The 41932-nt window shown below is 61.6% G+C and carries 38 protein-coding genes and 2 pseudogenes (1 of these 40 running past the window's edge); 21 read left to right on the forward strand and 19 right to left on the reverse strand.

Translation table 11 applies throughout. The annotated features are described in order from the left end of the window. A protein-coding gene (locus tag HJB84_RS10390; RefSeq protein WP_207581299.1) for an ABC transporter ATP-binding protein crosses the window boundary here: on the reverse strand, nucleotides 1-40 show its 5' end (the start). It extends 1874 nt beyond the left edge of the window; the window shows 40 of its 1914 coding nt (coding positions 1-40); the start codon lies at nucleotides 38-40; its stop codon lies beyond the left edge, outside the window. A 160-nt stretch (nucleotides 41-200) separates the two neighbouring features. Here HJB84_RS10390 and HJB84_RS10395 point away from each other — a divergent pair, with 160 nt between their 5' ends. Then, nucleotides 201-431, forward strand: coding sequence for a ribbon-helix-helix protein, CopG family (locus tag HJB84_RS10395; RefSeq protein ID WP_207581300.1), 231 nt, complete (start codon nucleotides 201-203; stop codon nucleotides 429-431). 105 nt (nucleotides 432-536) lie between these two features. Here the strand turns inward: HJB84_RS10395 and HJB84_RS10400 are convergent, their stop codons facing one another. Continuing rightward, entirely contained in the window at nucleotides 537-2393 is a 1857-nt protein-coding gene (locus HJB84_RS10400; protein ID WP_207581301.1) for an ABC transporter ATP-binding protein, read from the reverse strand. A 388-nt stretch (nucleotides 2394-2781) separates the two neighbouring features. Here HJB84_RS10400 and HJB84_RS10405 point away from each other — a divergent pair, with 388 nt between their 5' ends. Beyond that, nucleotides 2782-3243, forward strand: a complete 462-nt coding sequence (locus HJB84_RS10405) for a tRNA (cytidine(34)-2'-O)-methyltransferase (protein ID WP_207584349.1) — start codon at nucleotides 2782-2784, stop codon at nucleotides 3241-3243. Between the two features lie 212 nt (nucleotides 3244-3455). Beyond that, nucleotides 3456-5102: a Na/Pi cotransporter family protein gene (locus tag HJB84_RS10410; protein WP_207581302.1), complete on the forward strand. Its 1647-nt coding sequence runs from the start codon at nucleotides 3456-3458 to the stop codon at nucleotides 5100-5102. A 3-nt stretch (nucleotides 5103-5105) separates the two neighbouring features. Here the strand turns inward: HJB84_RS10410 and HJB84_RS10415 are convergent, their stop codons facing one another. Continuing rightward, nucleotides 5106-5366 (reverse strand): hypothetical protein, encoded by a 261-nt coding sequence (locus tag HJB84_RS10415; RefSeq protein WP_207581303.1) that lies wholly within the window; start codon nucleotides 5364-5366, stop codon nucleotides 5106-5108. Between the two features lie 177 nt (nucleotides 5367-5543). Between HJB84_RS10415 and hemF the strand changes: the two genes are divergently transcribed. From hemF to HJB84_RS10430, 3 genes are all read left to right on the forward strand, one after another. Next, on the forward strand, nucleotides 5544-6449 hold the full coding sequence (hemF, locus tag HJB84_RS10420; protein WP_207581304.1) for an oxygen-dependent coproporphyrinogen oxidase: 906 nt from the start codon (nucleotides 5544-5546) through the stop codon (nucleotides 6447-6449). Nucleotides 6450-6551: 102 nt separating this feature from the next. After that, on the forward strand, nucleotides 6552-6821 hold the full coding sequence (locus HJB84_RS10425) for a hypothetical protein (protein WP_207581305.1): 270 nt from the start codon (nucleotides 6552-6554) through the stop codon (nucleotides 6819-6821). Nucleotides 6822-6935: 114 nt separating this feature from the next. Next, on the forward strand, nucleotides 6936-7121 hold the full coding sequence (locus HJB84_RS10430) for a DUF1059 domain-containing protein (protein ID WP_207581306.1): 186 nt from the start codon (nucleotides 6936-6938) through the stop codon (nucleotides 7119-7121). Here HJB84_RS10430 and HJB84_RS10435 read toward each other — a convergent pair whose 3' ends face one another. Genes HJB84_RS10435 through HJB84_RS10445 form a run of 3 tightly spaced genes read right to left on the reverse strand, consistent with a single transcriptional unit; the run spans nucleotide 7122 to nucleotide 9666 of the window. Continuing rightward, a complete protein-coding gene (locus HJB84_RS10435; RefSeq protein ID WP_221115859.1) occupies nucleotides 7122-8399 on the reverse strand; it encodes a CCA tRNA nucleotidyltransferase in 1278 nt (425 codons plus the stop codon). Then, entirely contained in the window at nucleotides 8396-9046 is a 651-nt protein-coding gene (locus tag HJB84_RS10440) for a CoA pyrophosphatase (RefSeq protein ID WP_221115860.1), read from the reverse strand. Before HJB84_RS10440 ends, HJB84_RS10435 begins: the two co-directional genes overlap by 4 nt. Beyond that, on the reverse strand, nucleotides 9043-9666 hold the full coding sequence (locus HJB84_RS10445; RefSeq protein WP_207581309.1) for a DUF1285 domain-containing protein: 624 nt from the start codon (nucleotides 9664-9666) through the stop codon (nucleotides 9043-9045). Before HJB84_RS10445 ends, HJB84_RS10440 begins: the two co-directional genes overlap by 4 nt. A gap of 158 nt (nucleotides 9667-9824) precedes the next feature. Here HJB84_RS10445 and HJB84_RS10450 point away from each other — a divergent pair, with 158 nt between their 5' ends. Genes HJB84_RS10450 through HJB84_RS10470 form a run of 5 tightly spaced genes read left to right on the forward strand, consistent with a single transcriptional unit; the run spans nucleotide 9825 to nucleotide 17071 of the window. Continuing rightward, nucleotides 9825-10835: a MoxR family ATPase gene (locus tag HJB84_RS10450; protein ID WP_207581310.1), complete on the forward strand. Its 1011-nt coding sequence runs from the start codon at nucleotides 9825-9827 to the stop codon at nucleotides 10833-10835. A 13-nt stretch (nucleotides 10836-10848) separates the two neighbouring features. After that, nucleotides 10849-11769, forward strand: a complete 921-nt coding sequence (locus tag HJB84_RS10455; RefSeq protein WP_221115861.1) for a DUF58 domain-containing protein — start codon at nucleotides 10849-10851, stop codon at nucleotides 11767-11769. Next, nucleotides 11766-14579, forward strand: coding sequence for a DUF4159 domain-containing protein (locus tag HJB84_RS10460; protein ID WP_221115862.1), 2814 nt, complete (start codon nucleotides 11766-11768; stop codon nucleotides 14577-14579). The genes HJB84_RS10455 and HJB84_RS10460 overlap by 4 nt, the downstream gene beginning before the upstream one ends. A gap of 1 nt (nucleotide 14580) precedes the next feature. Next, nucleotides 14581-16650, forward strand: coding sequence for a hypothetical protein (locus HJB84_RS10465; RefSeq protein ID WP_221115863.1), 2070 nt, complete (start codon nucleotides 14581-14583; stop codon nucleotides 16648-16650). Between the two features lie 4 nt (nucleotides 16651-16654). Continuing rightward, complete coding sequence (locus HJB84_RS10470; protein WP_221115864.1) at nucleotides 16655-17071, forward strand: GNAT family N-acetyltransferase; 417 nt, start codon at nucleotides 16655-16657, stop codon at nucleotides 17069-17071. On the opposite strand, the gene HJB84_RS10475 is transcribed toward HJB84_RS10470, so the two are convergent. Then, complete coding sequence (locus HJB84_RS10475; RefSeq protein ID WP_207581315.1) at nucleotides 17072-17635, reverse strand: GNAT family N-acetyltransferase; 564 nt, start codon at nucleotides 17633-17635, stop codon at nucleotides 17072-17074. Nucleotides 17636-17863: 228 nt separating this feature from the next. Between HJB84_RS10475 and HJB84_RS10480 the strand changes: the two genes are divergently transcribed. Continuing rightward, the gene (locus tag HJB84_RS10480) at nucleotides 17864-18874 is read left to right on the forward strand and encodes a glutathione S-transferase family protein (RefSeq protein ID WP_221115865.1); all 1011 of its coding nucleotides are present in this window, start codon (nucleotides 17864-17866) and stop codon (nucleotides 18872-18874) included. Between the two features lie 37 nt (nucleotides 18875-18911). On the opposite strand, the gene HJB84_RS10485 is transcribed toward HJB84_RS10480, so the two are convergent. Then, entirely contained in the window at nucleotides 18912-19391 is a 480-nt protein-coding gene (locus tag HJB84_RS10485) for an NUDIX domain-containing protein (protein WP_207581317.1), read from the reverse strand. A gap of 70 nt (nucleotides 19392-19461) precedes the next feature. Between HJB84_RS10485 and HJB84_RS10490 the strand changes: the two genes are divergently transcribed. The 4 genes from HJB84_RS10490 to HJB84_RS10505 all read left to right on the forward strand — a co-directional run bounded on the left by HJB84_RS10490 (nucleotide 19462) and on the right by HJB84_RS10505 (nucleotide 22632). Then, the gene (locus HJB84_RS10490) at nucleotides 19462-20370 is read left to right on the forward strand and encodes a metallophosphoesterase (RefSeq protein ID WP_221115866.1); all 909 of its coding nucleotides are present in this window, start codon (nucleotides 19462-19464) and stop codon (nucleotides 20368-20370) included. A 159-nt stretch (nucleotides 20371-20529) separates the two neighbouring features. After that, nucleotides 20530-21090 carry a M48 family metallopeptidase gene (locus HJB84_RS10495; RefSeq protein WP_207581319.1) on the forward strand — a complete coding sequence of 187 codons (561 nt, stop codon included), beginning with the start codon at nucleotides 20530-20532 and terminating at the stop codon, nucleotides 21088-21090. 187 nt (nucleotides 21091-21277) lie between these two features. Beyond that, nucleotides 21278-21787, forward strand: coding sequence for an RNA polymerase sigma factor (locus HJB84_RS10500; RefSeq protein WP_207581320.1), 510 nt, complete (start codon nucleotides 21278-21280; stop codon nucleotides 21785-21787). 2 nt (nucleotides 21788-21789) lie between these two features. Continuing rightward, the gene (locus HJB84_RS10505; protein WP_207581321.1) at nucleotides 21790-22632 is read left to right on the forward strand and encodes an anti-sigma factor; all 843 of its coding nucleotides are present in this window, start codon (nucleotides 21790-21792) and stop codon (nucleotides 22630-22632) included. A gap of 154 nt (nucleotides 22633-22786) precedes the next feature. On the opposite strand, the gene leuA is transcribed toward HJB84_RS10505, so the two are convergent. From leuA to HJB84_RS10520, 3 genes are all read right to left on the reverse strand, one after another. Then, nucleotides 22787-24538: a 2-isopropylmalate synthase gene (leuA, locus tag HJB84_RS10510; protein ID WP_221115867.1), complete on the reverse strand. Its 1752-nt coding sequence runs from the start codon at nucleotides 24536-24538 to the stop codon at nucleotides 22787-22789. 361 nt (nucleotides 24539-24899) lie between these two features. Next, nucleotides 24900-26099 (reverse strand): benzoate/H(+) symporter BenE family transporter, encoded by a 1200-nt coding sequence (locus HJB84_RS10515; RefSeq protein WP_405049239.1) that lies wholly within the window; start codon nucleotides 26097-26099, stop codon nucleotides 24900-24902. Between the two features lie 194 nt (nucleotides 26100-26293). Further along, the gene (locus HJB84_RS10520; RefSeq protein ID WP_207581324.1) at nucleotides 26294-26878 is read right to left on the reverse strand and encodes an ATP-dependent Clp protease proteolytic subunit; all 585 of its coding nucleotides are present in this window, start codon (nucleotides 26876-26878) and stop codon (nucleotides 26294-26296) included. Nucleotides 26879-27160: 282 nt separating this feature from the next. Between HJB84_RS10520 and HJB84_RS10525 the strand changes: the two genes are divergently transcribed. Then, nucleotides 27161-27970, forward strand: a complete 810-nt coding sequence (locus HJB84_RS10525) for a DUF2076 domain-containing protein (protein ID WP_221115869.1) — start codon at nucleotides 27161-27163, stop codon at nucleotides 27968-27970. A gap of 136 nt (nucleotides 27971-28106) precedes the next feature. On the opposite strand, the gene queF is transcribed toward HJB84_RS10525, so the two are convergent. From queF to HJB84_RS10555, 6 genes are all read right to left on the reverse strand, one after another. Further along, nucleotides 28107-28571 (reverse strand): preQ(1) synthase, encoded by a 465-nt coding sequence (gene queF / locus HJB84_RS10530; protein ID WP_207581326.1) that lies wholly within the window; start codon nucleotides 28569-28571, stop codon nucleotides 28107-28109. Next, nucleotides 28571-29485, reverse strand: a complete 915-nt coding sequence (gene emfA / locus HJB84_RS10535; RefSeq protein ID WP_221115870.1) for a cation diffusion facilitator family transporter — start codon at nucleotides 29483-29485, stop codon at nucleotides 28571-28573. Before emfA ends, queF begins: the two co-directional genes overlap by 1 nt. 204 nt (nucleotides 29486-29689) lie before the next feature. Continuing rightward, on the reverse strand, nucleotides 29690-30361 hold the full coding sequence (locus HJB84_RS10540; protein ID WP_221115871.1) for a DUF2161 domain-containing phosphodiesterase: 672 nt from the start codon (nucleotides 30359-30361) through the stop codon (nucleotides 29690-29692). A gap of 14 nt (nucleotides 30362-30375) precedes the next feature. Then, a complete protein-coding gene (locus tag HJB84_RS10545; protein WP_037078786.1) occupies nucleotides 30376-30612 on the reverse strand; it encodes a hypothetical protein in 237 nt (78 codons plus the stop codon). Nucleotides 30613-30729: 117 nt separating this feature from the next. Beyond that, nucleotides 30730-32919 (reverse strand): anthranilate synthase, encoded by a 2190-nt coding sequence (locus tag HJB84_RS10550; RefSeq protein WP_221115872.1) that lies wholly within the window; start codon nucleotides 32917-32919, stop codon nucleotides 30730-30732. Nucleotides 32920-33181: 262 nt separating this feature from the next. Beyond that, the gene (locus HJB84_RS10555) at nucleotides 33182-35422 is read right to left on the reverse strand and encodes a TonB-dependent hemoglobin/transferrin/lactoferrin family receptor (RefSeq protein ID WP_207581330.1); all 2241 of its coding nucleotides are present in this window, start codon (nucleotides 35420-35422) and stop codon (nucleotides 33182-33184) included. A 253-nt stretch (nucleotides 35423-35675) separates the two neighbouring features. Here HJB84_RS10555 and HJB84_RS10560 point away from each other — a divergent pair, with 253 nt between their 5' ends. Continuing rightward, nucleotides 35676-36659 (forward strand): extensin family protein, encoded by a 984-nt coding sequence (locus HJB84_RS10560; protein WP_221115873.1) that lies wholly within the window; start codon nucleotides 35676-35678, stop codon nucleotides 36657-36659. Between the two features lie 86 nt (nucleotides 36660-36745). After that, nucleotides 36746-36966, forward strand: a pseudogene (locus tag HJB84_RS10565) (hypothetical protein). On the opposite strand, the gene HJB84_RS10570 reads toward HJB84_RS10565, so the two are convergent. Then, a complete protein-coding gene (locus HJB84_RS10570) occupies nucleotides 36945-38624 on the reverse strand; it encodes a formate--tetrahydrofolate ligase (RefSeq protein WP_221115874.1) in 1680 nt (559 codons plus the stop codon). The pseudogene HJB84_RS10565 and the gene HJB84_RS10570 overlap by 22 nt on opposite strands. A gap of 258 nt (nucleotides 38625-38882) precedes the next feature. Beyond that, nucleotides 38883-40514: a hypothetical protein gene (locus HJB84_RS10575; RefSeq protein ID WP_259671062.1), complete on the reverse strand. Its 1632-nt coding sequence runs from the start codon at nucleotides 40512-40514 to the stop codon at nucleotides 38883-38885. A 357-nt stretch (nucleotides 40515-40871) separates the two neighbouring features. Between HJB84_RS10575 and HJB84_RS10580 the strand changes: the two genes are divergently transcribed. Then, nucleotides 40872-41597, forward strand: coding sequence for a LuxR family transcriptional regulator (locus tag HJB84_RS10580; protein ID WP_207581334.1), 726 nt, complete (start codon nucleotides 40872-40874; stop codon nucleotides 41595-41597). Between the two features lie 46 nt (nucleotides 41598-41643). Beyond that, a pseudogene (locus HJB84_RS10585) lies at nucleotides 41644-41805 on the forward strand (diguanylate cyclase); the annotation flags it as partial. Between the last annotated feature and the right edge of the window lie 127 nt (nucleotides 41806-41932).

Here is a 41932-nt window from a genome sequence, read left to right on the forward strand (position 1 = left end):
TCCAGGTTTCGAACAGGCGAAGGATGGGGCGCAGGAACATGGAAGCGATATAGGCGGATTGAGCCGAGCGGCAAAGGGAATGAAAAGCGGACGCAACCTTATATTTTGGTAATGAACGATAACATCGGCGGCATCGCCATTGATTACCCCCGAACCCGTCACAATCTGACGATACGATCGCACTTCACCGGAGAGTATCCATGGAAACGAAAATGCTCGATGTGCATATTCCGCTTCCGCTCGCGGAAAGGCTCGATGCCCTGGCTCTCGACCTGGCATTGCCGCGCGACGAAATCGTCACCGAGGCCGTTACCGCCTGGCTCGACCAGGAGGAGCGCCGCCGCATCGTCGCGCTGCGCACCCTCGCCGCCGCCAACACCATCATCCTCGTCGAACATGACCGCGTCATCGACTGGGCCGACAGCCTGTGAATGGACGGGGCGGCCGTCGGCAGTCCCCAATACCGTTGGCAACCACAAAGTAGCCAGGATAGGAATTCAAAAGGCCTTACCCGCTTCCGCCGGGAGGGCCCTTTATCATTCCGCCGCCTCTTCCGCCTCTTCGGCGTGATCGGAGAGGAACCCGCCGGACTGGCGGTTCCAGAGGTCGGCATAGATGCCGCGTCCTTCGACGAGTTCGGCATGCGAACCGGCCTCGACGATTCGGCCCTTGTCGAGCACGATCAGCCGGTCCATCTCCGTCAACGTCGACAGCCGGTGAGCGATCGCGATTACCGTCTTGCCCTCCATCAGGGCAAACAGGTTTTCCTGGATCGCCGCCTCGACTTCGGAATCGAGCGCCGAGGTCGCCTCGTCGAGCACCAGGATCGGCGCGTCCTTAAGGAAAACGCGGGCGATCGCGACGCGCTGCCGCTGGCCGCCGGAGAGCTTGACGCCGCGTTCGCCGACCTGAGCGTCAAGCCCCTCGCGGCCTTGCATGTCGACGAGCCCTTCGATGAACTCCCAGGCATTGGCGCGCTTGGCGGCCTCGATGATCTCGACGTCCGAGGCATCGGGACGGCCGTAGGCGATGTTGTCGCGGATCGAGCGATGCAGCAGCGAGGTATCCTGCGTCACCACGCCGATCAGCGAGCGCAGGCTTTCTTGCGAGACGCCGGCGATGTCCTGCCCGTCGATAGTGATGCGCCCACTCTCCAGGTCGTAGAAGCGCAGCAACAGGTTCATCAGCGTCGTCTTGCCGGCGCCGGAGCGGCCGACGAGACCGACCTTCTCGCCCGCCTTGATGTCGAGTGACAGGTTGTCGATGACACCCTTGCTCTTGCCGTAGTGGAAGCGGATGCGGTCGTAGTGGATCGCGCCCTTCTTCGCCGTCAAACTGGGAGCGCCCGGCTTGTCGACGATGTCGTGCTGTTTGCTCATCATCTCCATGCCGTCATAGACCGTGCCGATATTCTCGAACAGCGCCGAGACTTCCCACATGATCCATTGCGACATACCGTTGACGCGCATCGCAAGTCCGATGGCGATGGCGATGGCTCCGACCGAGATCGCGCCGTTCAGCCAGAACCAGATCGACAGACCGGAGATGACGAAGAGCGCGACACAGTTGTTCAGATAGACGCTGATGTGGAAGAGTGTCACCTTGCGCATCTGCTTGTGCACGGTCTGCAGGAACTCGTCCATGCCCTCCTTGGCATAGACCTCCTCGCGGCCGGCATGCGAAAACAGCTTGACGGTGGCGATATTCGTATAGCTGTCGACCACGCGCCCCGTCATCATCGAGCGCGCATCCGCCTGCGTCGCAGCGATCTTGCGAAGCCGCGGCACGAAATAGGCGACGATGCCGATGTAGACGGCGAGCCAGACGAGGATCGGGATCATCAGCCGCCAGTCTGCCGCCGCAATGACGATGATCATCGTCAGGAAGTAGGTCACAACGTAGACGAAGACGTCGAGGATCTTCATCACCGTTTCGCGCACGGCAAGCGAGGTCTGCATGACCTTGGTCGCCACGCGCCCGGCAAACTCATTGGCGAAGAACGTCATGCTGTGGCGCAGCAGGAAGCGGTGCATCTGCCAGCGTGCAATCATCGGATAGTTACCGAGCATCATCTGATGCATGATCAGAGAATCGAGCCCCGCCGTCAGCGGCAGACCGATCAGCACCAGCGCCGCCATCCAGAAAAGCTTGTGGCCCTCCCTGTCCAGGAAGTTGGCGCGATCGGCATTGGTCAGCCAGTCGACGATGTCGCCGAGGAACTGGAAGAGCGCCACTTCGCCGACGGCGATCAGCGCGGTCAACAGGGCCATCAGTCCGAGCCATGGCGCCGCCGGTTTGCTGTAGTGCCAGCAAAAGGCAAAGAGACCCTTCGGCGGAGCAACGGGCTCCTCGCTTGGAAAGGGATTGAGTCGCTGTTCGAACCAGCCAAACATGAAATTGCTCCGAAACGTCAGCGTTCCGGCTCCCGGCTTCGCGCCATCCCAGCGCATGCAAGCACATATGGGAACCGAACGTTCAAGGGGCGAGGCTGAAACAGCCGCACAATGGATCAAAAAGAGGGATTCAAGAAGAAATGCGCCCTAGCGGCGCCGCGTCGCCTTGGACGGCATCACGGCGGGAAAGCGCATATCGAGCAAAATATTCATGACGGCCCTCCCTGCTGGCGACTGAAGACATGCATGGATAACGCGAAAATCGCGAAATTTCCAGCCCAATAATGGCGCAAATTGAACGTTTCCGGGCCAAACTGCGCCCTGTTGCGCCGAAAGCAAGGTTGCATTAGGCCTCTCGCGTGGAAACGGAAACCAAAAAGCGGGCATGATGACGGACCTGAGACTGGCACTCTATCAGCCGGATATTCCCGGCAATACCGGCACGATCCTGCGCCTTGCAGCCTGCCTGGGCTTCGCGGTCGATCTGATCGAGCCCGCCGGCTTCGACGTCTCCGACCGCAACCTGAAACGATCAGGCATGGATTACATCGCCACAGCTAGCCTCACCCGACATATCAGCTGGGACCGCTTCGAGGCGTGGCGTCTGACCACCGGCCGCCGCCTAATCCTTGCCTCGACCAAGGCTGCGGACCGCTACACCGATCTTGCCTTTTGCCCCGACGATATCCTGCTTTTCGGCCGCGAAAGCGCCGGCGTGCCGGATCAGGTCCATGAGAGGGCCGATGCCCGCATCCTGATCCCGATGGTCGAAGGCCAGCGCTCGATCAACGTCGCCGTCTCGGCTGCAATGATCGTCGGCGAAGCGATGCGCCAGACGGTCTGGGCCTGACCGCTGCTGGCGCGCGCAGAGCAAAGGCCCGCAGAATTGCGGATCCGCTGATGAATATGTCGCAAAATAGCGTTGTCTATCCGTCAAACCGGCGTATATTTATTAGCCGAGCAATCAAAAATACTGCGTAGCCTCCATGATTCCAATGGGTTGGACGCCATATGAGGAAAGCACCACTTCACCAGGCTGTGAAAGAAGAATAAAAACAAGAAATGGATTCCACAATCATCATGATCAACCTGTTCGGTGCCGTGGCCTTGCTGCTGTTCGGCCTCGCGCAGGTGAAGGACGGCGTGTCCAGGGCCTTCGGCGCACGACTGAGAACAGGGCTGGCGAGCGGCACGCGCGGTGGCTTCCGCTCCTTCCTGTCGGGGCTGGTAGCGACCATCGCGCTGCAGAGTTCGACGGCAACGGCGCTGATGACCGCATCCTTCGTCGAACGTGACCTGATCAAGCCGCGCATGGCGCAGATCGTCCTGCTCGGCGCCAATGTCGGCACCGCGATCACCGCCTGGATCGTCGCAACCGGCATCGAATGGCTCTCTCCGCTGCTGATCCTGACCGGCATCGTGCTTTACCGTGGCCGCTCCAGCGCCCGCCAGGGCGGTGGCGCGGCGCTGATCGGCATCGGTCTGATGCTGCTGTCGCTGCATTTGCTCGGCCTCGCCACGGAGCCGATGCGCGCCTCTCCGGCTCTCGCCGCCTTCATCGGCCTGCTGGACGGCGCTCTGCCCGTGGCGCTGCTCTTTTCAGCAGGCCTTGCCTTCCTCTCCTCGTCGAGCCTGGCTGTGGTGGTGCTTATCCTGTCGCTCGCCTCGGCGGGCCTGGTCTCGGCTGAACTCGTCATCGTGCTCGTGCTCGGCGCCAATCTCGGCGGCGCGATCCCACCTGTCATCGCGACGTTGTCCGGCCCGGTGTCGGCGCGGCGCGTCACTCTCGGCAATCTCGCGGTGCGCGCGCTTGGCTGCTTCATCGCCCTGCCGCTGGCGGGCTATGGCGCCGAACTCATCCAGATGCTGCCCTTCGGTCCGGCCAAGCTGCCGGTCGACGCGCATCTCGCCTTCAACCTTCTGCTCGCAGCACTCGCCTGGCCGTTCTCCCGGCCGCTCGCCACCCTGATGGCCCGGCTGGTGCCGGATCAGCCGGAGCCTGACAACGCACCGAAATATCTCGATGCGCAGGAGCTTTCGACACCCGTCATTGCCCTTGCGAGCGCCACCCGCGAAGTGCTCGGCGTCGGCGACATCATCGAGCGCATGCTGGTTAGGGTCTCCGAAGCCTTCGAGCAGAATGATGCCAGCAAACTTGCCGAAATCCCGGCTCTCGAAGAGCGCGTCGACCGGCTGCAGCAGGAAGTGAAGATCTATCTCTCGAAGCTCGGCCGCGACGGACTCACCGACGAGAACGCCCGCCGTTCGATCGTCGTCATCGATTATGCGATCAATCTCGAACATATGGGCGACATCATCGAGAAGGGCTTGCGGGAGCAGGTGGCGAAGAAGATCTCGCTTGGCCTGAAATTCTCCGATGACGGTCATCAGGAACTGCGCAAGCTGTTCGACCTGACGATCGACAATCTGCGGGTCGCCCAGACGATCTTCGTCACCCGCGATTTCAATCTCGCGCGGCAGATGATGGAGATAAAGGTTGAGGTGCGCCGGATGGAGAAGCAGTCGGCCGAGCGCCATCTCGAACGCCTGCGCGACGGCCGCGCCGACAGCCTGCAGACCAGCTCGCTGCATCTCGACATGCTGCGCGACCTGAAGCGGGTCAACGCCCACATTGTCTCTGTGGCGCATCCGATCATGGACGAGAGTGGCCTGCTGATTGAAAGCCGTGTGCGGCCCGCCGCGGAGTGAGGATCAGTCTGCCGAAGGCAGGCGGCGCATGGTGAATTCGATCTGGTCGCCGTCGAGCTGGCGCCAGCTCTCCACCTCTGTCCAGTAGGCGGCTTTCGGATATTCGTCGAACCATTCCCGCGCCTTGGCGCGTGCGTCGATCAGGGCGAGGCAATATGTCTCACGCACGAAGTGGTCTTTCCTGCGGGAAGAAGTTTCCGCCCGATGTCTCGCTATCCTGCGCTTCAGGCCGTCGAAGGACGGAGGTCCTGGAACTTTTTTCATCAAACCTACCTCTTCAGAAAAGGTAGTATCGAAATTCGGGATTTGCGAGTCGAATCTTGGAAGCGCTTGGCGGTCCTTGCTTGGCTTGGCGAGATGCGGCGCCACCTGCTAAACGGGGCGGGTAATCGAGAATAAGCGAGTCGCTTCCTATGGAGATGCCGACCGCCGGAGGCGCGAATGGAAAGACCGGAACTGCCGATCGGCTTGCCTGAAGATATCGAAGAGAAGAAGGCGGCCGCCCGCAACTGGTTCGAAGGACTGCGCGATACGATCTGCGCCTCCTTCGAAACCCTTGAAGACGAGTTGGAAGGTCCGCTCTCCGATCAGGAGCCCGGCCGCTTCGTCGCCAAGGATTGGTGGCGCGAAAACGGCGGCGGCGGCCGCATGTCGATGATGGAGGGCCGTGTCTTCGAGAAGGTCGGCGTTCACACCTCCACCGTCCACGGCGAGTTCTCTCCGGACTTCCGGGCGCAGATACCTGGCGCCAAGGACGATCCGCGTTTCTGGGCCTCGGGCATTTCGCTGATTGCCCATCCCGTCAATCCCAACGTCCCGGCCGTGCATATGAACACCCGCATGGTGGTCACCACCAGCCGCTGGTTCGGCGGTGGCGCCGATCTGACGCCGGTGCTGTCGCGCCGCCGCACCCAGGAGGACGAGGATAGCCAGCTCTTCCACAAGGCCATGGAGATCGCCTGCCGCAATCATGCCGTCGCCGATTACGATGCCTATAAGGCCTGGTGCGACGAATATTTCTTCCTGAAACACCGCAGCGAGGCCCGCGGCATTGGCGGCATCTTCTACGACTGGCTGCATTCGAGCGAGGACGCTGGCGGCTGGGACGCCGATTTCGCCTTCACGCGCGATATCGGCCGGGCCTTCGCCATGGTCTATCCGAAGATCGTCCGCACCAACTTCAATAAATTGTGGACGGAGGCTGACCGCGACGAACAATTGATCCGCCGAGGCCGCTACGTCGAATTCAATCTGCTGTATGATCGCGGCACGATCTTCGGCCTGAAGACCGGCGGCAACGTTGAATCCATTCTCTCATCGTTGCCCCCCGTCGTCCGTTGGCCATGACACTGTGATACTCATCGATAAATTCGAGGTGATGGGCCTTCACGAAAATTAAGCGTGTCCTAACTTTATATGTATGTGCGTAACAATCGGAGGAGGATTGTCATGACGATACAAAGTGGCTCGCCTGCGTCCACGGATGTCCAGGAAACATCCCGCACGATCGACACGTCCGAGTTTCTGACGCGCATCGCCGAGAAATTGCGGACCAAGAGCGGCTCAGATCTGCCGCTGTCCTGCTTCATCGAGCAGGTCAAGCTGCAATTGGCTGGCGGGAAGTCGCCGGAACAGCTGCAGAACGAAGCAGCCGCCGCCAACAGCAACCTGCCCGGCCAGCTTTCGGATACCTACAAAGCCTGGGCGATGCCCGACTGACATTGCCTTTACCGGCCGGCATATCTATGCCGGCCGGAACCTTCCCTCCCCCCGCACATTCATAAATCGCGTGAGATCGCGATCGTCTTTGTGTTTTGAACAGAGGAGAAGACCATGCGACTTTTCGAATGCGGCACTCTCGTCCCGGGCTGCGCCTGGCATACACGGGCAGACAGCGACGCCGAGGTGGTCCGCCGCGCCGTCGAGCACCTGAAAAACGCTCACGGCGAAACCACGATCCGCGAGAACATGGTGGACAATATCAAGGTTCGCATTCGTGATGAGGTGAATGCAGCCTGATTATTGCACCTGTTCCAGTAGCCGGGCGAGCAGCGCCGCCCGGTCGGAAACGAAGTTTTCCTCCACCCACTGGTTTTCCAGGCCGGCAAGCAACTCGCCGACGCGCGGGCCGGACGCGATGCCGACCGACATCACGTCGCCGCCGTTCAGCGGAAATTGCGGCTTCTTCCAGTTCGCGGCCTGATCCAAGAGCTTGATGAGCCGCGCCGACCGCGCCATTTCATCGAAATCCCCTTCAGCCTTGCCGCGCGCAACGCCGAGCGCCAGCTTGAGCCGCGTCATGATGCCGTCGGCTCCGTTGCGGTAAAGCAGCCGTTCGAAGGCGGCCGACGACATGCCGTCATTGGCGGGCGCGGCCATTGCCCAGGCCTTGAGGGTAGCAGCTTCCGCATTCGAGAGCTTAAGCCGGACTGCCAGCGCCTCGAGCCGCGCCGCATCGGGCGGCACGATCGCCGCAAGCCGTAGCAGCGGATCGGGCGTCCAGCCGAGCGCGTTTTCGGTGGCGACCAGCGATGGGATGGCATCGATCCCCCATAGTTCCGATTCCGGCAGGATTTCCGTCAGCACTGCCACCTGCCGCATCCAGAGCAGCGCTCTGCCTGGATCGGCAGCACCGAGCAGCTTCCGCAGTTCCGACCAGACGCGTTCTGCCGAAAGCGTCTTCAGTTTCGACCGCGCCGCCGCACACGCCTTCAGCCCCTCGGCATCCGGCCGTCCGGAGCCGTAATAGGCAAAGAAGCGGAAGAACCGCAGGATGCGCAGATGATCCTCGGCAATACGCTTTGCCGCATCGCCGATGAAGCGGATGTTGCGCCTCTCGATATCGGCAAGCCCGCCGACCAGATCCACCACCTCGCCCCTAGCATCGGCATAAAGCGCGTTGATCGTCAGATCCCGCCGTTCGGCATCTGCCTTCCAGTCGGTGCTGAAGGCAACCTTGGCATGGCGCCCGTCGGTCTCGACGTCGGTGCGAAGCGTCGTCACCTCGAAGGGCTTGCCGTCGATGACGAGCGTCACCGTTCCGTGCTGCAGGCCCGTCGGCACCGCCTTGATGCCGGCCTCGGCCGCCCGCTCCATCACCGCCTCCGGCCTGAGTGTCGTGGCGATGTCGATATCGCTGACCGGCAGATCCATCAGGCTGTTGCGCACGGCGCCGCCGACGATCCGCGCTTCGCCGTCGTCGGCCCCACCGTCGGCCCCACCGTCGCCGTTGAGAAGTGCCAGGATCCGGCCGAGAGCCGGGTCGCGGAACCATGCTTGGTCGGCAAGACCGGTCATGCATAAAGCCTTTCGTAAAGCGTGCGGACGATGCCGGCTGTGATGCCCCAGATCATTCTGGTTTCATAGGGCACGCGGTAGAAATGCCGGTCGATGCCGTCGATGACATGCCGGTCGCGGGTATGATTGGCGGGGTCCATCAGGAAGGAAAGCGGCACCTCGAACACGTCGTCCACCTCGGTTGGGTTCAACGTCAGCGCGAAGCCAGGCATGACGACGCCGAGCACCGGCGTGATGCGGAAGCCTGTCGAGGCAAGATAATTCGGCAGCCGCCCGACGGTCTCGACGAAGGAGCCGGGGAGACCGATCTCCTCCTCCGTCTCGCGGATCGCCGCCATTTCCGGTGAGATATCGGCAGGATCGATCGAGCCGCCGGGAAAGGCGATCTGCCCGGAATGCTTGCGCAGCGTCGCCGTGCGCTTGGTGAAGATCACCTGCGCCTCCTCACCGTCGTCGACGACGGGCACGAGCACGGCGGCGTCGCGCAGCTTGAAGGTCTCGACCTCGGCCACGATATCGGGATTGAGGATGTGGTCCCCGTGATCACGCCAGGCATGATCGACCGGCCCGCCATTCTGGTTGAGCGCGCGGCGGCGGAATTCGGCCGCTGAGAACAGCGGATAACGGTGGGTGATCGCATCATTCATCGGCAAAGAGCATCCAGTTCGTCGGCCGGCATGACCGGGAAGACCTCGCCGCCGGAGCGGATCGCAAACATCGCCCGCCCCTCCGCGTCGAAAATCTCGCCCAGCGCGACCAGTTCATACATCACCGCACGCGACACCAGCGCCTCCAGCCGCCCGCGCACATGCAGATAGGGTTTTAGTTCGGCATTCTCGCCCGCAATGGCAAAGCGCAGCCGATGCTCTCCTCCCGCCTCCACGACATCGCCGACATTGGTGCGGAAGGTCAGCACCTGTCGGCCTTGCTCCTCCGTCACGCTCATCTCAACGGCGATGAACGGAGCATCGACGACCCTTATCCCGACCTTTTCCACAGGAGTTACGAGATAGGTCTTCTGGTCGTCATCCTTCCTCAAAACCGTCGAAAACAGCCGCACCAGCGCTGGCCGGCCGATCGGCGTGCCCATGTAGAACCAGGTGCCATCGGCCCTGATCTCCATATCGATGTCACCGCAGAAAGGCGGATTCCACCGCTCGACTGGCGGTAACCCACGTTTTTTTCCGCCGCTTTCATCAGACGCGCGCGAAATTAGCGCAGCAAGTCCCGCCGCATCCGCCTGTCCGCTGATTTCCTCGGCTGCCATTCTTCCGTCCCGGTTTGTCCTTAACGAAGTGATGTCACGAGATAGTCATTCGCAACGAACTTGTCAGCCCGTCACATCTCCATAACTCTATCGGGTATGAGGCACATGTATAAGTCCGCCGATTCGCTGCCGAATGATTTCAGCCGTTGGAGATGCCCATGAGTATGATGAAGACCGAAGCCAGCCTCGATGAAAAGGCGATCGTCGCCGCTGCCGAAAAGGCGCTCTCCGATATCGCCGCCATCCGCGGAGAAGTCTCGAAGGTGATCTTCGGTCAAGAAAGCGTCGTCGAGAACACCATTCTCGCCGTGCTGTCCGGCGGTCATGCTCTGCTCGTCGGCGTTCCCGGCCTTGCCAAGACCAGACTGGTAACGACGCTCGGCGAAGTGCTCGGCCTCGCCGCCAATCGCATTCAGTTCACCCCGGACCTGATGCCCTCGGATATTCTCGGATCCGAGGTGATGGACCAGGACGACAGTGGACGCCGCTCTTTCCGCTTCGTCAAGGGCCCTGTTTTCGCTCAGCTGCTGATGGCCGACGAGATCAACCGCGCCTCGCCGCGGACCCAGTCGGCCCTTCTGCAATCGATGCAGGAATATCACATCACCATCGCCGGCCAGCGATATGACCTGCCGGCCCCCTTCCATGTGCTCGCCACCCAGAACCCGCTCGAGCAGGAAGGCACCTATCCCCTGCCCGAAGCCCAGCTCGACCGCTTCCTGCTGCAGGTCGACGTCAACTATCCCGAACTCGCCGCCGAGCGCCAGATCCTGCTCGAGACGACGGGCTTAGGAGAAACCCGGCCGGAAGCCGTCATTAACGCGCAGCGGCTGATCGAAATTCAGGCCCTGGTGCGTCAGATGCCGGTAAGCGACACGGTCGTCGATGCCATCCTGGCGCTGGTGCGTTCTGCCCGTCCCGGACAGGGCAATGCCTCGACCGACAAGAACGTCGCCTGGGGTCCGGGCCCTCGCGCCGGCCAGGCGATGATGCTCTGCGCCCGCGCCCGGGCGCTCTACGAAGGTCGTCTCGCGCCCTCGCTCGACGATATCTTTGCGCTCGCCGAACCAATTCTCCAGCACCGCATGGCGTTGACTTTCGCTGCCCGCGCCGAAGGCATGTCGGTGCGCGACGTCATCGCCGGACTGGTCAAGCAGGCAAAGGGATAAGGAAGCCGGACGCGTGGCATCTATCGGACAGATCGTCAACCCGACACCCGGCAGCGATGCCCTTTCCCGCGCCAGGCAGCGGGCCGCCCTGGTGCCGGACTGCCTGGTGGAAGCCAAGCGCATCGCCAACACGGTGATCGCCGGCTGGCATGGCCGTCGCAAACGCGGCATCGGCGAGAATTTCTGGCAGTTCCGTCCCTATGCCGAGGGCGAAAGCCTGTCGCGCATCGATTGGCGCCGCTCCGCCCGCGACGACCATACCTATGTGCGCGAGCGCGAATGGGAGGCGGCCCACACCATCTGGCTCTGGTGCGACATGTCGCCCTCGATGATGTACAAGTCGAGCTATGGCAGCGTCTCCAAGGAAAGCCGCGCGCTGGTCGTCATGCTGGCGCTGGCTGAAATCCTTGCCCGCTCCGGCGAGCGCATCGGCTGCCCCGGCATCATGGAACCCGCCTCCGCCCGCAACGCCGCCGAGCGCCTTGCGGCTGCGCTCATGCATACGCCGCTGACCGGCGGCCTGCCGGAAACGGCGATGATCCGCGGCTGGAGTGACCTCGTCCTCATCGGCGATTTCCTCGATGATGCGCCGGCGATCATGGAACGCCTCGGCCCACTTGCCCGCCGCGGCCTGCGCGGCCACGTGGTCGAGATAGCAGATCCCGCCGAGGAGATATTCCCTTATAGCGGCCGCACCGAATTCACCGACCCGGAGAGCGGCGCCAAGCTTATCTCCGGCCGCGCCGAACACATCCGCGATGCCTATCGCAACGCCTACCTCGCCCGCAGGGACAGCCTCGGCCAGTCGCTGCGCCATCTCGGATGGACTTTTGCGACCCACCGCACCGATCATCTGGCGTCGGAGGCGCTGGTTGCGGTGCACATGTATCTGTCCGGCATGCCGGCCAAGGCAACGCATGGAGGGCAGCTATGACCGCCCTTCCCTTCGCTTTCGCCTTTCCCGCCATTCTCGGCGCACTCGTCGCCCTGCCCGTCATCTGGTGGCTGCTGCGGTTGACGCCCCCACGTCCGAAGACCGAGGTCTTCCCGCCGCTGAAGATCCTCGCCTCCGTGTTGAAGCGCGAGGAGACTCCGGCGCAGAGCCCGTGGTGGCTGACGCTGCTGCGCATGCTGCTCGCCGCCACCATCATCCTTGCGATCGCCGATCCGGTTTTCAATCCGCGCACCAGTTCGCTCGCATCCGGTGGCCCGCTCGTCCTCTTCGTCGACAACAGCTGGGCGGCGGCGCCCGACTGGGAGCGCCGCATCCAGACGGCTGACGCGCTGATAGACGACGCCGAATCCGCCGGCACACCCGTATCGATCGCCTTCACCGCCGATCCGACCAACGACGCCGTACCAGGTAGCGCCGCTGCCGCCCGCGACAAGCTGGGCGCTGCCGAGCCGCGACCGCTCGTGCCGGACCGCGAGCGCGCCTTCCAGGCGTTGCGCGCAGCGCTGAACGGCATCAAGCCCGGCACCCTCGCCTTCCTGGCCGACGGCGCCGCCGCCAGGGCCGACGACGCGACGGTGCGCAGGCTCGCCGAACTCCAGCCCGCCGATCTCCGCCTGATCGAAGGCGATGCTGCACGAACGGTCGCGATTACCGCGGCAAACAATGCGGCTGATGCCATGACCGTCAAGGTCACACGGCTCAACAGCTCGCATGCCGCATCCGTGGCGCTGAACGCCGTCGATACCCAGGGCCGCTCGATCGCCAACGGCAGGGTGGATTTCGCCCCAGGCCAGAGTGTCGCGACGAGTTCGATCACTGCACCCTTCGAGATGCGCAACGATTTCGCCCGCGTCAGCGTCGATAACGCCGCGACAGCAGGCGCCGTCCACCTTCTCGACGACGCATTCAGGCGCCGCCGCGTCGTTTTGCTGTCCGGTGGAGGTGGGGATGAATTTCAACCGCTGCTCTCGCCGCTCTATTATATCCAGCGGGCGCTGCAGCCTTACGCGGATCTGATCCAACCGGCCGATTCCGATCTTTCGATCGCCATTCCGAAACTTCTCGCCAGCAACCCCTCCATCATCATCATGGCCGATATCGGCCGGCTGCCCGAGGACACCTACGAACCTCTGACGCGTTGGATTTCGAATGGCGGTATGCTCCTGCGTTTCGCTGGCCCGCGCATGGCCGCAGCCCCTGCGGACGATCCGCTGATCCCCGTCATCCTGCGCCAGGGAGAACGGGCGCTGGGCGGCACATTGTCCTGGAGCGAGCCGCAGTCACTTGCCGAATTTCCGAATTTCGGGCCTTTCGCAGGCATCGCGCGTCCCGCCGATGTCGTCGTTAAGCGGCAGGTCCTTGCCGAACCGACGCCCGATCTTGCCGAACGCACCTGGGCGAGCCTGGCTGACGGCACGCCCCTCGTCACGATGAAGCAGCTCGCCTCCGGACAGATCGTTCTGTTTCACGTCACTGCGGAAGCGACTTGGTCCGATCTGCCGATCTCGGGCACTTTCGTCGACATGCTGCGCCACCTCCTGCAGATATCGCGCTCGGGCGGCGTGACGTCGGAGGCGCGCGGCAATGCGCGTGTCGCTGAAACCCTGGCGCCATTCCGTATGCTGACGGCCAAGGGCACGCTCGTCTCCGAGACGGGTTCGGCGCGGCCGCTCATTCCACAGGCCGGAGCCGAATCGACGGCGAATTTCGACAATCCGCCCGGGCTCTATGGTTCGGAAGATGGTTTCACCTCGCTGAACGTCCTGCCCGAGAACACCGAACTGACGCCACTCGACACAACGGGAACCAGTGCCGTGCGCGAAGGCCTGATCGGCGGCGAAAGCTGGTCGGCAAAGCCCGCGTTTTTTCTCGCAGCCTTTCTGCTGCTGCTGGCCGATAGCCTGGTCGTCCTGTTCATGAATGGCGCCTTCTCGCGACTACGCCCGGCTACCCGCACAGCGGCGATGATCGCCATTGCGCTCAGTGCCGTCTTTCTCATCCAGCCCGGCACGCTTCATGCCAACGACTCCCAGCCCGGCGACGACCTCATCCTGCAAAGGCTCGACAACACGCACCTCGCCTATGTCGTCACCGGTGAACAGGACGTGGACGATATATCCGAGCGCGGTCTCGAGGGCCTCACCCAGTTCCTGACTTTCCGCACGACGCTGGAGCCGGCGCCGCCCGTGGGCATCGACCTCACCAAAGACGAGCTCGCCTTCTATCCGATCATCTACTGGCCGGTTTCGGCAACGGCGCCGATGCCGTCGACGGCGGCGATCAGCCGTATCGATGCCTATATGCGCAACGGCGGCACCGTGCTTTTCGATACCCGCGATCAGATCAGCGCATTGGACAATGGCGGCAATGTCAGCGCCAACGGCCAGAGGCTGCAGGCAATCCTCGCCAATCTCGACATTCCGCCGCTGGAACCGGTGCCCTCCGATCACGTGCTGACGAAGTCCTTCTATCTTTTGTCGAGCTTTCCCGGTCGTTACGCCGGCAGCCCGCTTTGGATCGAGGCTCGGCAGGGCGGCCGCGAAGCGACCGAAAAATCTGCTGCGACGGCCGACGGCGTTTCGCCGATCCTGATCACCGGCAATGATTTCGCCGGCGCCTGGGCAATCGACGACAGCGGCGTGCCGATGCTGCCGACCGTGCCGTCCGATGAAGCGCAGCGCGAATATGCCTACCGTGCCGGCGTCAACATCATGATGTACATGCTGACCGGCAACTACAAGACCGACCAGGTCCATGTTCCCGACCTTCTCGAACGGTTAGGACAATGAGATGACCTTCGACTTTTCGCCCTTCCTGCCTTGGCCGATTCTAGCCGCACTGGCCGCCGTCAGCGCCATCATCGCTGCCTTCGCGATCTGGCGCGGCATTCGCGGCGCCTGGATCAGAACACTGGCAGCTCTCGCCATGCTGGCCGCCCTTGCCAATCCTGTGCTGCTGCAGGAGGATAGGGATCAACTGTCGACGATCGTCCCGGTTCTCGTTGATCGAAGCCAGAGCCAGCAGACACCCGATCGCGTCAAGATGACCGACGATGCGCTTGCGGCCTTGAAGGGACAGCTCGCCCGCTTCCCCCAGATAGAGCCCCGCTTCGTCGACGTCGAAGGCGACGTCAATTCCGACGTACCGTCGACGCGCCTGTTCGACGCGCTGTCGGCAAACATCGCCGATGTTCCGCCTGCCCGCATTGGCGGCGCTATCATGCTGACCGACGGTGAAGTCCATGATGTTCCGGCCGCCAATCAGGCGCTCGGTTTCGATGCGCCTATCCATGGCCTCGTGACCGGCAAGGCCAACGAATTCGATCGCCGCATCGAAGTCATCAAGGGGCCGCGCTTCGGCATCGTCAACGAGGAGCAGCAGGTCGTTCTGCGCGTCTTCGACGACGGCCCAAGCCCCGGTGGCACGGCCAATGTCACGGTGAAGCTGAATGGTGACGAGATCGCCACCCTGCAGGCGACGCCCGGCCAGGATACGCCCTTTTCCTTCAAGGTGCCCGCCGGCGGCAGCAACGTGCTTGAATTCGCCGTTGCAGCGCTCCCCGGCGAGGTCACCACCGCCAACAACCGCGCCGTTCACGTCATCGACGGCATCCGCCAGAATCTTCGCGTCCTTCTCGTTTCCGGCGAGCCGCATGCCGGCGAGCGCGCCTGGCGTAACCTGCTGAAATCCGATGCCTCCGTCGACCTCGTCCACTTCACCATTCTGCGCCCGCCGGAAAAGCAGGACGGCACGCCGATCAACGAGCTATCGCTGATCGCCTTTCCGACGCGCGAACTCTTCGTCGACAAGATCAAGGATTTCGACCTGATCATCTTCGATCGCTACCAGCACCGCGGCGTGCTGCCGCTGCTCTATTACGATTACATCGCGCAATATGTCGAAAACGGCGGCGCGCTGCTGATCGCAGCCGGTCCCGAGCATGCCGGCCCGGATTCCATTGCACTGACGCCCCTTTCCTCGGTCCTGCCCGCGACGCCCACCGGAGAGATGATCGAGAAGGCCTTCTATCCCCGCCTCTCCGAGGAAGGCCGCAAGCATCCCGTCACCCGCGGCCTGGACGGCTCGGGCGAGGATCCGCCGCATTGGGGTCGCTGGTTCCGTAGCGTCGATGTCGACCGGCCGCAGGGGGAGACGATCATGCTGGGTGCCGACAACCACCCGCTGCTGGTGCTGAACCGCGCCGGACAGGGTCGCGTCGCCATGCTGCTTTCCGATCAGGGCTGGCTTTGGGCACGCGGCTTCGAAGGCGGCGGGCCGAACGTTTCGCTCTATCGCCGTATCGCCCATTGGCTGATGAAGGAGCCGGCGCTCGAGGAAGAAGCGCTGACGGCGCGCGCCTCCGGCCGGACACTTGAAGTCACCCGCCAGACGATCGGCGACAATCCGGGCAACGCCACCGTGCGTTATCCCTCAGGCAAGACTGAAACCCTGCCGCTCACCCAATCCGAACCGGGGCTCTACAAGGCCGAGAAGAGGATGGACGAAATCGGCCTCTTCGAAATCCGCAACGGCAGGCTGTCGACGCTCGTTCATATCGGCGCCGTCGACGCACCTGAATTCAAGGCGATGATCTCGACGACCGATGTGCTGAAGCCGGCCGCCGACAGAAGCAAGGGTCTCGTCACCCGCGTCGCTAACGAAAATGGCAGGATCACCGTCCCGCCGATCCTGCCGGTGCGCGGCCAAGTCCGCCTCGCCGACAACGATCGCATGATGATCCGCATGACCAGCGAAACGGTTTTGAAGGGCATCAACACGCTGCCGCTCTTTGCCGGTTTCGCCGGCGTCGGCATCCTGCTGCTAGCCTTCGGAACCATGTGGTGGCGCGAAGGGCGATAATCGCATGCCGGAATTCGAGCTGACCGCTTCACCCTCGCCGGAGGAACTGGCTGCGATCACCGATGCGCTCTCGGCCTTCAACACCAGCGATGTCGGCCCCTCCGATCGCCGGCCGCTCACCGTTCTCATCCGTGATAGCGACGGCAAGGTGACCGGCGGCCTGTCGGGCTTCACCGCCTGGGGCTGGCTCTTCACCCAGATGCTCTATATTCCCGACACGCTGCGCGGCACCGGTCTCGCCGGCAAGATCCTTGCAAAGGCGGAAGAAGAGGCCAAGGCGCGCGGCTGCCGCGGCGCCTGGATCGACACCTTCAGCCCGCTGGCTCTCAGTGCCTATTTGCGTCAGGGTTATGAAGTCTTCGGCGAGCTCGAGAATTTCCCGGAAGGTCGTAACCGCAGCTTCCTCCGGAAAACCCTCTGATCATCCATGCCAGGCAATTGCGCCCTTCAGCCGTTCGTGTACGCCCTCAGCCATCGGAACGACGAGCACACGGCCGGGATCGACGGGTCCTGGAAAGGAAAGTGCATTATATGTGACCTTCTCGAAGCCGAGCGGGCCGTAATAGGGCGGATCGCCGACGAGGATCACGGCTTCCGAGCCCTTGCGTCTTGCCGCCTCCACCGCGATCCGCACCAGTTCGCGACCGATGCCCTGGTTCTTATGGGAGGGACGGACGGCAAGCGGGCCGAGAAGGTGACCCTTCACCGTGCCGGCCAGCACCGGCGTCATGCGCACCGAGGCGATCGTCTCGCCATTGTCGGTGCAGATGAAGGAGAGCGACAGATCATGCGGCCCCTGCTCACGGATGCGCGCGGCAGCGCGCGTGAAGCGGCCCGGACCGAAAGCTTCCTCATTGATGTGTTCGATGGCGGCGTCATGGGACGCGTCTTCGGTGAGGTAGACGAGATCGTGCTGGTACATGATGACAGAAACCGGATGGACAGATTGATGGGTCTCGAACACGCCTTGGGCGTTCGGGAGCATCAGCGTCGTCGCGGGTTTCTGGAAATGAACATCAGGCAAAGATCCTAAAATCGTGAAGTGGCCGATAGCAGGAAAAATTTCCGCCGTCCAACGCAAAATGCACGCTTCTGCGCTCGGAACTATGCAGTGCCCAAACCGCGTGACACACTGTTCAACCTTTACCGCCTGCAAAGCCCCGCTATCTCAGCTAACTTCGGCCCCGACACGCAACCAAAGGAAATGAAGATCATGGGAATGCTGGTGGACGGCGTCTGGCATGACATCTGGTACGACACGAAGGAAAGCAAGGGCCAATTCAAGCGGCAGCCCTCGCAGTTCCGCAACTGGGTGACATCGGACGGTGAGGCCGGCCCTTCCGGCAGCGGCGGCTTCAAGGCCGAAGCCGGGCGTTACCATCTCTATGTCTCGCTTGCCTGTCCCTGGGCGCACCGCACGCTGATCTTCCGCAAGCTAAAGAAGCTGGAGGAGCTGATTTCAGTCTCCGTCGTCGATCCGCTGATGCTCGAGAACGGCTGGGAATTCAAGATCGGCGACGGCGCCACCGGCGACCAGCTCTTCGGCGCCGACACCCTCTGGCAGATCTACCTCAAGGCCGATCCCCACTATTCCGGCCGCGTCACCGTTCCCGTGCTTTGGGACAAGACGACCGCCACGATCGTCAACAACGAATCGGCCGAGATCATCCGCATGTTCAACAGCGCCTTCGACGGACTGACAGGCTCGAAGGCCGATTTTTATCCGGACGACCTCCGCGCCGAAATCGATGCGCTGAACGCCACTGTCTACGACACCGTCAACAATGGCGTCTACAAGGCGGGCTTTGCCACCACTCAGGAAGCCTATGAGGAAAACGTCGGCAAGCTGTTCGAAACCCTCGACATGCTCGACGACCGCCTTGGCAACAGCCGCTACCTGTTCGGCAACAGGCAGACCGAGGCCGACTGGCGCCTGTTTACGACCCTGGTGCGCTTCGACCCCGTTTATGTCGGCCATTTCAAATGCAACATCCGCCGGATCGCCGATTACCGCAATCTGTCGGGCTACCTGCGCGATCTCTACCAGACGGCCGGCATTGCCGAAACGGTGAACCTGAAGCACATCAAAGAACACTATTACCGCAGCCACAAGACGATCAACCCGACCGGCATCGTTCCCGTCGGCCCGGCGCTTGATCTCGACAGCCCGCATGGCCGCGCTACTGCGCCGCGCGTCTTTTCAGACGCGCAAAGGACGCTCTAACATCTAGAATTGCTGCATACCGCGGCCTGAGGGACTCTTACCAGCGGTGGTCGGGCTCCTGCTCACCTCGAAGCTCGGCGAGGCGGCGATGTGTCGCCTCGGTCGTGCCCTCGGGCAGACTGTCGAGCGAAAAGAAGCCGCTGTCGGAGATCTCCCAGTCCGGTGGGCGTGGCGCCGTCTGCTCGACGCTCGCCCGGTAGAACACGACATGGTCCCGGCGGGTGTTGGTGGTGTTGAAATAGACCTGCACCAGCTGCGGCTTGCCGATGATCCTGAGGTTGCCCTCCTCGCGCAGCTCTTTCGCAAGCGCTTCTTCGACCGTCTCGTTGCGCTCCAGTCCGCCGCCCGGCATATGCCAACCGCCGACATAGCTGTGGCGCACGAGGAAAATCCGACCGTCCGCATCGAAGCACGCAGCCCTGACACCCATCGTCATGCCGCGGGCGAAGGAGAAATAGACATGCAGGAGGCGCAAGGCCAGCCTGATGTGAGGGGGCCGCTTCTCTTTATCCACCATCGCTCCGTTTCAGCTCTTCATCGCGCCGGATGTGTTTGATTTGTCAATAAGCTGGTCTATGTCTCGTAGCATGTTTAAGCTCGCGCATATTTCCGACGTCCACCTCGGGCCGTTGCCCAGTCTTTCCATTCAAGAGCTGTTTTCAAAACGCATAACAGGCTTTGTGAACTGGCATCGAAATCGACGCAAGCACCTTTTCGGCAGCACGCTGGATCTGCTGCTCGACGACATCCGCGCCCATCAGGCAGATCACCTGGCAGTCACCGGCGACCTCGTCAACCTGGCGAGCGGCATTGAGATTCGCGCCGCCGCTGCCTGGCTGCGCGCGCTCGGCGATCCCGCGAACACGTCAGTCGTTCCCGGCAATCATGACGCCTATGTGCCCGGCGCCTACGAGAAGTCGATGCGCGCCTGGTACGATTATGTCCGCGGCGATCTCGCCCCGCCGCAATGGCAGGAGGATCGCCATATCTTCCCTTATCTGCGCATCCGCGACAAAGTCGCGATCGTCGGCTGCTCGACAGCGGTCGCCACCCCTCCCTTTGCCGCCTCCGGCTTTTTCGGCGCGCGACAGGCCCGCGATACAGTCAACGTGCTGCGCGCGGCCGGCGAAGCCGGTCTCTTCCGCGTTGTCATGATCCATCATCCGCCGATCCGCGGCGCCACGGCCTTTTACAAACGAATGATCGGCATCCGCCGCTTCGCCGCCGTGATTTCGACGGGCGGCGCCGAACTCGTGCTGCATGGCCATACGCACCTGAACACGCTGCACTGGCTGCGCGGCCAGGTGCAGCCAGTGCCTGTCGTCGGCATCGCGTCAGCCTCGCAGGGCCCGGGCAGCATCAGGCCGCCTGCCGCCTACAACCTCTTCTCCATCGACGGCTCGCCCGGCGCCTGGGAGCTCAGCGGCGAGCGCTTCAGCCTCAACAGGGCCGGCGACGCGGTGATGTCGGAAAGCGCAGATATTTTCACGCGTTAGCGCCGGTTCCGGACTCCTTTTATCCAGCACTTGAACCGATCTGAGAGGACGTCAGGCCATCGTCGCAACAATCACCATGGCGGCCGCTTAACCTCTTGGTATTTTTAGCGGTAAGCGTACAATCCCGGCGATTGCATCGCCTGAGAACGGAGCACACTTATGACGTCTTCTTTCCGTCACCTGTCCATAATTTCGCTCGCCGCCGGCTTTGCCTTCGGCATCGCCACGGCTGCTTTCGCGGTCGGCGACAACAACGATGACACCAATCCGCCGCCGAAGACCCAGACGACCAAGACCTGCACCGGCGGCAAGGTCTGGGACAAGGCCAAGAAGGAATGCGTCAATCCGAAGAAGAGCAGCTTCAATGACGACGATCTCTATAAGTTCGCCCGCGAGTTTGCCTATGCCGATCAGTATGACAATGCCATCACCGTGCTCAATCTCGCCCGCAATCAGAACGACCCGCGCATCCTGAACTATCTCGGCTACGCCAACCGCAAGGCCGGTCGCATGGAGCTCGGCATGTCCTACTATCGTAGGGCGCTACAGGCGGATGAGAACTACATCCTCGCCCGCTCCTATATGGGCATGGCGATGGTGGAACAGGGAGATATCCAGGGAGCCCGCGTCCAGCTTGTCGAAATCCGCGATCGCGGCGGCGAAGGCACATGGGCCTATCGGGCTCTGCTGCAAAGCTTGAACGGCTACAAGACATATTGACGCAAGGTTTGTGGGCAACAATGCGAAAATCCCTTGAGAAAAGGGGATGAAGACGGCCGGATGCTTGCGAAGTGCAGCAGATTTGTTTCATAAAGCACTGGCATCGTCGGCGTCGATAAGGCCGGCTTCGCGTTCGACGGCGAACCCTTCGTCCGCGAAACCATTGTGAATGCTTCTTGGATAGACAATGCGTCAACCCGCAACGACCATCGATCTCCGGCGTGATCTCGTCGGCCTTCTGCCCCGCCTTCGCCGCTTCGCGATCACGCTCGCGGGTGAGGCTGCCGTGGCCGACGAACTCGTTCAGGCCGTCTGTCAGCGCGCCATCACCAAGGGCAATCAATGGAGCGGTGAAGGCCGGTTGGAAAGCTGGATCTACACGCTTGCCCGCCAGCAATGGACCGACGACAGCCGCAAGCGCAAGCCGAAGGCTTCCGTCCGCGGCAACGTCACCGATATACGCGAGGCCGCGCGCGAACGCTCGGCTGGAGCCGATCCCGACGGCATCCATCACATGATCGCCGATATGCCGGACGGTCTTTCCAGCATGTTCCTGCTCGTCGACGTCGAAGGCCACAGCTACCAACAGGCGGCCGACATCATGGGCACGCCGGTGGCAAATGTCGTCTCCCAACTCGCGACCGCAAGGCTGCATTTTGCCGGGCTTGCCGGCACCCACCCGATCCACAGGTACTGAATTTGCTCGATCTCAGGAAATTGCCGCTCGAAGCCCAGCTCACCGCCCTTCTCGATGGCGAGGTCTCGCCCGAACAGCGGCACGAACTGGAGCAGCGCCTGGCAACCGACGAGAGCACGCGCCGGCTGCACGAGAAGCTGCGCCACGGCGCCGATTTCGGCCGCCACCGCTTCGACGATATCCTGAAGGAGCCCGTGCCGCTCGCCCTCGTCCGCGCGATCAAAAGCACGCAGCCGCCAAAAACGCCGATCGCCCAGCGCGCCACGCGCCCGCATGTGAAACTGGCGCCGAGCGGCCCGCAGGCACTGGCCGCCGCTCTCATCCTCTTCGCCGTCGGTTGCGGTATCGGCTATTTCGTCGGCACCGCCCCGGATGCCGACGAAATAGCCACCACAACCTCCGCCACCGCACCGGCCAATACCAGCGACTGGCTGGGCGACGTCACAGCCTATCAGCGCCTGCTGATCCGCCAGCCTCGTCATCTCGTCGAAGTGCCCGCCTCGCAGGCCGAGGAAATCTCCAGCTGGCTGACGACCGCGATCGGCGTGCCCTTCCGCGTGCCGGATCTCAGCGGCGAAGCCTGGACCTTCCAGGGCGCCCGCGTCATCCTCGGCGACAGCCGCCCTGTCGGCCAGCTCGTCTATTCCAACGCCGACGGCGACGTAATCTCCATCTGCTTCCGCAAGGACGCGCAGCCACCGGAGACCGACGACTTCAAGGAAACGATCAAGGACGAGATCGGCCTCGTGACCTGGCACAATGCCGGCACGTCCTACGTGCTTGCCGGCCCCTCCGCCGAAGCGACGCTCGGCCAGCTCGCAATGAAAATCGCTACCGCGATCTGACGGCGCCCTGATGCATCTCGCCCGGAATTGCGCAGCGGGATAACGACATACAAAAACAAAGAGCTAAAGCGCGTCGCATGAATCAAGTTTGATGCGACGCGCTTTAGCTCCAATTCATTTCAAGCCGCATCGATCGCGGCCTGAGTTCTTAAGATCAGGCCTTGCCGGCCTTCACCTCGAGCACGCGGTTTGCCGCCGAGACGATCGCTTCCAGCGATGCCGCGACGATGTTGGTATTGACGCCGGCTCCGAACAGCTTGCCGCCGGGATAGGAAGTCTCGACATAGGAGATCGCTGCCGCGTTCGAGCCGTGCTGCAGCGAATGTTCGGAATAGTCCTCGACCGACATCTCGATGCCGAGATAATGCGACAGCGCGTTGATGAAGCCGTCGATCGGGCCGTTGCCGCGTCCTTCGATGCGCTTGATCTCGCCATTGTCGGTGATCTCAGCCGCCACGATCCGCTGACCCCTGTGCTCGGTATCGGGATAGGTGTGGTGGTCAACGAATTTGAGGCGCGCGCTCGGCTGCGTCACGTAGCGCTCGATAAAACGGTCGTAGATCCGCTTCGAAGGAAGCTCCTTGCCCTCTACGTCGGTAATACGCTGGATATCCTCGCGGAACTCGACCTGCAGGTTGCGCGGCAGGTTCAGCCCGTAATCCTGCTGCAGAATATAGGCGATGCCGCCCTTGCCGGACTGCGAGTTGATGCGGATGATCGCCTCATAGGAACGGCCGACATCGCGCGGATCAATCGGCAGGTATGGGACTTCCCAGACGGGATGGTTGGCGACCTGCGCCGCCTTCATGCCCTTATTGATCGCATCCTGATGCGAGCCTGAGAAGGCCGTATAGACCAGCTCGCCGACGTAAGGATGACGCTCGGAAATCGCCATCTGGTTCGAATATTCGAACACTTCCTTGATGCGCCCGATGTTCGAGCAGTCGATTTCGGGATCGACGCCTTGCGTGAACATGTTCAGCGCCATCGTCACCATGTCGACATTGCCGGTGCGCTCGCCATTGCCGAAGAGCGTGCCTTCGACGCGGTCGGCGCCTGCCAGCAAGGCCAGTTCGGCGGCGGCGATCCCTGTGCCGCGGTCGTTATGCGGATGCAGCGAAACGATCAGGTTGTCACGATTGTCGAGGTTGCGGCACATCCATTCGATCTGGTCGGCATAGACGTTCGGCGTCGCCATCTCGACGGTGGACGGCAGGTTGATGATCAGCTTGTTATCTGGCGTCGGCTTGACGACCTCGATGACGGCATTGCAGATTTCCAAAGCCACCTCGAGCTCGGTGCCGGTGAAGCTCTCCGGCGAATATTCGAAACGATAACCACCGCCCGCCTTGGCGGCCATGTCGGTGATCATCTTGGCGGCATCGACGGCGATCTGCTTGATGCCCTGCACATCCTTGGCGAAGACGACGCGGCGCTGCAGCTCGCTGGTCGAGTTATAGAAATGCACGATCGGCCGGTTTGCGCCTTCCAGCGCCTCGAAGGTGCGGGTGATGAGTTCCGGGCGGCACTGCACCAACACCTGCAGGGAGACGTCGGCGGGCACGTTGCTCTCTTCGACACACCAGCGGGCGAAATCGAAGTCGGTCTGCGAGGCCGAGGGGAAACCGATCTCGATTTCCTTGAAGCCCATCTCCAGCAGCAGTTGGAACATCCGCGCCTTGCGATCGTGGCCCATCGGGTCGACCAGTGCCTGGTTGCCGTCGCGCAGGTCGACCGAGCACCAGACCGGCGCCTTGGTGATGGTTTTCGTCGGCCAGGTGCGGTCGGGAATGTTCACCTGCGGATACGCCCGGTATTTCACCGCAGCGTCGGGCATGCCTTTTGCAGCGTCGCACATGCCTTTTGCGGGGGCGGCCTTCAGTGAGGATTGCGTCTTCGCGTCCATCGTATCGTCTCCTCGTCCCGGCATTTGCCCGCTCTTAGCCGATCGTATCAGGCTTGGCGATATACAAATGCGGACCTTTGTCGGTCATTAGTTCAATTTTGAAAGTGAGTCGCGAGGAGCGATGGCCGGGCGGGCCTTCGGCCGCCGGGCGCTCCTCAAAGGACCCGGCAACCGCGCGTAAGGCCGAGGAGAAGAAGCGAGGTCAGGGCGCGCGTATTGTCACGCAGGGCGATGCGGCCGCGTGCAATCGTGTCAGAAATTCTGGCGCCAGTGGTCTTCATGGCCGCGCTTATAACCTCGGGCGGTGGAACTGGCAAGCCCTTGCCAGGCTTTTGGCGGCCGATGGCGCAATGACATTCCGCTATCGCGGCTGGCTTCGATCTTTCCAAACACTCACCAGCCGCGCCAGCGCCAGCATCAGCCCGCCCGCGATCAGGCCCCAGAAAGCGCCGGAAATGCCGCCGAAGGAAACGCCTGAGGCGGTGACCAGGAAGGTGATCGCCGCCGCCTCGCGCGACTCCGGGGCCTGGAAGGCCGACATCGCCGAGGAGGAGAAGGCGCCGACCAGTGCCAGCCCTGCCACCGCCTCGATCAGGACGGGAGGCGCAAGGGCGACGAAGGCAGTCACCGCGCCAGCGAGCAGCCCGAGGATGACATAGCCGACGCCGGCGATCAGTGACGCCCAATAGCGCCTCTTCGGATCGGCGTGGGCATCCTGTCCGGCACACATCGCCGCGGTGATTGCCGCCAGATTAACAGCATGGCCGCCGAACGGCGCCGACAGCAGGGAGAAAAAGCCGGTGACGGCAAAGAGCGGACCGGGTTTCGGATCGTAGTGATTGACCTTCAGGACCGCGATACCCGGAATATTCTGCGAGGCCATGGTGACGATGAACAGCGGCAGCGCGATCGAGACAAGGCCGGCAAGATTGAACACCGGCCAGATGATCTCCGCCGTCGGCACCAGCGACCGTTCGAGCGAACTCAGTGCACCGTCGGGAATATCGACGCCAAAGACCAACACCAGCACGAAGGCAGCGAGCGCTGCCGGTACCGCCCACAGCCGCTTGAAGGCGCCGACGACGATCCAGGCGACGACGATCGGCAGGCCGAGGAGCGGGTTGAAGCCGATCGCCTTCACCGGCGCGAAGCAGAGGCCGATCAGCACGCCTGATAGCATCGCATTGGCGAGCGGCGCAGGAATGGCGGCAACCGCCCGGCCGAGCGGCTTGAAAAGTCCGGCGACGACAATCAACGCAGCACAGATCAGAAATGCGCCGACCGCCGCATTGAAGCCGCCCTCGATTGCCCCGGTGCTTGCCAGCAGCGCGGCGCCGGGCGTCGACCAGGCGATACTGATCGGCAATCGCGTCACGGCACAGAGCACGATCGCGCAAACGCCCATGGAGATCGACAACGCCATCAGCCCCGAAGCCGCTTGCGCATCCGTCGCACCGACCGCTTCGAGCCCGTGCAGCACGACGGCAAACGAGCTGGCAGAACCGACGAAGGCGGTCAGCAGCCCCATGAACAGGGCCTGGACGGAAAAATCTTTGTGCATGGCGGGACTCTTGGACTGTAAGAACGGCGCATGGAGCATGATGGTTGCCGCAGGCGCAAGTCCGGATTCAGGCCTTTCCGTTCAGTCCTCGCCGATAGGAGTGCTATCTCCACTCAAGCACTGCTGAAAGCAAACCGCCCTCACCTGAGATCTGCAGGCAAGGGCGGGTTCTTAGCAGCTTTGAATGAGAGAACTCAGATATCGGCCTGCGACGTCACGATCCGCGAGACGAGGCCATAATCCTTCGCCTCTTCGGCCGAAAGCCAGTAGTCGCGATCGGTATCCCTGGCGATCTTGTCGAGCGGCTGACCGGTGGCCTCAGCCATGATCCTGTTCAGGCGGTCGTTCATCTTGATGATCTCGCGCGCCTGGATCTCGATATCGGATGCCATGCCGCGCGTACCGCCGGAGGGCTGATGCAGCAGGAAGCGGGTGTTCGGCAGGCACAGGCGCCGCTCCTTCGGAGTGGCGACATAGATCAGCGCGCCGGCCGAGGCGACCCAGCCGGTGCCGATCATCCAGACCTTCGGCTTGATGAACTTGACCATGTCATGGATGGAATCGCCGGATTCGACGTGGCCGCCGGGCGAATTGACATAGATGCGGATGTCTTCGTCGCTGGCCGCAGCAAGCGCCACGAGCTGCGAGCAGACCTTCTGCGCCAATTCCTGATTGATCGGTCCGTAGATGAAGATCGAACGCGACTTGAAAAGATTCGCCTCCGTTTCCTTGCCGAGCGGCAGTTCCTTCGTCTTGTCGTCCTGGTCTTCGTCGTTCATTCGAACCTCTTGGAGATGAATTCGGCTTCCCCGCACATAGTGCGACTCAATGCCTAAAACAATGTGGGAAAAACACAAGGCACCGAAGCGATGGAGATATCCTTAAGAAGCCGCGCGTCGTTCTGCAAGCCTTACTGAATTGTAACGGGCAAAGGCTTTGAAAAGCCTAAATCGGTTCCTACCTCAACCTCACGCAGCGAAAGCTGCACCGAAAAAATCATCGAGCGTTCTTAATGCGTCCGGTCGGACACGGGAGCGCTCTGGAGCAACAGGAGACAGGACATGTCACCCGAAGAACGCCAATTGCTGACTGCCCTCTTCGATCGTGTGCGCACCGCGGCCGCCCAGCCGCGCGACCGCGACGCCGAGGCCCTGATCGACCAGGCGACGCGCGAGCAGCCCTCGGCCACCTATTATCTTGCCCAGGCCGTCATCGTTCAGGAAAAGGGGCTGGAGGCGGCGGCCAATCATATCAAGGAGCTCGAGGAGCATGTCCGCCAGCTGGAAGCCGGCGCGAACGATCACCGCCAGGCCGAACAGGGCGGCGGCTTCCTGAGCTCGATCTTCGGCAACACCCAGACGCAGCAGCCAGCACCCATTCCGTCCAGCCCTGGCGCTTCTGGTCCCTGGGGCCAGCAATCACGCGCCTATGACGAACCCCGCGGCTACGACCGCGATGCCCGCCAGCCGCAGCAGCAGCCGACTGGCCCCTGGACCCAGCAGGCCTCTGCGCCTTCGGCCGGCGGCGGCTTCCTGCGCGGCGCGCTCGGCACGGCAGCGGGCGTTGCCGGCGGCATGCTGCTTGCCAATTCACTGAGCGGCATCTTCGGCAATCACATGTCCTCGCTCGGCTGGGGCTCGCCCTTCGGCGCAAACCCCTTCGGCAATGCCAGTGCTCCCACCGAGGAAACCGTCATCAACAACTATTACGGCAATGACGACACAAGCCAGGCCTCGGACAATGGCGACACAAGCCAGGCCTCGGACAACGCTGCCGATGACAACGACAATGCCAATGTGCAGCAGGCCGATTACGACGGCGGCGACGATTCTGCCGACGACTCATCCGGTGGCGACGTCACGGACGTGTGAGGTTTATTAGGCAGAAATGGGCGGCAGTTGGTTTCGCATTGCCGCACTGTTGCCCGGCCCTTCGCTTTAAGCTCAGGGCGTTCGCTGCTGCAATCGATTCACTGGATCGATTGCTCGGGCTTCGCCCGACCGCAGCTCACCCGCGCCCGCGATAGGTGGCGACGCCCTGCTCCGGCAGCCACACCCCTTCCGGCGGCGTGCCCGTCTGCCAGAACACGTCGATTGGAATGCCGCCGCGCGGATACCAGTAGGCGCCGATCCTCAACCACCTGGGATCGAGCAGCTCGACGATGCGCTTGGCAATGTAGATCGAGCAATCCTCATGAAAAGCGCCGTGATTGCGGAAGGAATGCAAGAAGAGCTTCAGCGACTTCGATTCCACCAGCCATTCGCCGGGAATGTAGTCGATGACGATATGGGCGAAATCCGGCTGCCCGGTCATCGGGCAGAGCGAGGTGAATTCCGGCGCGGTGAAGCGCACCACGTAATCGGTGCCGGCATGGTTGGACGGCACTTTTTCAAGCACCGCCGCCTCCGGCGACCGCGCGGTTTCGGTTTGCTGGCCCAGCATCGACAGGCTGGAGGTATCGGTATTCGGCATCATGCCTCCTTGACGACCTTGACGCGGATGCCGTGAGCCTTTTCGCCCTCCGGCTCCACATGAATTGCAATGGTGGCGCCCTCGTGCACCGCCCTGATGGCATCCTCAAGGCGGTCGCAGATATCATGCGCCTGGCGTACCGACATGCCGCCTGGCACCACCATATGAAAATCGATGAAGGTCACGGTACCCGCCCGCCTCGTCTTCAGGTCGTGCACGCCGATCGAACCCGCCGCGTGGGTAGCGATCGCCTGCTTGATCGCCTCCTCCTCCTGCGGCTCGACCGCCTGATCCATCAGCCCGCCGATCGATTGTGAGATCACCCTCCAGCCTTGATAAAGGATGTTGACGGCGACGAGAATGGCAAGCACCGGATCGAAGATCGCATAACCCGTCGCCAGCGCCAGCAGCAGGCCGACGAGCACGCCGACTGAGGTCACCACATCGGACATGATATGCTGCCCGTCTGCGGCAAGTGCGGCCGAGCGATACCTGCGCCCGGTCCGGATCAACAGCCGCGCCCAGACCGCATTGATGACGCCGGCCGCGACATTGATCGCAAGGCCGAGCACAGGTGCGTCGAGCATGCGCGGCTCGGCGAGGTAACCGACCGCCTCGTTGACGATCAACAGTGCGGCGACGACGATCAGCACGCCCTCGGTAACGGCCGACAGATATTCCGCCTTGTGATGGCCGAAGGGATGGTCGTGATCGGCCGGCTTCTGCGCATAGCGAATGACGAAAAAGGCGATGAAGGCGGCAACGACGTTGACCGTCGATTCGAGGCCGTCCGACAGCAGCGCCACCGACCCGGTGACCCACCACGCCACCATCTTTAGGCCCATGACGCCAAGCGACAGCGGTATCCCCCACATCGCCAGCGTCCGAACCGTAAGGTCGCCGTTGTCACTCATATCGTCCCCCTGCGGTTGCGAATGAATTGCAGCTCTCAAGCCGTTGAAACGCAAAACCGCCCACGCGACGATCGCGAAGGCGGTTCAGATTGAGGGTGATATGGGCGATGAAGGAGGGTTTGTCAAAGGGAATGAAACGTCGTTCACAGGCGGTGCCTCCCCGATTGAGAGCTGCGTAACCTCCGATGGCGGGTGCCGGGCGGTTCAAGGGGCCGGGTCGGAAAGGACAGGTTGCGGCCAGCGCAAGAGCGCGGCCTGCCCTGCGGGCGTCAGGGCGTAGATACCCTTCTCTACACGCTCGAACCATCCGTAGACGTTGTCGCGCAGGATCGGGCCGGCATTCGCCGCAAGCGCCCTCATCTCCCGCGGTCGTACCAGACCACGTTCGAGTGCTGAGGCGCAGAGCAGTGCCTGCTGGCGATAAGCGGTCATGATCGGCGCTCGCGAACCACCACCGACCGCAGGATCCCCACGGCGGCGCTTGTGCTCGCTGACGAGGCGCGAGCGCCTTTTTGGGTTGGTCCGCGGCATCGGTGAAATGGAACCGACGATAATGCTGACCTCGCCGCCATCGGAGACGCCGAGCATGCCGATACCGAGCCGCCGGCAGAGGTCGCGGTAACGCCTGTCGGCCTCCCGCCCGCGGCCCTTGGCGGAAACACGCGCCGCGATCCAGACTTCATCGCTCATCGCCGCGCGGTCGACCGCCTGCAGAAGCAGTTCGAGGTTGAAGGAGAGTTTCAGTTCGCAGACCACCACGACCGGCGGCTCGCCATCGCTCAAGCCAACGAGATCGCACTTTCCGACCTCGCCCTTCACGACATAACCGGCCGCCTCCAGGAAGGCTTTGACGGGCAGGTAAAGCGATGTCTCCATGGCAGAAAGATGCTTCAGGCGGCGTTGAGATCGGCAATCTCGCCATATCGCGCGAGCAGCCGCGGCGAGGACATGTCGCCGGTTTCCTCGTCAACAATTACGGCATAGGCCGCCACGCCGACGAAACGCTCAGCCATCGCCGAAGCGATCTTTTCCGCGCTGACGGAGTTGGATGCCTGGCGCATTTCGCCGGGTACGAGGTTGCCGCGGTTCTTGCGGTAAGGGAGAACGATGAATTTTTCACTGGCCACGGCAACGGGTTCCGATTGATCGTTCCTGAAATGTTCTGATTTGCTTGAGAAAGTCAACCGAACTCTTCGGTGGAAGCCCGCCCTTCCCGCAACACAGGAAGGGCGAGGGAATTACGCTCAGGCAGCCTTCGTCTTCACCTTGCGTGCCAGATGCGCCACGACGTTTTCGATCATCCGCATCCCGGCGTCACCGCCGAGCGTCATGATCGATTCCGGATGGAACTGTACCGCGGCGATCGGCTCCTTGGCGTGTTCGATGCCCATGATCGTGCCGTCCTCGCTCTCCGCCGTGATGATGAACTCGCGCGGCAGCGTCGAGGGATCGGCAAAGATCGAGTGGTAGCGGCCGACCGTCACTTCCTTCGAAAGGCCGGAGAAGACGATGCCCGGTTCCAGCACGCGGATGCGCGAGGGCTTGCCGTGCATCGGCAGTGCCAGATGGCGCAGTTCTCCGCCATAGGCTTCGGCGAGCGCCTGCAGCCCCAGGCAGACGCCGAAGATCGGCAGGTTGCGCGCCCGCGCCTTCTTGATCGTCGCCTTGCAGTCGAAATCTTTAGGCGTTCCAGGCCCCGGTGACAGCACGACGAGGTCCGGGTTCAGCCGGTCGAAGATTTCCTCCGGCACCGGCGTGCGCACGGTCGAAACGGTCGCCCCCGTCTGGCGGAAATAATTGGCAAGCGTGTGGACGAAGCTGTCTTCATGGTCGACGAGCAGGATGCTGACTCCCTTGCCGACGCTTGCGACGTCGCGCTGAGTCTTGCCGGAATTGCCGGTCTTGGCGTCGCGGATGGCGGAAAGCATGGCAGAGGCCTTCAGTTCTGTTTCGGCTTCTTCTTCCTCAGGGATGGAATCGTTGAGCAGCGTCGCACCGGCGCGCACCTCGGCGACACCGTCTTTGATGCGCACAGTGCGCAACGTCAGGCCGGTGTTCATGTCGCCGTTGAAGCCGACCATGCCGATCGCACCACCATACCATGCGCGCGGGCTCTTTTCACGGCTCTCGATGAAGCGCATCGCCCAGAGCTTCGGGGCGCCGGTGACGGTGACCGCCCAGGCGTGACTGAGAAAACCGTCGAAGGCGTCCATGTCGTCGCGCAGCCGTCCCTCGATATGATCGACCGTGTGGATGAGGCGCGAATACATCTCGATCTGCCGGCGGCCGATCACCTTGACCGAGCCGGGCTCGCACACACGGCTCTTGTCGTTGCGGTCGACGTCGGAGCACATGGTCAGTTCGGATTCGTCCTTCTTCGAATTCAGAAGCTTCAGGATCTGCTCGCTGTCGGCGATCGGGTCGTCACCGCGCTTGATCGTGCCCGAGATCGGGCAGGTCTCGATCCGGCGGCCCGAAACGCGCACGAACATTTCCGGTGAGGCGCCGACCAGATATTCCTGATGGCCGAGATTGATGAAGAAGGAATAGGGCGACGGATTGATCGCCTTCAGCCGCTTGGAGATGTCGGAAGGCTTGCTTTCGCAGCGCTCCATGAATTTCTGTCCGGGCACGACTTCGAAGAGGTCGCCCTTGCGGAAACTTTCCTTCGCCTTGGTCACGAGCTCGGCATATTCACCGGGCCGATGATCGCTCTTCGGCGGGATGGAATCAGTGTGCTTAAAGGGTTCGGGCGCGATATCGCCGGCTTTGCCCTCGGTCGACACGCCGCCTTTTTCGAAATCATAACGGTCGATCCAGGCTTTGGCGGCGTAATTGTCGACGACGAGAATCTCGTCAGGCAGGTAGAGCACCATGTCGCGCTGGTCGGAGGGCCGCGTCAGCTTCAGATCGATCGCGTCGAACTGGAAGGCGATGTCGTAGCCGAAGGCGCCGTAGAGCCCGAGGCTCGCATCCGCCTGCGAATAGAACAGATCGGTCACGGCGCGCAGCACAGTGAAGACCGTCGGCATCTTCGAGCGCTCTTCCTCGGTGAATACCCGGTCCGGCGTCTTGACCGAGAGGTCGAGACGCCGAGCGGAGGAAGCGCCGAGCACGAGGTCGGACACAGTCTTTAGCCGCTCGATCACGAAGCCGAGAAGCACTTCGCCGCGTTCGTTGTAGGCTTCGATCCAGACCTCCCGCCCGAAGGAAGAAATGCCGAGCGGCGGATCGACGACGGCAGTATCCCAGCGCGTATAACGTCCCGGATATTCGTAGTTCGACGAGAACACCGCGCCGCGGCGCTCGTCGAGCTTGTCGATATAGGAAGAGACCGCATCGCCGTAGGGGATTGCCCGCCGCTGTCGCGTGACTGATATGCCGCCCTTGGTCTCGTAGATTTCCGCACCATCATCCCGCAGGATCGTTACCATTGTTCCACTCCGTTATCGGGGCCCGGACGACAGGCGACCATAAAACAAAAAAAGCCGCCTCGAAGTTTCGGGCGGCTCACTCGTCGTCTTTGGACACGATTGGTCGAGGCCGCCTTAGCGAGCCCACCACCAAACAGCAATGTTCAAGGACTTGATCATGGGAAAATTGTTAGCCTGAGATCGGCCGCCACGCAAGAGGCGATTGCGTAATGAAAAAGGGCAGCCCGAAAGCCGCCCGATCTGATGTCCTGCTCTGACCCGATCAGAAAGTTTTCGTCAGCGAGACCTTGAAAGTGCGGCCGGGCTCGGAATACCAATCTTGCGGCTGCGATGCGGCTGAGTTCGGGTTGACGTCGCGCAGGGCGAGCGCATTAAAATATTCCTGGTCGAAAATGTTGTAGACGCCCGCCTGCACCCGCAGGCCCGGCACCTGTTCCGGCGTCCACCAGCCGGTCAGGTCGACGATTGCATAGCCGGGCGCATCGAAGGTCGTATCGGCGGTCGTGCTGAGATGGTCTGTGAGCATGCCTGCCGAAAGCGTCGAGGAAAGATCGAAGCCGAAATTCTCGTTGCTCCAACCGACGCCGACGATCGCCTTGAAGGGCGCGACCGAGCGGAGGCGCTGGGCAGTTTCCTCGTTCCTGCCGTAGGCATAGGCAAGCGCTGCATGCAGATTGATGCCGTTGTTGAACCTCTTGTTGGCGCTCGCTTCGACACCCGAGATCGTCACACTGCTGACATTGGTATAGTTGAACTCCGTGATGCCGGTGGAGGCGTTGACGCTCGTCACCGTTTCAATGAAGTTGTGATATCGGTTGTGGAAGAGCGCCAAGCGACCGTTAAAATCGCCCGTGTCGAAATTGGCGCCCATTTCGACACCATAGCCGGTCTCGGGCTTCAGGTCGGGATTGCCGAGCTGGGCATAATTGCCGCCCGCATTGTAGAAGCGGCTATAGAGCTCGTCGACAGTCGGGGCGCGGAAGGCTGACGACAGCTGGGTGTAGAGCTGTACATCGGGTGTCAGTTCGTAGGTGGCGAGCACCTTCGGCGAAGCATGTTGATCACTGCGATCGGACAGCGTACCGAATTTTGCAAGCGCGGGATTGCTGGCAAAACCGCCACCCGTCGACGGATCATAGCTGAACCAGTCGAAACGAATGCCCGGCGTCAGCGCAAAATTCGTATCGCCGAACTCGATTTTGTCTTCGATCGACAGGCCGATCGTCTTGCTGTCTACGTCCGGCACTTCCGACTGATTGTTGAGCGAAGGGCACGTGGTCGGCGTCGGGCAAAGCGCGGAGCTGTACTGGTTCCAGGCCGACGTCGTCGCGTCGAGCGTTGCTTTTACCGAATGGCGGACGTTCGAATATTCGAAATCCTTGGTGACCGTGCCGTTGAAGCCCCAGGTCTTATTTTCGATCTCATTGTTTCGGCCGTAGGCGACATTGGCCGCTGTGCGTCCATGGCTGCCCGACTCCTTCTTCAGATCCTGCCAATAGAGCGTGGCCCGGGCGTTGGTGAAGAATGCATCTGAGGACTGCGCTTCATAGTCATAGTCGAGCGATACACGATCGCGGTCGCGCAGTTCGCGGCCATCATAATTGTCGATCATGTAGGTGCGCCCGGTTCCCTGTAGCTCTCTCAGGTCGGTTTGGAGATCGCGGCGAAACCGCTCCGCCGTCAGGCCGATGCGATGACCGCCTTCCAGCTCCTGGCGGAGCTTGAAGAGCAGGTTGTGCTGGTCGAAATCGGCGGGATCCGCCTCGGTCCGCAAACGACCGTAACTGTCGCTGTCGCCCATATTGTCGCGTTCATGCCCTTTGCGGTAGCCGCCCTGAAAGAGCATCGACGTGCCGCCGATCTTCTTGGCGGCGGCGGCCGAACCGGAAAGGCTGCTGTCTTCGCTGTCATAGGTGGACTTGACGATCGCGCCCCAGTCGCGGCCTTCGGGAATGATATCCTCCGGCTCCAGCGTATTGACGACGATCGCGCCGCCGAGCATGCCCGAGCCGCCCTTGCTCGAATCCGCCCCGCGCACAATATCAAGCGACGAGAGCGAGTTGAAATCGAACGTATCGCCGCCGCCATTGGCGTTGGCAGGCGCGAAGGCACCTTGGCGCGAGCTGTTCGAGAGATAGGGAATCGGAATGCCGTCGACAACAGTCAGGATGCGTGCGCCGGAGAGGCCGCGCAGATTGACGCCGGCATCGCCGCGCGAGAAATTCACGCCGGGATCGACGCTGCGTCCGAGGTCTTCGAGATTAGTGACCTGTTTCTCGTCCAGCTGCTTGTCGGTGATCTCGGTTGCAAGCGGCGTGTCGGCGACACTGCCCGGCGCCAGGCGTTTGCCCTTGACGACGATCTTCTGCAGGACGGTGCTGTCGTCGGCCGTTGCTTGCGGCGTGGTGGCCGAAGCGCTTTGCGCGAAAGACTGCGAAACAGGAAGAACAACTGCGGCTGCCGTGCAGACCAATAGAACCGAGCGCCAATACCGGACGATCATAACCTACCTCTCATGATGATTACCGGGCTGGCTGGTCGCGGCGCGTCGAACGCTCGAGGGGCTGGCTGGGCTTTTGCGGATGAAAGCGATGCTGAATTTCGCCTTCTTTTCGCCGCATAAAAAACATGAGATATTTTGTCAACATAAAGCGACACTTTATGTTGAATTATTCTATCAAGTTTTAACGATCTTTCCTGACGTTGCGTAATTGCAACGAAAACCGCGATAATGCGTTATCACCTACGCGATCGACATGACGGAACCGGATGCGTTGAGAAAACTTTCGATACTGGCGATCCTTCTCGCCGCAACCGCCTTTCTTGCCGGCGCCCGCCTGCCCCCGCACGGCCCTTTACCCCAACCTCGACCGGACACCGGTGCTGCAACCACCCCTACCCCGCTTCCTGACAAGGCTGAACCGCCCGCACCGGACGATGTGCCCGCGCCTCAGCCAAAGCCTGATATGAAGGAGCCGGCAGTACCGGCGCCAGACCAGCCGGCGGCGCCCCAAACCGAACCAGGAAACACCGAACCCGCAAAGCCCGCACCGGGAGAACCGATGCAAGGTCCGCCGCTCCCGCCTGGCAGGCTCGAAGGCCCGCTGGCTCCGGCGGAGGAGAATAAACCGCCGGCCGAACAGACACTCGAAGAGCAGCACCTGACGATCGAACCCGAAAGCGATGCCGAGCACGCCGAATGCACCGCTGCGCTTAGGGCCTTGGGCGTCGTATTCAAGGATGCACCGCGCATCGACGACGGCAACGGCTGCGGCATCGACAAGCCGATCATCGTCTCAGATGCTTTGCCCGGCATCAGTTTGAAGCCGGAGGCGACGATCCGCTGCCCGGCCGCACTCGCCCTTGCCCGCTGGATGAAGGAAAGCGTCATCCCGGCCGCCTCCGCCGCTCTGCCGGAGCAGGGCCGCCTGACGACAGTCAATCAGGCATCGGCCTATATCTGCCGCCTGCGCAACAGCGCCGAAACCGGCAAGATTTCCGAACATGCCCGTGGCAACGCCATCGACATTGCAAGCTTCCATTTCGAAAAGGGCGAAGATGTCGCCGTCCGCTCCCGCCGCGAGGACCCGACATTGACCGGCGCCTTCCAGCGCACCGTCAGCGCCGCCGGTTGCCTCTATTTCACCACCGTCCTCGACCCCGAAAGCGACGCCGCCCACGAGACCCATTTTCATCTCGACGTGATCGAAAGAAAGGGCGCCTATCGCTATTGCCACTGACCATTTGGTGGCTGCGATCCTCGCTTGAATCGTGCAGCGAAATAACCAAATAGAAGCTGCAAAATAGGTGGAGGGGTCAGCGGCAATTGAAGATCATAGCGAACGTCATCCTGGTTCTCCTGATCGTCGCTATTGGCTTCATCTTTACTGGTGAATTGCATTTGCCATCGGAATGCTGTTCGTCGGGGCGCTGCAAAGCCTTTTCATCTGGCTGTTTATCGATCCGGACTTGGAAAAGCGCCGCGAGCGCCGTCTGCTCGAGCGCTTCGGCAAACCGTCACCGGATCAGAACAACCCCTCGATATAACCCTGCTCGTTCAGGAAAATCCGCTCCGCCGACGGCGATTTCGGCAGGCCGGGCATTGTCATGATCTCGCCGGTGATGGCGACGACGAAGCCGGCTCCCGCCGAAAGCCGCACCTCCCGCACTGTGACGATGTGGCCTTCCGGCGCGCCGCGCAGGCTCGGATCGGTAGAGAAGGAATATTGCGTCTTCGCCATGCAGACCGGCAGCTTGCCGTAGCCCTGCTCCTCCCAGGTCTGCAACTGGTCGCGCACTGCCTTGTCGGCCGTCACCTCGCCGGCATGGTAGATCTTCGAAGCGACGATCTCGATCTTCTCGAACAGCGAAATGTCGTCGCCGTAGAGCGGTTGGAATTTCGCCTGTCCGGATTCGGCCAGTTCCACCACCTTGTGCGCCAGTTCCTCGATGCCGGCTGAACCCAGCGCCCAGTGGCGGCAAAGGATCGCCTCGGCGCCGAGCCTCGAAACAAATTCCTTCACTGCCGCGATCTCGGCGCCGGTATCGGAGACGAAATGGTTGATCGCCACGACGACCGGAACGCCGAACCGGCGGACATTGGCGACGTGCCGGCCGAGATTGGCGCAACCCTTCTTCACCGCCGCGATATCCTCCGTGCCGAGATCCTCTTTCTTCACACCGCCATTCATCTTCAGCGCCCTGACGGTGGCGACGATGACCGCCGCATCCGGTTTCAGCCCGGCCTTGCGGCACTTGATGTCGAAAAATTTCTCGGCGCCGAGATCGGCCCCGAAGCCCGCTTCCGTCACCACATAGTCTCCGAGTTTCAGCGCCGTCTTCGTCGCCGTCACCGAATTGCAGCCATGGGCGATATTGGCGAAAGGCCCGCCATGCACGAAGGCCGGATTATTCTCGAGCGTTTGCACCAGGTTCGGCTGCATCGCATCCTTCAGGAGCACCGCCATGGCCCCGTCGGCTTTCAGGTCGCGCGCATGCACCGGCGTCCTGTCGAAGCGATAGCCGATGATGATGTCGCCGAGCCGCCTCTCCAGATCCTTGAGGTCGGTGGCGAGGCAGAGGATCGCCATCACTTCGGAGGCGACGGTGATGTCGAACCCGCCTTGGCGCGGGAAACCATTGGCAACGCCGCCGAGTGAGGAGACCACGCTTCTGAGCGCCCGGTCGTTCATGTCCATGACGCGCCGCCAGGTGATGCGGCGGATATCGATATTCTCTTCGTTGCCCCAGTAGATGTGATTGTCGATCATCGCCGCCAGCAGATTGTGCGCCGAGGTGATCGCATGGAAATCGCCGGTGAAATGCAGGTTGATGTCTTCCATCGGCACGACCTGCGCGTAACCGCCGCCGGCCGCTCCGCCCTTGACGCCGAAGCAGGGGCCGAGAGAAGCCTCGCGGATGCAGACGATGGCTTTCTTGCCGATCCGGTTCAGCCCGTCGCCGAGCCCGACGGTGGTCGTCGTCTTGCCCTCGCCCGCCGGTGTCGGATTGATCGCGGTGACGAGGATCAGCCTGCCGTCCTTCTTGCCCGCCTGCCCGGCGATGAACTCGGCGCTGACCTTTGCCTTGTCGTGACCGTAGGGAACGAGCTGTTCGACCGGAATGCCGAGTTTCGCCCCGATCTCGAATATCGGCTTTTTGGCCGCAGCACGCGCGATTTCGATATCGGATTTGATTGATGGCATGGATGTTCCCCGTCCCGGCCTTCCGCAGACGCGGAGGTACTTGTTCTCTCTTTATCGGGATAGCGAAATATCGGCGGGGTGTGAATAGCGCTGCGCCTTGCGGCCACCACGCTGGGGCGTTTGAGTGGCGGTCAACGATCGCGATCCTCGTCGCCTTCTATATCGGCCTGGTAGCGGCGCTCGCCGTCTATGCCGTTTCCTTCGGCTACAAGCTCCTGAGGATCGCCTCGGGTGTCTTCGCCCTCGACAAGGCGGAGATCAATTTAACGAAGCAGCCGCAGGAACGATCTCTGCCTCAGCTTTTCTGGGGCATCGAAGACTTTCCTTGGCATCGGGTCCACACAGGCGAGAACCGGGTTCGTCACCATAAGGGATGATACCATTGACAATGCCAAGTTCGAGCGCCTGAGAACGAGGTATAGTCTTTTGCTCAATCGAGGTCGCGAGCATCATCGTCTTGTAAGGCTCGGCATTGACGCCCATCTCGTCGAAATAGGCGAAGAATTTTGGATATTCAGCCTTCGCGGGTCTGACGAGACCGATATCGGAATATCCGACAAGCCGCGGCGTTCCGCTAATCAAGACTAGCGTACAGGTCGAAAGGCAGTATGCACCGCCAGCAGAAACCTCGCCCTCGGTCGCCCCGCTTTTGGCAATGCTCGCCTTGCAACGCGGATCCAGCGTCGGGCAGTTGGGCAACCGCGTTCTGCCAATCGAGGTCTCCAGACCTGCAGCCCGGATAATACGCCCCATCGCGAAAGCCGCATCCATGTCTCCGCCATAGGACTGAAGGACGACCGGCAATTTTCTTCCGCCGAGCGCTTTCAAGATCGCCTCCAGCCGAGCCGGCGTATCCGGCGTGATGTCTCCATCCCCGGAAATCCACTGCGTGCACTCGTCCTGGCAATTGCCATGATACATCAGCAGAAAGTCCATCGGCCGGGTTTTCGGCAGAGTCTCGTTTGTGACTGCGACCGCAGCCTGCACAGAGGCCTTGGATACAGGCGTCTCCGCCGCCGCACGGCGATGACAAACGGCCTCGGCCGCTGCATCCGGAGCACAGAGCGGCATGCCAGGCCATTCGTTATAAGCCAACATGTCCGTCGTGAGACCGATTTCAAGTGCGTCTGCGGCCGGCACGATGTTGATGCGGTCAGGGGTGGCGCTCATCATCAGTCCAATCAAATCGGCGCTAACGCCCATTCCCTTCAGATAGGCCGTAAGAGCAGCAGTGGCCTTCTTGCCTAGCTTGGTGGAACTGCTGCTCCCCGCTGACTTTCGGCCCATCTCCTTGCGGGAGATTTCGGTCTTCTTGCCGTTCACCATCTTGTATTCGATGCGGTAGGAAACACGCACTTTGCTGTAGATTGTCGTGATCTGGTGAACGCCGATGAATGCCCATTGCGACGCGACCCGCGAGGTTCCGCCGGCAAACACCAGCGGACAAGCGGAAAAGCAGTATGCGCCATAGGAATAGGTATCACCAAGCGTGGGTTCATTCTTTGCGATAGCGGCATCGCAACGCATATCATCTTCTGGACAATCCTTCAGCCGTGTGCCGCCCACAGCCGTTTCAAGGCCGGCCTTGCGGATCATCCTGCCCATCGCATAAGCGGCGTCTACTTCACCACCTTCTGAAAGAAAGACGATCGGCATTTTTCGGTTGCCGATTGTCTTCAGAATTTTTTTGAGTTGCGCGGGCGTATCGGAGGTTATGCGTCCTTCTGCCGATATCCATTCCGGACAGTCATCCATGCACAGGAGGCTGCGCACGAGGATGAACCGCATCGGCGGCTGACCTTTCTGTTTCTTCTGCTCGGCAGCCTGCGAGGTTGCGGCACCGATCGACAAGCTCAATAGAAGAAAACCAAGTATTACCAATGAAAACATAAACTTCAGGATGACGGCAATTGCAAAGCGCACGATTAAATCGCCTCAGTTATACATGGTTTAGGCTTATCAATTGCATTGAAGGGCAGCAAGCGAGATTCCTACGCCAGTTCCCGTACCGACTTCTTCAGAAGTGATTCTCTCAGACGGCGACTTGCAGCTTGCAGGTACACATCAAGCAAGTAGAAGATGCCGCAGCGCTACATTTCCACCTCAGCACTCAACCAATGCGCGAACAACCGTGGCAAATTATTCACAATTTGAGTTAATCGACTTACACCAAATCAATTGGGACTAGCATCAGGCGGGTTTTCTGTGTTTGATAGCGGTAACATTAGGGCTGCCGGGGGCGTACAAATGTCTTACATGACTACCTCTGAAAGACAGTCATTGCTTTCTGCAGAGCTTGCCATTGCACGAACGCGCAGTCTGTTTGCGCAGGCGCTGGGCCGGGTTTCCGCAGCGTTCGGATTGTCGCATGCAACGCTGATGCACGCTCCCTCCCCGGAAGACCTCCTGTTGAAACCCCTGCTGATCGAGAGTTCGCTGCCGGCCGCCTATATCAGGGAATTCGACCGCGCCCACATGATGCGCGGCTGCCCTTTCGGCTTACGGCTGAGGGAATCCGCCGTCCCTCCGGTCTGGCACCTCAACGACGCTTTCAACGGTCAGGCCTTCCCCGCCGAACTGCATGCCCTGATGCTGCGCCATGCCATACCGGCAGGCGTTGCCATGCCGACCATTGCGGCCGACGGCCAGCGCCTGGTTTTCTGGTTCTGCGGCGAGCGCGCCGCACTTGGCCAGAGCGAGGTCAATGAGCTGGCAATGATCACTCTGCATGCACTCGATGCATACAATGCAGTCAAGCGCAACGAGGAATGCGCGTATAACGCGCTGTCGACCCGCGAACTAGAGGTTGTGCGCTGGACTGCCCAGGGCAAGACCTCGATCGAAATCGGCCAGATCCTGACTTTGTCGGACCACACGGTGAATGCCTATATGACGAACGCGATCAAAAAACTCGATTGCGTCAACCGCACCCAGTTGGTAGCTAAGGCAATTCGATTGAAGCTGATCAACTGAGGAATCGGAAGAGAGTCGGCACGTCGTCCAGTGATCTGGGGGAATCGTGTCTCTTCGTTTCGAACAGCCCATCATCGACAAGACCGAGCAATCCCGCGCCCACATCGGCATCACCGATGCGGAAATCCTTCAGATGCTTGCTGCCTATCGCCTTTTTGGCTTCTGGCGCATCAACATCGAGACCGGACATTTCTTTGCGAGCGAGGATTGACCTGCCACTGCGAATTTCTTCCAGAATTGATTAGAGTCCGGCCTTACGAAGGACGGACGAATGAAGAAGCAGAGATTTACAGAAGAGCAGATCATCGGTGTGCTGCGTGAGCAGGAGGCTGGCG

Source organism: Rhizobium sp. NZLR1b, from assembly GCF_019685155.1.
Taxonomy (GTDB): Bacteria; Pseudomonadota; Alphaproteobacteria; order Rhizobiales; family Rhizobiaceae; genus Rhizobium.

What these genes read in the sequence shown, in the direction of transcription:
- HJB84_RS10425 (WP_207581305.1), top strand. Translation starts at nt 6,552, where the DNA reads ATGACGATACAAAGTGGCTCGCCTGCGTCCACGGATGTCCAGGAAACA.
- HJB84_RS10470 (WP_221115864.1), top strand. Translation starts at nt 16,655, where the DNA reads ATGCCGGAATTCGAGCTGACCGCTTCACCCTCGCCGGAGGAACTGGCT.
- HJB84_RS10475 (WP_207581315.1), bottom strand. Translation starts at nt 17,635, where the DNA reads ATGCTCCCGAACGCCCAAGGCGTGTTCGAGACCCATCAATCTGTCCAT.
- HJB84_RS10495 (WP_207581319.1), top strand. Translation starts at nt 20,530, where the DNA reads ATGACGTCTTCTTTCCGTCACCTGTCCATAATTTCGCTCGCCGCCGGC.
- hemF (WP_207581304.1), top strand. Translation starts at nt 5,544, where the DNA reads ATGGAAAGACCGGAACTGCCGATCGGCTTGCCTGAAGATATCGAAGAG.
- HJB84_RS10555 (WP_207581330.1), bottom strand. Translation starts at nt 35,422, where the DNA reads ATGATCGTCCGGTATTGGCGCTCGGTTCTATTGGTCTGCACGGCAGCC.
- HJB84_RS10560 (WP_221115873.1), top strand. Translation starts at nt 35,676, where the DNA reads ATGACGGAACCGGATGCGTTGAGAAAACTTTCGATACTGGCGATCCTT.
- HJB84_RS10550 (WP_221115872.1), bottom strand. Translation starts at nt 32,919, where the DNA reads ATGGTAACGATCCTGCGGGATGATGGTGCGGAAATCTACGAGACCAAG.
- HJB84_RS10570 (WP_221115874.1), bottom strand. Translation starts at nt 38,624, where the DNA reads ATGCCATCAATCAAATCCGATATCGAAATCGCGCGTGCTGCGGCCAAA.
- leuA (WP_221115867.1), bottom strand. Translation starts at nt 24,538, where the DNA reads ATGGACGCGAAGACGCAATCCTCACTGAAGGCCGCCCCCGCAAAAGGC.
- HJB84_RS10525 (WP_221115869.1), top strand. Translation starts at nt 27,161, where the DNA reads ATGTCACCCGAAGAACGCCAATTGCTGACTGCCCTCTTCGATCGTGTG.
- HJB84_RS10515 (WP_405049239.1), bottom strand. Translation starts at nt 26,099, where the DNA reads ATGCACAAAGATTTTTCCGTCCAGGCCCTGTTCATGGGGCTGCTGACC.
- HJB84_RS10410 (WP_207581302.1), top strand. Translation starts at nt 3,456, where the DNA reads ATGGATTCCACAATCATCATGATCAACCTGTTCGGTGCCGTGGCCTTG.
- emfA (WP_221115870.1), bottom strand. Translation starts at nt 29,485, where the DNA reads ATGAGTGACAACGGCGACCTTACGGTTCGGACGCTGGCGATGTGGGGG.
- HJB84_RS10485 (WP_207581317.1), bottom strand. Translation starts at nt 19,391, where the DNA reads ATGGTGGATAAAGAGAAGCGGCCCCCTCACATCAGGCTGGCCTTGCGC.
- HJB84_RS10540 (WP_221115871.1), bottom strand. Translation starts at nt 30,361, where the DNA reads ATGGAGACATCGCTTTACCTGCCCGTCAAAGCCTTCCTGGAGGCGGCC.
- HJB84_RS10435 (WP_221115859.1), bottom strand. Translation starts at nt 8,399, where the DNA reads ATGACCGGTCTTGCCGACCAAGCATGGTTCCGCGACCCGGCTCTCGGC.
- HJB84_RS10450 (WP_207581310.1), top strand. Translation starts at nt 9,825, where the DNA reads ATGAGTATGATGAAGACCGAAGCCAGCCTCGATGAAAAGGCGATCGTC.
- HJB84_RS10415 (WP_207581303.1), bottom strand. Translation starts at nt 5,366, where the DNA reads ATGAAAAAAGTTCCAGGACCTCCGTCCTTCGACGGCCTGAAGCGCAGG.
- HJB84_RS10405 (WP_207584349.1), top strand. Translation starts at nt 2,782, where the DNA reads ATGACGGACCTGAGACTGGCACTCTATCAGCCGGATATTCCCGGCAAT.
- HJB84_RS10500 (WP_207581320.1), top strand. Translation starts at nt 21,278, where the DNA reads ATGCGTCAACCCGCAACGACCATCGATCTCCGGCGTGATCTCGTCGGC.
- HJB84_RS10480 (WP_221115865.1), top strand. Translation starts at nt 17,864, where the DNA reads ATGGGAATGCTGGTGGACGGCGTCTGGCATGACATCTGGTACGACACG.
- HJB84_RS10465 (WP_221115863.1), top strand. Translation starts at nt 14,581, where the DNA reads ATGACCTTCGACTTTTCGCCCTTCCTGCCTTGGCCGATTCTAGCCGCA.
- HJB84_RS10430 (WP_207581306.1), top strand. Translation starts at nt 6,936, where the DNA reads ATGCGACTTTTCGAATGCGGCACTCTCGTCCCGGGCTGCGCCTGGCAT.
- HJB84_RS10400 (WP_207581301.1), bottom strand. Translation starts at nt 2,393, where the DNA reads ATGTTTGGCTGGTTCGAACAGCGACTCAATCCCTTTCCAAGCGAGGAG.
- HJB84_RS10440 (WP_221115860.1), bottom strand. Translation starts at nt 9,046, where the DNA reads ATGAATGATGCGATCACCCACCGTTATCCGCTGTTCTCAGCGGCCGAA.
- HJB84_RS10445 (WP_207581309.1), bottom strand. Translation starts at nt 9,666, where the DNA reads ATGGCAGCCGAGGAAATCAGCGGACAGGCGGATGCGGCGGGACTTGCT.
- HJB84_RS10490 (WP_221115866.1), top strand. Translation starts at nt 19,462, where the DNA reads ATGTTTAAGCTCGCGCATATTTCCGACGTCCACCTCGGGCCGTTGCCC.
- HJB84_RS10575 (WP_259671062.1), bottom strand. Translation starts at nt 40,514, where the DNA reads ATGTTTTCATTGGTAATACTTGGTTTTCTTCTATTGAGCTTGTCGATC.
- HJB84_RS10520 (WP_207581324.1), bottom strand. Translation starts at nt 26,878, where the DNA reads ATGAACGACGAAGACCAGGACGACAAGACGAAGGAACTGCCGCTCGGC.
- queF (WP_207581326.1), bottom strand. Translation starts at nt 28,571, where the DNA reads ATGCCGAATACCGATACCTCCAGCCTGTCGATGCTGGGCCAGCAAACC.
- HJB84_RS10580 (WP_207581334.1), top strand. Translation starts at nt 40,872, where the DNA reads ATGTCTTACATGACTACCTCTGAAAGACAGTCATTGCTTTCTGCAGAG.
- HJB84_RS10395 (WP_207581300.1), top strand. Translation starts at nt 201, where the DNA reads ATGGAAACGAAAATGCTCGATGTGCATATTCCGCTTCCGCTCGCGGAA.
- HJB84_RS10460 (WP_221115862.1), top strand. Translation starts at nt 11,766, where the DNA reads ATGACCGCCCTTCCCTTCGCTTTCGCCTTTCCCGCCATTCTCGGCGCA.